The following is a 57,316-nucleotide window of genomic DNA, read 5'->3' on the forward strand; positions in this document are numbered from 1 at the left end:
GCGGACCGGCAGGCGCCATTCCAGGATCTCGGGGTCGGTGAGGCGCGAGTTGGTCATGTGGGTCTGTACGGCGTCGGCGCCCGTGTCCGGGTTCAGCCGCTGTTCAGCTCGAACCACACCACCTTGCCCGCGCTCAGCCGGGTCGCGCCCCAGCGCCGGGCCAGCTTGTTGACCAGGTACAGGCCGCGGCCGCCCTCGTCCGTGGCGCGGGCCTGGCAGAGCCGGGGCAGGCGCGGGATGTCGTCGGACACCTCGCAGCGCAGCACGTCCGTGCGCAGCAGGCGCACCGACACCGGGCGCGTGGTGTAGCGCACGGCGTTGGTGACGACCTCGCTGACCAGCAGCTCCAGCGAGTCCGACAGCTCCTCAAGGCCCCACTCGGCCAGCGCGGCGCGGGCCAGCCTGCGGGCCTTGCCCGGGGTGGCGTCCTCCGCGTCCAGCGACCAGTGCTTCACATCGCTGGAGGTGATCCCGTCGAACCGGGCGGCGAGCAGCGCGATGTCGTCGTCCCGGTCGCCCGGGCCGAGCATGTCGAGCACCTCGTCGCACAGCGCCTCCAGCGGCGGCGGATGCCCCGGACCGGTCAGCCGCGCGGTCGCCGTCAGCTTCTCGCGCAGCTGCTCTATGCCCGTCGCCACGTCCCGCAGCCGGGACTCCACCAGACCGTCGGTGTACAGCAGCAGCGTGGCGCCGGCGGGCGCCTCCAGCTCGATCGCCTCGAAGTCCACCCCGCCGACCCCGATCGGCGCGTTCGGCGGGACGCGCAGCACCTCGGCCTCGCCGCCCAGGTGCAGCAGCACCGGCGGCGGATGGCCGGCGTTGGCGATGGTGATGCGCTGCGCTATCGGGTCGTAGACCGCGTACAGACACGTCGCCATGCGGTCGGTGCCCAGCCGCTGGGCCTGCTCGTCCAGGTGGTGCAGCACCTCCTGCGGGGGCAGGTCGAGCCCGGCCAGGGTCTGCGCGGTCGTGCGCAGCTGGCCCATGATCGCCGCCGAGGTCATGGAGTGGCCCATGACGTCACCGACCACCAGCGCCACCCGGCTGCCCGGCAGCGGGATCGCGTCGTACCAGTCGCCGCCCACCCGCGCGGTCTCCGCCGCGGGCAGATAACGCGAGGCCAGGCGCACACCGGTGGGGCGCGGCAGGGTCTCGGGCAGCATGGTGCGCTGGAGTTCGTCGGCGATGTACGCCTCGCGGCCGTAGAGCACCGCCTTGTCGATGCCGAGCGCGCTGTGCGTGGCGAGCTGCGCCGCCACCAGCAGGTCCTCCGCCTCGAACGCCAGCCGCTCCGGGCGGCGCAGGAACAGGGCCGCGCCGATCACCCGGCGCCGGCCGCGCAGCGGCGCGAGGATCGCGTGCTGTCCGCCGGGCACCAGCGCCTCGCCGTCCTCGCCGAGCAGCTCGGGCAGCGCGGCGCGCGCGGCGGGGGTGTCCGCGAACACCGGACGCACCCCGCGCAGCACCTCGTTCAGCGCGCCGCCCGGACGCACCTCGCACAGCTCGGCGGTCAGCGCGGTCGCCCCGGAGAACGCGGCGAGCCCCGGGGACTCCGGCTCCGTCTCGGGGTACGGCGCGGGCAGCAGCGCCTCGGTGTCCCGCTCGTCGGGCACCCGGTCGCTGCGCCGCAGCCGCAGCACCACGGGCCCGGTGGGCCGCTCGTCGCCGACCGGCAGCGGGTCGCGCAGATAGACCAGGATCGCGTCCGAGAACGTCGGCACCGTGGCCCGGCACAGCCCCATCACGATCTCGTCGAGATCGAGGCCGCGCGCGATGCGCCGGGTCGCCGCGCCCACGAACCGGAGCCGGTCCCCGTCGCGCCGCATGGGCATCGGCCGGCCCGGCGGCAGACCGCGTCCGGTACGGCGCTCACGGGCGCCCGGCGTCCGGTCCTGCTCGGCACCCGGCTGTGCCGGAATGCCCTCCGGCGCGGGCCGGGGGCGGTGGGTGCCCTGCTCGGCGGTGGCCGGCTGGGAGTGCTCGGGGCCGTTGACTGGGGGCTCCTTCCCCTTGTTTCCCTTGCCGCTGTTTCCCTTGCCGCCGCCGCGCTTCGCGCGCGGCCCGGTGCCCGAGGGGGACGACTGGCCGTCCGCCCGGGACTGTGCCGGTAAACCCGGTGTGCCGGGCGGCGTGGGGGTACGCAGACGCGCCCCGCGGGAGTCCGCGGGGTCCACGCCCGGCTGGGGGCGTTCGTAGGAGGAAGTGGGCTGCTCCGTCACGCGTGTCGAATCCGTCCGTCCGGGGCCGCGCGCCAGGCGCGCGTGTGGTGCCGCCGACATGCCGATACCCGCAATACGTGCCCAGGGAACGGATTTCCCGCGTGGTCAGGGGTGGTTCCGCCGCCCCGGGCGATCCTCGCCCGGCCGGTGCCGCCGTTCTCGTACCCCTCGCTCACGTCCTGCCGCCCCTCGGTGACGTATGGTCAAACCCGGCATGTATTCCGGTAGTTGCAACTCGATGCCCTTGCGGAGGACGATCCTACGTTTGTGGTCCGGGGGCGCATCAAGGGTCTCATGAGGACACGTGCGCGGGCGTACGGTCCCAGTCCTCGGGGAGCGACGGTACCGCCCAGGCGGGGTCGGGGCGCCAGTGCTGCCAGCCGTCCGCGTACGGCGTCTTCCAGGCCCGGATGCCCTCGACCGCCCGCCGGCCCGCCTCCCGTACCCGCTCGGCGGTCTCCGCGTCCATCAGGCCGTCGCGCTGCGCCTGCGCGAACTCGTCCTCGTCGCGCCAGTGCCAACTGCGGTCCGGGTTCACCGAGATGTCCAGGAAGTGGTCCTCGGAGTCGACGCCGCCGCTCCAGCGGGCCAGCGGCTCCTCCAGGTTGACGTACCAGTTCTTGAACCGCCAGCCCGGCTCCCAGAACAGCCACACCGACCAGGGCTCGCGGGGCCGGGCGAGCTTGAGCACCCCGGTGCCGAACCAGCGGTCCCGCCGCACCCCGCGGGGCTTGGTGTAGCGGGACTCCAGCGGCTCCAGATGGACCGGGGTGCCGTCGGCCAGCACGGGTTTGACGCACTCGGTGCCGGGGGCCAGCCACACCGCGAGCAGGTCGGCGTCGTCCCGGACGACCGTGACGGGCCGGGCGATGTGGAAGCCGGCACCGGCGTTCTCCCGGTACCGCCACAGGATCGGGGTGCCCGGGGCCCAGTAGGCCGTCGTGTCCGTTTCCGCTCGTCTCACCGCTTCGTCGTCCGCCATGGACAGATATTAGGTGCCATGGGCACCTGGTGCCGTGGCCTCCGCCACGACCGGGCGACGGTGGCGGGAAACGGGGGACGCCTGTTACGGGTGTGTCATCCGCAGGACATCCAGCGCCTCGTCGAGCTGTTCCCGCGTCAGCTCCCCGCGCTCCAGATAGCCGCCCTCCAGGACGACTTCCCGGATGGTCTTGCGCTCCGCCAGCGACCGCTTGGCGATCCGCGCGGCCTCCTCGTACCCCAGGTACTTGTTCAGCGGGGTGACGACCGAGGGCGACGACTCGGCGTACTCGCGGGCGCGTTCGCGGTCGGCGGTGATGCCGTTGACCGTGCGGTCCGCCAGCAGCCGGGAGACGTTGGCGAGGAGCCGCACGGATTCCAGCACGTTCCTGGCCAGCACCGGGAGCATCACGTTCAGCTCGAAGTTGCCCGCCGCGCCGGCCGTGGCGATCGTCGCGTCGTTGCCGACGACCTGCGCCGCGACCATCAGCACGGCCTCCGGGACGACCGGGTTGACCTTGCCCGGCATGATCGAGGAACCCGGCTGGAGGTCGGGCAGCCGGATCTCCGCCAGTCCCGTCCGCGGCCCCGACGCCATCCAGCGCAGATCGTTGGCGATCTTCGTCAGTCCGACGGCGATGGTCCGCAACTGGCCGCTGGTCTCCACGATCCCGTCGCGCGCCCCCTGTGCCTCGAAGTGGTCGCGTGCCTCGGTCAGCGGCAGCCCGGTGGCCCGCGCGACCTCCTCGATGACGGCGGCGGAGAACCCCGAGGGCGTGTTGATCCCGGTCCCGACGGCCGTCCCGCCGAGCGGCAGCTCCGCGAGGCGGGGCAGCGAGGCACGCAGGCGCTCGATGCCGTAGCGCACCTGCGCCGCGTATCCGCCGAACTCCTGACCCAGGGTCACGGGGGTCGCGTCCATCAGGTGTGTGCGCCCCGACTTCACGACGTCCGCGAACTCCTCCGCCTTGCGGGTGAGCGCGTCGGCCAGGTGTTCCAGCGCGGGGATCAGCTCGCGGGTGACGGCGGCGGTGGCGGCGATGTGGATCGAGGACGGGAAGACGTCGTTGGACGACTGCGAGGCGTTGACGTGGTCGTTCGGGTGTACGTCCCGGCCGAGCCGCTCGCTCGCCAGGGTGGCGATCACCTCGTTGGCGTTCATGTTGGACGAGGTGCCGGAGCCGGTCTGGAACACGTCCACGGGGAACTGGTCGTCCCACTTCCCCCCGGCCACCTCCTCGGCGGCCCCCTGAATCGCCTGGGCGACCTCGGGCTCCAGCACCCCCAGCCCCGCGTTCACCTTCGCCGCCGCCCCCTTGATCCGGGCCAGCGCCTCGATGTGCGCCCGCTCCAGACGCTGCCCGGACACGGGGAAGTTCTCGACGGCACGCTGTGTCTGCGCGCGCCACTTGGCGTGGGAGGGGACGCGGACCTCGCCCATGGAGTCGTGCTCGATGCGGTAGTCGTCACTCATGCCAGGTACAGCGAGCGGGGGGTGCGTGATGTTCCTCGCGGGGGCTGAACGGGGGTGGGTGTTCAGTGGGAGGAGAAGCCGCCGTCCACGAAGAGGGCCTGGCCGGTGACGTAGGCGGAGGCGCGGCTCGCCAGGAAGACGGCCGCGCCGGCGAAGTCCTCGGCCAGACCGTTGCGGCCGACGAGGGTGCGGGCGGCGAGGGCTCGTACCGCGTCGGGGTCGGAGGACAGCCGGGCGTTGAGCGGTGTCATCACGAAGCCCGGCACCAGGGTGTTGCAGGTGACGCCGTGCGGGGACCACTCCTCGGCCTGGGAGCGCGCGAGCGACTCCAGCGCGCCCTTGGAGACGCCGTACGCCCCGGAGTGGGCGAAGGCGCGGTGGGCCTGCTGGGAGCTGACGTGGATGAGCCGCCCGTAGCCCCGCTCGGCCATGCCGGGGGCGAAGCGCTGGCTGAGCAGATGGGGTGCCTGGAGGTTCACGGCGAGGGTGAGGTCCCACTCCTCCTCGCTGAGTTCGCCCAGCGGGGGACGGAGGTTGATCCCGGCGCAGTTGACGAGGATGTCCGGCTCCCCGAACTCCTTCACGGCCTCGTCCGCCGCCGCCCGTACCCCCGCACGGCTGCCGAGATCGGCACTCACCCAGGCCGCCCGGCAGCCTAGTTCGGTGAGCTGCGCGGTCGTCGCCTCCAGCCCCTCCTTGCCCCGCGCGACGACCACCACGGAGGCCCCGGCCCGCGCCAGCGCCTCGGCGATCACCCGCCCGATCCCGGAACTCCCCCCGGTCACGACGGCGACGCGGCCTTCGAGGGAGAAGAGCCCGGAGAGGTATGCGGGGGAAGTCATGCCTGCACCCTAGAACGAGCCCGGGGGCCAACCTCCGTCGGCCCCCGGGGTGTTGTCGCGCAGGGTGCTTCTCAGCCGAGCCCGGGACCCCGCACCGGAATGCTCGTGAACGTCGGCGCCGGCGCCGGGTCCTGGAAGAAGTCGTTCCCCTTGTCGTCCACGACGATGAACGCCGGGAAGTCCTCGACCTCGATCTTCCAGACCGCCTCCATGCCGAGCTCCTCGTACTCGACGACCTCGACCTTCTTGATGCAGTCCTGGGCGAGGCGGGCGGCGGGACCGCCGATGGAGCCGAGGTAGAAGCCGCCGTGCGCGTCACACGCGTCGGTGACCTGCTTGCTCCGGTTCCCCTTGGCCAGCATCACCTTGGAGCCGCCCGCCGCCTGGAACTGCTCCACGTAGGAGTCCATGCGCCCGGCGGTGGTCGGACCGAAGGACCCGGACGCGTACCCCTCGGGGGTCTTGGCCGGCCCGGCGTAGTAGACGGGGTGGTCCTTCAGGTACTGCGGCATCTCCTCGCCCGCGTCGAGCCGCTCCTTGATCTTGGCGTGCGCGATGTCGCGCGCCACGACCAGCGGACCGGTCAGCGAAAGCCGGGTCTTGACCGGGTACTTGGTCAGCTCGGCGAGGATCGTGTCCATCGGCTGGTTGAGGTCGATCTTGACGACGTCGGAGGACTCGTCGAGGTGCTCGTCCGTCGTCTCCGGCAGGAACCGCGCCGGGTCCGTCTCCAGCTGCTCCAGGAACACACCCTCGGCGGTGATCTTCGCGACGGCCTGGCGGTCGGCCGAGCAGGACACCGCGATGGCGACCGGGCAGGACGCCCCGTGCCGGGGCAGGCGCACCACGCGCACGTCGTGGCAGAAGTACTTGCCGCCGAACTGCGCCCCGATGCCGATCTTCTGCGTCAGCTCGAAGACCTTCTCCTCCAGCTCCTTGTCCCGGAAACCGTGCCCGAGCGGCGAGCCCTCGGCCGGGATCTCGTCCAGGTAGTGCGCGGAGGCGTACTTCGCGGTCTTGAGCGCGAACTCGGCGGACGTACCGCCGACGACGATCGCCAGGTGGTACGGCGGGCAGGCGGCCGTACCCAGCGAACGGATCTTCTCCTCCAGGAACTTCATCATGGAGGCCTCGTTCAGGACGGCCTTGGTCTCCTGGTAGAGGAACGACTTGTTGGCCGAGCCGCCGCCCTTGGCCATGAAGAGGAACTTGTAGGCACCGCCGTCCGTCGCGTACAGCTCGATCTGCGCCGGGAGGTTGGAGCCGGTGTTCTTCTCCTCCCACATGGTGAGCGGGGCCATCTGCGAGTACCGCAGGTTGAGGTTCAGGTACGCGTCGTAGATGCCGCGGCTGAGCGCCTCCTCGTCGCGGCCCTCGGTCAGTACGTTCTGGCCGCGCTTGCCCATGACGATCGCGGTGCCGGTGTCCTGGCACATGGGCAGCACGCCCGCCGCCGCGATGTTCGCGTTCTTCAGCAGGTCGAGGGCGACGAACTTGTCGTTGCCGGAGGCCTCCGGGTCGTCGATGATCCGGCGGAGCTGGGCGAGGTGGGCCGGGCGCAGATAGTGCTGGATGTCGTGGATCGCCTCTTCGGCCAGCTTGCGCAGCGCCTCCGGCTCCACCTTGAGGAACGTCCGCCCGTCCGGCCCCTCGACGGTGGACACGCCCTCGGAGGTCACCAGCCGGTACGGGGTGGTGTCCTCTCCCTGGGGGAGCAGATCGGTGTACGCGAACTCAGGCATCTCAGCCCATTCCTCACTCGACGGACGGGGCCCGCCGACGCTGGCGAGCCTGTCCAGCGTAGAACCCCTTCCGGAGGGGGCTCTTGTGAGGTAAGGCTCAGTTGCGACACGCCGGGGCGCGGGGCGGGCGCATGCCGCGGGGGCGGCGCGAGGGTGGTGCGAGGGTGGTGCGAGGGCGCGCCACTTATCCACACCCCCTAGTCGCGATCTATCGCGATTGGGTACTCTGCCGTCGTGGACCTTCAGAAGCCCGCCCAGACCCCGGGCGCGGAGCCGCGCGTGTCCGAGCTGCGCGCCTCCGACGCCGACCGCGACCGCGTCACCGACATCCTCCGCGAGGCCCTGGCCGAGGGCCGGCTCACCGCCGAGGAGCACGCCGAGCGCGTCGAGGGGGTGCTGCACACCAAGACGGTCGGCGAGCTGGACGTCTACATACAGGACCTCCCGGCCGCCCATGCGCGGCCGGGCCCCGCCGCCGCCCCGGCCCGCCCGATACCCGGCGCGGTCCCGGCCGACGCCGACGCCAGCGTGGTCGCCGTCTTCAGCAGCGCCGTGCGCCGGGGCCGCTGGCGCGCCGGGCGCCGGTTGCACGCGTACGCCGTCTTCGGCAGCGTCGAGATCGACCTCAGCGAGGCCGTCTTCGAGTACCAGCAGGTGGTGATCAAGGCCGTCTCCGTCTTCGGCGACGTCCAGATCCGGGTCCCGGAGAACGTGTCGCTGCGCGGCACCGGCGGCGGTGTGATGGGCAACTTCGAGGTCAGTACGCGCGACTCGACGGACTCGCAGGCCCCGGTGGTCTACGTGGACGGCTGGGCCGTCATGGGCAACGTGGAGGCGCGGCCCCGGCGCGGCCGCTTCGTGGCGGACATCCTCGACCGGGTCCAGGACAAGGTCGACCACACGTTGCGCAAACACCTGGACCGTTGACGGTCGCGAATTCCGGTGAGGTCCGCCGGGGTGTCGCACCCGGGCGACCGGGCGCGAGGGGGTGTGAACAAGCCGCCGCGCGCCCGGGGTTGGGGACGCAGTGCATAGGCGCGCGCACAGCGGGTAGGGCTTGCTGCATCGTCTCTCGCTCGCGAAGCCGTCGTCAGGAGTAGACCGTGCTGCAACCGTCGCGTTCGTCCCTGCAGGTCGCCGCCGTCCCGGCCCAGCGGTCACCGAAGCGGGACAGGGACCAGGACGCGCCCTGGCACACCGAGGCGGTGTGCCGGCGTGACGAGGCCACTCTGTTCTTCGCCCCGTCGAAGGAACCGACCGCCGCCCGGCTCTCCCGCGAGGAGGCCGCCAAGCGCGTCTGTGCCCGCTGCCCGGTCATGGTCGAATGCCGCGAACACGCCCTCCTCCAGCCCGAGCCCTACGGCGTCTGGGGCGGCCTGACGGCGGCGGAACGCCGCGTGGTCCTGGCCCGCCGGAGGCGCCGCGAGGTGGAACTGAAGAAGACGACGGCGCCACGCATAGCGGGCTGAGGTCTGAAGGTTTTTGGTTTTTGGGTTTTTGTCTTTAGGGGCGCGGGGAACTGCGCGACCAGCCACAACGCGCCGGCACGCGCGAACGAACCCCGCCCCCTCCTCGGCAGGCGCTACTTGGCCCGGTCGAAATCAACCGCGCTGTACGCCCGCAGCTTGCTCAGCCGGTGCTCGGAGTCGATCCTCCGCACCGTCCCCGACTTGGACCGCATCACGATGGAGTCGGTCGTGGCCGTCTCCGACCGGTACCGCACCCCCCGCAGCAGCTCCCCGTCCGTGATCCCCGTCGCCACGAAGAACACGTTCTCCCCGTTGACGAGATCCTCGGTGGTGAGCACCCGGTCCAGATCGTGCCCCGCCGCGATCGCCCGCTCCCGCTCCGCCTCGTCCTTGGGCCACAGCTTGCCCTGGATGGTGCCGCCGAGACACTTGACCGCGCAGGCCGAGATGATGCCCTCGGGGGTGCCCCCGACGCCGAGCAGCAGGTCGATGCCCGTGCCCTCGCGCAGCGCCAGGATCGAGCCCGCGACATCGCCGTCGGTGATCAGCTTGATGCGCGCACCGGTCTCCCGGATCTCCTTGACGAGCCCGTCGTGCCGGGGCCGGTCGAGGACGACGACGGTGACGTCCTCGGGGGAGCACCCCTTGGCCTTGGCGACCCGGCGGATGTTGACCGCCACGGGCGCGTCGATGTCCACGAAGTCGGCGGCCTCGGGGCCGGTGACCAGCTTGTCCATGTAGAACACGGCGGACGGGTCGAACATGGCGCCGCGCTCGGCGGCGGCCAGTACCGCGATGGCGTTCGGCATGCCCTTGGCGGTCAGCCGGGTCCCGTCGATCGGGTCGACGGCGATGTCGACCTCGGGCCCGGTGCCGTCACCCACCCGCTCCCCGTTGAACAGCATGGGCGCCTCGTCCTTCTCGCCCTCGCCGATGACGACGACGCCGTTCATCGACACGGTGGAGACGAGGGTCCGCATGGCGCGCACCGCGGCACCGTCGGCGCCGTTCTTGTCGTCCCGCCCGACCCACCGCCCCGCGGCCATCGCGGCGGCTTCGGTCACGCGGACCAGTTCCAGGGCGAGGTTGCGGTCGGGGGCCTCGGAGGGGACATCGAGTTCGGACGGCAGATGATGCTCGGTCATCGGAGCGCACCTTTCTGATACGGCGACGGCCGGATGAGGGTTCGATTCCTGACTCTAGCGTTGTACCGACAGAATGAGCAGGGGGCCCCACGGATGAGCGCGCGGGGCACCTGCGACCATAGGGGGCGTGGCAGGTACGAACGGCAAGCAGAAGACGGTCCGGGACATGATCCTCTCCCTGGCCCTCATCGGTATCGCGGCGGCGGTCATCTATGTCTTCGTCCCGCACGACGATCACGCCCCCGACCTCAAGCGGGTCGACTACACGGTGGAGACGGCCGGCGCCCGCCGTGCGGCGAGCTACCCGGTGGCCGCCCCCGAGGGACTGCCGAGTACCTGGAAAGCGACCTCCGTACGCTTCCAGGCCGAGGATTCCGACCGCTGGCACCTCGGCTTCCAGGCCCCGGGCGGCCAGTACGTGCAGGTCGAGCAGTCCACGGGCAAGCGCTCCGACGTCATCGACGAGGCCACCCAGGGCGCCAGGGCGACCAAGCGCACCGAGGAGATCGACGGCCGCACCTGGACCCGGTACACCGGCGGCCGCTACGACGGCCTGGTCCTGGAGGACACCCCCGGCTCCACGACCGTGGTCGCGGGCACCGCGTCCTTCGACCGGCTGGCCACGATGGCGGGCGCGCTGAGGATGAAGAACGAGAAGTAGCCGGGCGCGGCGCACGGCACGCGGCCCACGGGCACGCGAAAGGGGCCCCGGAGGGAGAATCCGGGGCCCCTTCGCCGTGCGAAGCCGCCGTACGGCCGCTCAGCCGGTCACGTCACCGACACGTCTCAGACGGTCGTGACGACGTCGTCGTAGTCCAGACGCGGCGAGCGCGGGTACCAGGCGTCCGGGCCCGGCCGGCCGATGTTCACGACCATCAGCGGGGTGTGGTCGTCGTCCAGGAACTCCTTGCGGACGCCCTCGAAGTCGAAGCCGGTCATCGGGCCCGCCGCCAGCCCGGCCGCGCGGACGCCGACGACGAAGTAGGCGGCCTGGAGAGCGGCGTTCATCGCGGCGGAGCGCTCACGGACCGGGCGCTCGGCGAAGAACAGGTCCTTGGCCTGTGGGAACGCCGGGAACAGGGCCGGCAGCTCCTCGTGGAACTCGTTGTCCGCCGAGAGGATCGCGACCAGCGGCGCGGTGGCCGTCTTGGGCTTGTTGCCGTCCGCCATGAGGGCCACCAGGCGCTCGCGGGCCTCGGGGGAGCGGACCAGCGTGATGCGCAGCGGGGTCTGGTTGAAGGCGGTCGGACCGTACTTGACCAGGTCGTAGATCGCCCGGACCTGCTCGTCGGTCACCGGCTCGTCGGTGAAGGTGTTCGCCGTGCGGGCCTCGCGGAACAGCAGGTCCTGGGCGGCCGGGTCGAGAACGAGAGACATGCGTGACTTCCTCGGATACGCGTCCGGCCCGGGTGCCGGGCCGACTGAACGGGACGACCCTACGCGAGAGAAGTTAAAGCTTTAACGAAGGGTGCGCGCCGAACGCGACGCGCACAGCCCCCCCCCGGCTACGTGGCGCCGTTACTCGCCCCCCTCCGCCTCCTCCGCCAGCGCCGCGTCCAGCCGTGCCCGCGCCCCCTCCAGCCAGCGGCGGCACACCTTGGCCAGCTCCTCGCCGCGCTCCCACAGCGCCAGCGACTCCTCCAGCGTCGTACCGCCCGCCTCCAGGCGCCGTACGACGTCGATCAACTCGTCCCGCGCCTGCTCGTACGACAGCGCCTCGTCCACCTTGCTGGTCATCCGCCCACCCTAAGCATCGCCGCCGACATCACCACCGGTATCGGCCCCCGTATCGGCCCCGGTGTCCACCCGCACCGCGAACTCGCCCTCCGCGACCCGCGCCCGCAGACCCTCGCCGGCCGTCACCTCGTCCGGGGCGCGCACCACGTGGCCGTCGGCCTTCTGGAGCACCGCGTACCCCCGGCGGAGCGTCGCGGCGGGGGAGAGGGCCACCACGCGCGCGTGCGTGTGGGTCAGCTCGGAGTCGGCGCGGTCCAGGAGGTGGCCAAGCGTGCGCCGGCCGCGCTCCAGGAGGGCGTCCACCTGCGCCGCGCGCTCGTCCAGCATCCGGTGCGGATGCTCCATGCAGGGCCGGGCCAGCGCGTGCGCGAGCCCCCGCTCCTCGCGCTCCAGGACCGTACGCACACAGCGCCGGCCCCGGTCGCGCAGCATCCGTACCCGCTCGGACTCCTCGCCCACGTCCGGGACGACCTTCTTGGCCGCGTCGGTCGGCGTGGAGGCCCGCAGATCGGCCACCAGGTCGAGCAGCGGGCTGTCCGGCTCGTGCCCGATGGCCGAGACGACCGGCGTACGGCACGCGGACACCGCCCGCACCAGCTCCTCGTCGGAGAACGGCAGCAGGTCCTCCACGCTGCCGCCGCCCCGGGCGACCACGATGACGTCCACCTCGTCCATCGCGTCCAGCTCCTTGACCGCCTGGACGACCTGCGGCACCGCGTGCACCCCCTGCACCGCGACATTGCGCACCTCGAAGCGGACGGCGGGCCAGCGGTGCCGGGCGTTCTCCAGCACATCGCGCTCCGCCGCCGAGGCCCGCCCGCACACCAGGCCGATCAGCTGGGGCAGGAACGGCAGCCGCTTCTTGCGGTCCGCCGCGAACAGCCCCTCGGCCGCCAGCGACTTCTTCAGCCGCTCAAGCCGCGCCAGCAGCTCGCCCACGCCCACGGGCCGTATCTCGGCGGCGCGCAGCGAGAGCTGACCGCGCGGGGCGTACCACTCCGGCTTGGCCAGGACCACCACCCGCGCGCCCTCGCCGACCACGTCCGCGACCGTGTCGAACACCTGGCGGTAGCACGTCACGCTCACCGAGATGTCGTGCGAGGGGTCGCGCAGGGTCAGGAAGACCACCCCGGCACCCGGCCGCCGCGACAACTGCGTGATCTGCCCCTCGACCCACACCGCGCCGAGCCGGTCGATCCAGCCGCCGATGAGCCGGGAGACGTCACCGACGGGCAGCGGGGCTTCGGGGGACGTGTTCACAGCCATGCCGCGAGACTAACGGCCGCCACCGACAAAGGGGCTGTGCGCCGAACACCCCCCTGGGGGGATCTACGGGGCCGTGGACCCGGCCTTACGATGGGACGCATGACCGCTTCGCCTGGCCGCCGTGTCCTGCTCGCCGCCCCCCGTGGCTACTGCGCCGGTGTGGACCGCGCCGTGATCGCCGTCGAGAAGGCCCTCGAACAGTACGGGGCCCCGATCTACGTCCGCCACGAGATCGTCCACAACAAGTACGTCGTCCAGACCCTGGAGAAGAAGGGCGCGATCTTCGTCGAGCGGACGGAGGAGGTGCCGCCGGGCAACATCGTGATGTTCTCCGCCCACGGCGTCGCCCCCACCGTGCACGAGGAGGCCCAGCGCGGACGCCTTGCCACCATCGACGCCACCTGCCCGCTGGTCACCAAGGTCCATAAGGAAGCCGTCCGCTACGCCAAGGACGACTACGACATCCTCCTGATCGGCCACGAGGGCCACGAGGAGGTCATCGGCACCTCCGGCGAGGCCCCCGAGCACATCCAGCTGGTCGACGGCCCCGAGGACGTCGCCAAGGTCGAGATCCGCGACCCGTCCAAGGTCGTCTGGCTCTCCCAGACCACGCTCTCCGTGGACGAGACCATGGAGACCGTCGACGCCCTGAAGGCCAAGTTCCCGGGCCTGGTCTCCCCGCCGAGCGACGACATCTGCTACGCCACGCAGAACCGCCAGCTCGCCGTGAAGCAGATGGGCGCCGAGGCCGAGCTGGTCATCGTGGTCGGCTCGCGCAACTCCTCCAACTCCGTGCGCCTGGTCGAGGTCGCCAAGCTCGCCGGCGCCCGCGAGGCGTACCTCGTGGACTTCGCCGACGAGATCGACGAGACCTGGCTGGAGGGCGTCACCACGGTCGGCGTCACCTCCGGCGCCTCCGTCCCCGAGGTCCTGGTCGAAGAGGTCCTGGAGTGGCTGTCCGCGCGCGGCTACGGCGACGTGGAGCTGGTCAAGGCCGCCGAGGAGTCCATCACCTTCTCGCTCCCCAAGGAGCTGCGCCGCGACCTGCGCGACGAGGCGGCGGCGCTGATGGCCGAGCGCGGCGGCAGCGGGACGCCGGAGGCGTGAGCGCGTGATCCCCTCGGTGTACGGGCGGCGCGTACCGGCTCGTACACCGATCGGGATGCCCGGGGCGTGACCGTCAGTCGTACGTCGTAACGTGTTGCCATGCAGATCTTCGGCGTGGACATCGGCGGTTCCGGGATCAAGGGTGCCCCGGTGGACCTGGACAAGGGCGATCTCGCCCAGGAGCGCTGCAAGGTGCTCACCCCGCACCCGGCGACCCCCGAGGGCGTCGCCGACGGCGTGAAGCAGGTGATCGACCACTTCGGCTGGACGGGCCCGGTCGGGCTGACCTTCCCCGGAGTGATCGCGGACGGCGCGACGGTCCTGACGGCGGCCAACGTCGACAAGAGCTGGATCGACACCGACGCGCGCGCCCTGTTCAGCGAGCGGCTCGGCGGACTCCCCGTGACCCTCGTCAACGACGCGGACGCGGCGGGCCTGGCCGAGATGAAGTTCGGCGCCGGGCGCGGCCGCACCGGCACGGTCATCGTCCTCACCTTCGGCACCGGCATCGGCAGCGCGGTCTTCAGCGACGGCGTGCTGGTCGCCAACACCGAGCTGGGCCATCTTGAGCTGAACGGCCACGACGCCGAGAAGAAGGCGTCCAGCAAGGCCAAGGAGGACGGCGAGCTGAGCTGGGAGCACTGGGCGCGGCGGGTGCAGAAGTACCTGGCCCACCTGGAGATGCTCTTCTCGCCCAACCTGTTCATCATCGGCGGCGGCGTCAGCCGCAAGGCCGAGAAGTTCCTCCCGCACATCAAGGGCATCAAGGCCGAGATCGTCCCGGCCCAGCTGCAGAACAACGCGGGGATCGTGGGGGCGGCGATGCGGGCGGCGCAGTCGGAGCAGTAGGAGTCGTACGGGGGTGGCCGTACGGGGGTACGGCCTCGGGCGCCGGCTCCTGGTGCCGGGTCAGCGCGGAGGCCGGCCCGGCGTCGCAGCGGGGTCGGCGGCGGCCCGGCGCCTGCGCTCCCGTACCCACCTCACCCGTCGTACGAGCACGATCACCCCGGCGAGCAGCGTGCCGCCGTAGAGCCACGCCGCCTGGGTGGCGAGGCCGGTGAACAGCCCCATCAGGCGGGCGAGCAGGCCCGCGCCGCCGTCGGTGAGCGGGAAGAGCCCCACGCCGAAGGCGATCGGCACGACCACCGGAGCGGTCAGCACGTCGCCGTCGCGCACCCACAGCGCCGTCAGCACGCACACCGGCAGGAACAGCACGCCGTACCCGGTCAGGGACGCGTCGAACAGCAGCAGGTCCAGCCAGCCGAGCAGATACATCGCCAGCACGCAGAAGAGGCCGCCGCCGAGTCCGGTGAGGCGGGGTCCCGGCAGCCCGCGGCGGGCCGGTGCGGCCGGCTGTGGCGCCCGTACCCGCTGGGCGCCGCCGGGCGTCCCGGACGGCCGCACGGGCCCCCGTTCGGCCCCGGCCGGCGGCCGCCGTGCCTGCGGTGGCAGCTGCGCGGGCGGCGGGGCGCCGCGTCGCGGTCCGTCGTGCGGGGATCGCGTTCTGTATTGCTCCACTGGACCAACTTAGGTCTGTTTATGTGCCGAATCGCTCCTGAGACACGCCGAAGACGCCGAGCGGGGACGAGCGGGCTGGGGTAAAGGGGTGGGCCCGGCTCCCGCGAGGGTGCCCGCCCCGGACGCCGTAGACTGGTGGATCGGCCGGTGTCACCTGGCCCCTGGCAGCCCCTGGCCCACTCATCAACGGGAAGTCGCAACGTGTCGCTCACGATCGGAATCGTCGGCCTGCCCAATGTCGGCAAGTCGACCCTTTTCAACGCCCTGACCAAGAACGACGTGCTGGCGGCCAACTACCCGTTCGCCACGATCGAGCCGAACGTCGGCGTGGTCGGCGTCCCCGACGGCCGGCTGGCGCAGCTGGCGTCGATCTTCGGCTCGGAGCGCATCCTCCCGGCGACGGTGGACTTCGTCGACATCGCGGGCATCGTGCGGGGCGCCTCCGAGGGCGAGGGCCTGGGCAACAAGTTCCTCGCGAACATCCGTGAGTCCGACGCCATCTGCCAGGTCATCCGCGCCTTCAAGGACGAGAACGTCGTGCACGTCGACGGCAAGGTCTCGCCGAAGGACGACATCGAGACGATCAACACCGAGCTGATCCTCGCCGACCTCCAGACCATCGAGAAGGTCCTGCCGCGCCTCCAGAAGGAGTCGCGGATCAAGAAGGACGTCGCGCCGAAGGTCAAGGCGGTCGAGGAGGCGAAGGAGATCCTGGAGAAGGGCGACACCCTCTTCTCCCAGGGAGTCCTCCAGGGCAGCGAGCGCGCCGAGCTCCTGCACGACCTGCACCTCCTCACGACGAAGCCCTTCCTCTACGTCTTCAACGTGGACGAGGACGAGCTGACGGACGAGGACTTCAAGAACGAGCAGCGCGCGCTGGTCGCCCCCGCCGAGGCGATCTTCCTCAACGCCAAGCTGGAGGCGGACCTCGCCGAGCTGGACGAGGAGGACGCCATCGAGCTCCTGGAGTCCGTCGGCGCCGAGGAGCCCGGCCTCGCCACCCTCGCCCGCGTCGGCTTCAACACCCTCGGCCTGCAGACCTACCTCACGGCAGGCCCCAAGGAATCCCGCGCCTGGACCATCAAGAAGGGCGCCACCGCCCCCGAGGCCGCCGGAGTCATCCACACCGACTTCCAGAAGGGCTTCATCAAGGCCGAGGTCATCTCCTTCGAGGACCTGGTCGAAACGGGCTCCGTGGCGGAGGCCCGCGCGAAGGGGAAGGCGCGGATGGAGGGCAAGGAGTATGTGATGCGGGACGGGGATGTGGTGGAGTTCCGCTTCAACGTCTGAGCGGATGAAATAACACCACGTCGTTGACGTGGCAAACATGCGGGTCAGATGGGGGTCCGGCTCTTCGGGGTCGGGCCCTTGGCGCTGGCCGAGTGTGAAAATGGTGCGGACGCGGCGCTTTTCCTGGACGAGTACGCCGAGGTGTTCGCCGAGGCCGCGCTGCGGCAGCGCCGCCCTGTGGTCATGTTGACTTCCGATATTGACGACATGGTCAAGCTCTGGCTGAGCGGCGGTCTCGCTCGCCGCACGGCATGCACGCCGGCAGCGAATGCGCTCGTCGAGCCAGAGGTCAACATGGCGCGAACGTCCTCTCAGCGGCTGTCGGCCACATCGCGTTCCTGGTATTCGCGTGGGGAGAGTCCGTGGAAGCGGGAGAAGGCGGCGCTGAACGTGGGGAGGTGGGCGTACCCGATGCGGCGCGCGACGGCGCTGGGCGGGGCGCCCCCGGCGAGCAGGTCACGGGCGATGCGCATGCGGGTGGCATAGCGCCAGCGACTGAGTGTCATACCCGTCTCGTCGCGGAAGGCACGATGGATCTCGGCACGGACATCGACATCATGCGTCCCGCCAGGCTCGCCGATACGACGCAAGCACTCCATCGCGACAGCACGCGCGCGCGGATCGGTGGGCATCGGCACCGACAGCGCTCGCTGCGCGGTGACCTGTTCCGCGAACAGGTCGAGGATGTGGCGGGGATTGTGGTCGTCGGGACGCAGAGCGGACCGGGCGCTGATCGAGCAGAACATCAAGTAGTCGTCCCACGCGGGCGAGAACCGCACCTGCAGCGGCGCGGTCAGGTGGAGGTCGGCGGTACTCGCGTTGCCCAGCGGCAGGGAGACGGAGTTCTCGCGGAGGCCGGTGACATGCTCCACGTCCGCCGGGATCCAGGTCGCCACGCCTCGCTCCCGCTCGTAGCGCCGGCCGTCGATGTCCAGGTACCCGCTGCCTCGGTACATCCAGCTGAGGACGTGGATGTCGTTGGTATGTGACGGCGTGCTGGCCGCGGGCAGGGTCTCGGGCACGGCGGGAGTGTCCGTCTCGCGCATCATCCGGATCAGGTCGTCGGTCTGCCGTGCCGCCGCCGCCCGTTGGGTCAGCCCACCGGCGCCAGGCCGGGCGAAGAGCTCCCGTCCGAACTCGTGGGGGGTCAGCCCGAACCGTCCTTTGAAGGCCCGCGTGAGGCCGTTGCGGCTGGCGAAGCCCACCAGAGCGGCCACCTGGTCCACGTCGTAACCGGCGGCGAGGAACTCCACGGCGGCGCCGAGACGGCAGAGCAGCCGCCACCGCTCGAACGTGAGCCCGGTGTCGGCGAGGAAGTCACGGCGAAGGGTGCGCGCGCTGGAGAGTACCCGCGATGCCCATCGCTCGACCGTGAGGTCGAGCGCGGGGTCGCGCATCAGTTCCTCGGCGACCGCTCTGGCGCCGCGGGCTCGCGGCATAGCCGGCGAGGCGAACCCTTCCGGGCCCGGATCCCGCCCGACCATGGCGGGCGCCGGCGAGCCGGAACGCTGAAGGAGCTCCGCGATCGCCTCGGGGGAGTACCCGCGGCCGCTGAACGGAGTGACCTGCAGGTTGAAGAGCTGGATCAGCCAGTCCTGCCAGCCGCTGGGAACGTCGAACCGCGTCAGTTCCGACAACCCCCGAGCGCCGACGCCGGCGTGGGGACACAAGGGGAAGGCGACCGTGCCCGGCTCCGTGGTGATCGCCCGCTCCGCCCGGCCGTCCGCGGGAATCCAGGCGCCTTCGCCGGCCTTGAGGTGGAGCACCGGCCCGCCGCCGAGGCGCACGTGCGCCGTGCCGGTGCGCACCCACAGCAGCAGCGGTCGAACGGGCGTGTCCGCCGGACCCCACCGCGCGCCCGGAATCGGCGGAGGGTGGCCGGAACCCGCGGCGAACGATGAGGGCATCACCATGTCCTAACCGTACGGCAGTCTGCGCACGCCATTCGAGGTAAGGTTCCCCTAACCTTACCTGTGTGCGCCCTCCTGGCACCGGCGCGCGGCTCCTTCCCCCGAAGCGATGAGAGAGTTCGGTTTCCCGCATGCCCAAAACCTCGCGCCGGCTCACCGTGCACCCGCCGACCCTGCGTGAGGTCGAGGTGGTCCGGACCGTCGACATCACCCCGGGAATGCGGCGGGTCACGCTGAGCGGCGAACAGCTGCGCGCCTTCACCACCGCGGCCGGCTTCGCGCGGCCCGCCTTCGAGTCCAACGGCTTCGACGACGACCTCGGGTTGTACTTCCCGTACCCCGGTCAGCGCGATCCGGTGCTCCCGGTCCAGGGCGAGGCCAAGCTGACCGTGCCCAAGGATCCCCGACCGCTGTCGCGGGCCTACACGGTCCGCCGGTGGGACCCCGAGGCGGGCGAGCTGGACGTGGACTTCGTCAGGCACGGGGTGGGCGCGGGAACGACGTGGGCCTGTCGCACCCGGCCGGGTGACCGGATCCACCTCAGCGGCCCGAGCACGTCGAAGGCGTTCCCGGTCGGCGCCGACTGGTGGCTCGTGGCAGGCGACGACACCGCACTCCCCGCGATCGGCCGCCTGCTCGACGAGCTCCCGTCCGACGCCCGGGCGCAGGTGTTCATCGAGATCGCCGAGGAAGCCCACCGCCAGGAGCTGCGCGAGCTGCCCGGGGTGGACGTGACGTGGCTGATCCGCCCCGGAGCGACGGCCGGGACCGTGTCGCTGCTCACCGAGGCCGTCCGCAGTGTGCAGTGGTGGTCGGGCCAGGCGTTCGTATGGCTGGCCGGCGAGCACACGGCCGTCCGGGACATCCGCCGGCACCTGGTCGAGGACCGAGGTGTGCCCAAGGAGGACATCGACTTCGCCGGCTACTGGCGTCGCTCCTCGGTCGTCGCCCTGGAGACCGACGGGGCGATACCCGACCCGGAGAGGACGGTCACCCCGTTCCGGAAGCTCCACGACCTGACCGAACTCGTCGCGCCGATCGCGATCCGCACCGCCGTCGAACTGGGCGTTCCCGAGCTGATCTCCCGCGGCGTGACCAGCGTGACCGAGCTGGCCGCCAAGGCCGGCGCCGACGAGCGCGCTCTCGGCAAGCTGCTGCGCTACCTGCACACCCTGGACGTGGTGACCGAGACGGAACCGAGTCACTACGCCCTGACGCCGGTCGGCGATGTCCTCACCCTCGAGTTCATCGCCGACGGGCTCCACTCCACCGGCGTGGTCGGTCGCGAGATGCTCGGCATCCACGGCCTCACGGAGTCGGTCCGCACCGGCCGGCCCGCCTACGCCTCGGTCACCGGCCAGACCTTCGCCGACGTACGGGCCGAGCAGGACTACGAGGACCGCCACCTGGAGCGCCTGGCGAAGTTCCAGCCCGCACTGGCCGGACCGATCGCCACGTCCGGCCTGCTCGCCGGAGTCCGGCACCTGGTGATCCACTCCGGTGGTGCCGGTGCTCACGCCCGTGAGTACGTCGCGGCCCACGAGAGCCTGCGCGTGACGATCTGCGCGCTGCCCGCCCAGGCCGACTGGCTGCGCCGCGACCTGCCCGCCACGATTCCCGACGCGTCGCAGCGCACGCGGGTCGGCGTGCTGGAGCAGTCCGTCTTCGAGCCCGGCCCGGCAGCCGACGCCGTGCTCATCAGCCGCGCCCTCAAGACCCTGCCCGACGCCGACGCCGCTCACGCACTGCGCCGGGCAGCCGAGAACCTCACCCCCGGCGGACGAGTGCTGCTGATCGAGGACGTCTTCGACACCGACGAGCTCGACGAGCACGACGGCGAGGCAGACCTGATCGGCCTGGCCTGCCACGGCTCCGGCCTTCGCACCGCGGCGGAGCTGGACGCCGTCATCGCCCGGGCCGGCCTCACGCGCCGATCGGCGCGCACCGTCGGCCTGGGCACCACCGTCCACGAACTCGTCCGCTCCACCGCCGGCTGATCCCCTCCACCCAGCGCAACCCCTCCCCCGGGAAGAAGAGAAAGACAAACCACCATGAGCAGCACCCCTTTGACGAGACGCGGCACGGCCCTTGCCGCCGCGCTGATCAGTGCGTCGCTCTTCCTCACCGCCTGCGGCGGTGACGGCGGCGACACCGGCGACAAGGCCGCAGCGACCCGCAGTGTCAAGGCCGAGAACGGCACCGTCAAGATTCCCGCCGACCCCCGTCGGGTCGTCACGATCGGCAACACGAACCTCCCCTTCATCGACCTGGGCGGCAAGCCGGTGGGCGTCACGGAGGTGTCCGACTCCGAACTCGCCGTGCTGCCGGATGAACAGAAGTCCGTATACGAGGCAGCCGAGGTCGTCGGCAGCAGCGGGGGTGAGGTGGACCTCGAGAAGCTCGCCGCTCTCAAGCCGGACCTCATCCTGGTCCAGTTCCACTCGAACGACTGGGGCAAGGTCGGCAAGCGCCTTGAGTCGATCGCCCCGACCGTGTACTGGGGGCTCGACACCGAGTGGAAGACATTCGCCGGCGAGATCGCCAAGGCCGGCAACGTCACGGACGAACTCGGCCGGCAGAAGGCGGAGTTCAAGAAAAAGGTCGCCAAGATCCAGGAGACCTACCGCAAGACCGTCGACGACACCTCGTTCGTCGACGTCTCCCGCGGAGACTGGAGCGATCCCGGAACGTTCTACATCGCGGACATCGGATGCTCCGAGATCGCCCGGGACGACATCGGCCTCGACCTGCCCGAGGCGGCCGAGGGCAAGGACCCCCTGGCCTACGAGTCCCTGCCGTTCGAGCAGATCGGTGAGCTGTCCAAGTACGACGTGATCACCTACCCCGTCGACGCCGAAGGCCGGCCGACAGAGCCCTTCAAGCCGGTGGTCGGGACCAACACCTGGAAGGCGCTGCCCGCCGTGAAGTCCGGTCGTGCGCTGGGAGTCTTCTGCCCCGGCAACAACTCCTACGGGCCCGTCCTGCAGTACCTGGACTCGCTCGACCACGCTCTGGCGACGCTCCCTCCGAAGTAGAACACCACCGGCCGGGGCACCACCCACCACGGACTCGCACCCGGCGGCGCCAGCTGACCCTCACCCGGGACAACGAAGGAAAAGAAGAGCACGGCAATGACCTTGACACCCCTGAGACAGCGGGGCACGGCCCTTGCCGCCGGGCTCGTGAGCACCACGCCCGGCCTCACCGCGTGCAGCGGCAGCCCCGAGGAGACGCCGGCCGGCAAGACGGGCGCCGCGAGCGGGACGCGCGGCTTCAAGGCCGACAACGACGCGCTCATCTCCGAGATCGAGGACGAGCACGCCGGCCGTCCCAGCTCTACGTCGCTCAAGGAGACGCTCGCAACGCTGCCCGAGGCCGGATGACGCTCGTGGACGCAACAGAAGCGGCGATCCTCACGGAAGAGCCGCCCCCCGCGGTCTCGCATCGACGCCGCCGTGTCATCGGGCTGGTCGCCGCCCTCGCCGTGCTGATCGTGCTCAGCGTGATGGTCGGCTCCAAAGTCATACCGGTCTCGGTGATCCGGGACGCATTGTTCAGCCCGTCCTCCAGCCCTGATCAGTTCGCGGTCCGCGACTTCCGGCTGCCGCGCACGATCGTGGGTCTGGTCGTCGGCATCGCACTCGGTCTGTCGGGCGCGCTGATCCAGGCGCTCACCCGCAACCCCCTGGCCGATCCGGGTGTCCTCGGCGTCCATGCCGGTGCGTCCTTCGCGGTGACGGTCGCCGTGGGCCTGCTCGGCGTCCGCGACGCCCAGGGCTACATGTGGTTCGCGTTCGCGGGGGCACTGATCGTCACGCTCCTGGTGCTCGCCCTCGGGTCGACACGGAAGGCATCCTCGCCGGTGGTCATGGTGCTCGCCGGGGTCTGCGTCGGCGCCGTGCTCGGCGGCGCCAGGGAAGCTCTCCAATTGGCCGACCCGGACGCCTTCGACGCGATGCGGTACTGGAACGCCGGGTCGGTCGCGGGTCGCCCGCTCGAGGTCGTATGGCCGGTCCTGCCGTTCTTCGCGGTGGCACTCGTCCTGGCCTTCGCGATGTCGGGCCCGCTCAACGCTCTGGCTCTGGGCGACGAGCTGGCGGTCGCCCAAGGGGTCCGGCCGGCACGCACCCGTGTGCTCGCGGTGATCGCCCTCACCCTCCTCGCCGGTGGCGCCACCGCGATCGCCGGACCCATCGGATTCGTCGGACTCATGGTGCCGCACGTGGCCCGCTGGATCGTCGGCCCGGACCAACGCTGGATCTTCGCCTACAGCATGCTCCTCGCCCCGAGCCTGCTGCTGGTCTCCGACATCCTCGGCCGCGTCGTGATGAGACCCGGTGAGATCCCCGTGGGAATCGTCACCGCCTTCGTCGGCGCTCCCGTCCTCGTCGCGCTGGTGCGGCGGAAGAAGGCGAGCGGACTGTGAACACGCACATTCCGCGGGGGGACTTCGGGCGGCGGGCGCTGGTGCTGCGGCACCGGCGGATCGCGGTCCGGCTCCAGTGGCGCTCGGTCGTCGTCTGCACGGTGCTCGCGGTCGCGATCGCCGGTACGGCGGTGCTCGCGCTGATGACCGGCTCGTACTCGCTGAGTCCCGGTCAGGTGCTCTCCGCACTGACCGGCCGGGAAACCGGCTTCGTCCACGAGATCGTGGTCGAGTGGCGGCTGCCCCGGGTGGCCGCGGCGCTGGTGTTCGGCGCGGCTCTGGGCGTGAGCGGGGCGGTCTTCCAGTCACTGTTGCGCAACCCTCTCGCCGACCCCGGCATCATCGGGTTCTCCCAGGGCTCCTACACCGGCGCGCTGGTCGTGATCCTGGTCGTCAACGGCACCTACGCGCAGCTGGTCGGCGGGGCGTTGCTGGGCGGGATGGCCACCGCCGTGGCTGTGTACCTGCTCGCCCACCGGCGAGGGGTGCAGGGGTTCCGGCTGATCGTCGTCGGTATCGGCGTCTCGGCGATGCTCGGGTCGCTCAACACCTGGCTGATCCTCAAGGCCGACCTGGACCAGGCGATGTCCGCGGCCGCGTGGGGCGCCGGGTCGCTCAACGGCGTGTCCTGGAACCAGGTCGTCATCGGCGGCGCCTGCATCACCGTACTCCTGCTGCTGGCCGGGATGTTGAGCCGGCCGCTGCGGCAGATGCAGCTGGGCGACGACGCGGCCGCCTCGCACGGGGTACGGGTCCTGCCCGCACGCCTCGGCCTGATCCTGGTGGGAGTGGCGCTGACGGCGACGGTCACGGCCGCGTCGGGGCCGATCGCGTTCATCTCCCTGGTCGCCCCGCAGATCGCACGCCGGCTCGCCCGCACCGCCGGGATCACCCTCGTCCCCGCCGCCTTCGTCGGGGCGCTGCTGTGCCTGGCGTCGGACTACCTCGCCCAGCACGTCGCCCCCACCCCGCTGCCGGTCGGCATCATCACCGTCGTGCTCGGCGGCGGCTACCTCGGATACCTGCTGTTCACCGAAGCCAGGAGACGCCTGTGAGGGCAACCTCGTCCGACACCGCGCGCCTCCGTGTGGAGTCGGCGACGATCCCCGACGAGTCGTTCACGGTCATCGTCGGCCCGAACGCGTGCGGCAAGTCCACCCTGCTGCGCGGCCCGTCCCGACTGCTGAAGCCGTCGGCCGGGCGCGTGTGGGCGGCGATGGCGCTCGCGCAGCACACCGGCATCGTGCTGCTCGACGAACCGGCCACCTTCCTCGACATCACCCACCAGATCGAGCTCCTTGAGCTGTTCACCGATCTGCACCACGCCGGCCACACCCTGGTCGCCGAGGGCACTCCGGACGAGGTCGTCACGGCCGAGCCGGCCGAGGAGGTGTCCGGTCTGCGCTGCCTGGTGCTGCGCGATCCGGTGACCGGCAGCCCCCAGGTGGTGCCGCTCGGCCGCGAACGAACCCGGCACCGGCCCACTGACACCACCGATGCGGAGAGCGCGATACATGTCTGATCCATCTGTCGAGAAGCTGTCGACCGGTGAGTGGAGCCCGGAGAGGTTCAGACGACATCTCCAGGAGACAGGTACACCGCTTGTCGAGCGGGTCTCCGCGGACGAGGTGGAGGTGACCTTCGCCGACGAGCCCGGAGACGACACGACGGTCACCCTCTCGGTGGTGATCGGCCCCAGAATCGGCTTCAACCCGATCGACACGGAGTTCGCCCCGGTGGCGGGGACGCCGTTTCGCGTGCTCACTCTGCGGATGCGTTCGGACCTGCGCTTCTCGTACGTATTCGTACGACGTGGGCCGACGGGTGAGGGCGAACAGGTTCCGGACCCGTTCAACCCGCCACCGAGGTTCTCGGAGTGCTCGGTGGAGCGGTTCTCCGGCGCCTCGGTGGCCGTGCTGCCCGACGCGGTGCCGTTGCCCTGGCTCGATCAGGCCGAGGCGCGGCCGGCCCCGGCAGTGGAACCCGCCGTGCTGGCGAGCGAGTTGCTGGGAGACGAACGCCGCGTCTGGGTCTCGATGCCCCCAGGAGGGTTCCCGGACGAGAGCGCACTGCCCTTCGTGATCCACCTGGACGGGACGCCGGACCACAGCGCCCCGAGCGTTCGTGATGCCTTGGTCCGGGCGGGACTCGTCCGGCCCTGCGTGGTGGTCCTCGTCGAACAGCCTGCCCTGCGGCGTGCCGAAGAACTGCTCTGCGGGCCGGCGTTCTCCCAGATGCTGGTCCGGGAACTGCTGCCGTGGCTCCACCACCGGTATCCGCTCTCGCGCGACCCCGCCGACGTGGCGCTGGCCGGCGAGAGCTTCGGCGGCTTGTGTGCCGGCTGGACAGCGCTGCGGCACCGGAGTGTGTTCGGCAACGCCATCCTCCAGTCCCCGTCGTGCGGGTACCACCCTGACCTCAGGTGGGGCACCGGGGCAGGTGAGCTGCTGCGCCGCACTCCCGTACCGACACTGATCGCCGACTTCCTGGCCGAGGAGACGGCACCGATCCGCATCTTCCACGACGTCGGTGAGCTGGAGAGCTCGCTCACGCACAGCCGCTGGCTCGACCACGTGCTCACCGGCAAGGGCTACGACACCCTCTACCGGGAGTTCGCCGGCGGACACGACTACGCATGGTGGCGAGGACTCCTCGCCGATGCCCTGCTCTGGTGCTTCCCGCTCAGGAGCAGGGACGGGGGCCAGGCGTGAGCAGCTCTTCGCGTTTCTCGGGCGCCGACACCGCAGGACTGGGGCGAGGACCTCTGACCCGCCGACTGCCCGTGCTGCTGCAGGCGCCCCCCGAACCGGTCGAGGCTCCTCCGTTCGAAGCCGGGGCGGGTGTCACACCAGGCCGGTTCCTGCTGCGCGTGATCTTCTCTGTGAAGCGGGTCACCGTTCCGGCGATGCTGCTCGCGGTCGTGTGGCAGGTGGGCGAGTCGGCGGTCCCCGTGGTGATGGGTGTGGCCATCGACCGGGCGCTGGCGACCGGGAACGCTGGGCAGCTGGTGCTGTGGCTCGGCGTGCTGACGGCCCTGTACGGCGCGTTGACGGTGGCGGCGAAGTCGGCGAACCGGCTGACCTCGTATGCGGTGCAGCTGGTGCAGCACCGGCTCCGGAGCACCCTCTCGACCTCCGTTCTGCATCCGGTCGGCGGTGCCACCCGGGCTCCGGACGGCAGCGTCGTCTCGGTGATGACCAGCGACGTCGGCCGCCTGGCCAACGCGGTGCTCCTGGTGATCCTGCCGGTTTCGAGGATCGCGGCCATCGGCTTCATCGCCGTGTCGCTGCTGGCGACGCACTGGCTGCTCGGGCTTGTGGTGCTGCTCGGAGCGCCTGTCGCGGTGTGGCTGATGGGCGTGCTCAGCGAGCGGCTCTCCCGGGACACCCGCGCGTACCAGGGGCTCCTGGCCTCCACCGTCGGGCGGGCCACGGATCTGGTCGCCGGCTACCGGGTGGTCAAGGGGATACGCGCCGAGGCCGAGGCGACCAGGAGGTATCGGCAGGCGAGCCAGGAGACCCTCGTCGGGGCCAAGCGCAACGCCGGGCTGCTGGGGAGGTTCCTCGCGGGCTCGGGTGCGGTCAGCGGCACGTTCGTCGCCGCGGTGATGGGGCTGGCGGGCTGGTTCGCCGTGGACGGGCGGCTGAGCATCGGCGAGCTGATCGCCGCCGTCGGCCTCACCCAGGCGCTGCTGCCGCAGATCCAGTCGATAGCGAGCGCCTCCATCCCCAACCTCGCCGGAGCCCGCGCCGCGTCCGCGCGCGTCATCGACGTGCTGCGCGGCAACGGCGGCGGGAGCCCCGGGCAGGACGACGGGACAGGGGCCGAGGTCGCGCCGCTGCCGGTAGTGGAGGTGTCCGTGTCAGGTGCGACGATCCGGGTGGACCCCGGAGAACTCGTGGGAGTGCGCGCCGACGACCGGACCGCCGCCCGCATCGCCGGAGCGCTGCTGGACCCGCGGGAAGGCGGCGAGGTGGAGGCGCGGCTCGACGGACTCCCGGCGCGGAAGCTGACCGCGCAGGAGTACCGCTCCCGGGTCACGGTCGCCCCGCACCGGGCCACACTGTTCAGCGGAACGATCCGCGACAACCTCACCGCCGGCGCACCCGAGCTGGTCGATGCCGCGGTGCGAGCTGCGGCGTGCGACGACTTCGCCGCTGATCTCGACCTCCCGGTCGGCGAGGACGGCAACCGCCTCTCCGGCGGCCAACGCCAGCGGATCGCGCTCGCCCGCGCACTGGCGAGCGATGCGCCGGTGCTCGTGCTGCACGATCCGACCACGGCGGTGGACCCGGTCACCGAGCAAGCGATCGCGGTGCGTCTGCGCGGCGTCCGCGCGGGCCGTTCCACGCTGCTGATCGCCTCGTCCCCGGCACTGCTCGGGTGCTGCGACCGCGTCGTCGACCTGTTCGAGGACGCACTCCCGCACGGAAGGACGATGGTATGAGCGTGGCATCCGCTACGACCGGGCACGCGCTGCCCGTCGCGGGCGGCCGGGCGACGGCCAGAGAGGTCCTGCGGCTCAGCCGCGGACACCGGCTCCGGCTCGCCGCCGTCGGCGTGGTCGGGATCGTCAGCACAGCTGTCGACCTGATACCGCCGGTGGCGATCGGGTACCTCGTCGACCGGGTGCGGGCGGGCACCGCGGATCTCGGCACCGTGCTGGCGGTCCCGGCCGTCATGGCGCTCTCGGGCGTCCTCGGTGCCGCAGGCACCGCGGTGGCGATCGTGCTCGCCACCCGGATCTACCACACCGTCCTGGCCGTGCTGCGCGAGCGGCTGGTGAGCCGTGCCATGCTGCTTCCGCAGCACCTCGTCGAGCGCGCCGGGACCGGTGACCTGATATCCCGCTCCAGCGACGACGTCACCGCCGTCGCCGATGCCGCCCCCGCGGTGATCCCCGCGCTCACCGTCACCGCGTTCACCATCGTCGTGTCGCTGGGCGGGCTCGCGGCGCTGGAGTGGCCCTATGCGGCCGCGTTCGCCGTCGTGCTGCCCGTCTACGCACTCGCCATGCGGTGGTACCTGCGCACCGGGCCTCCGGTGTACCGGGCCGAGCGTGCGGCGATGAGCGCGCGTGCCCAGCAGATCCTCGAGTCCCAGCGCGGCTATGCCACCGTCCTCGGCTTCGGGCTCGCCGAGCGACGTCATCGCGCCGTGATGACGGACTCCTGGGGCGTCGCGCTGCAGTCGATGCGGGCACGCACCGTGCAGAGCATGCTCAACGCCCGGCTCAACCTCGGCGAATGCCTGAGCCTGGCCGCCGTGCTCGTGGTGGGATTCGTCCTTGTCGACCGAGGATCCTCAACCGTCGGCGGCGCCACCACCGCCATGCTGCTCGTGCTGCGCCTGCTGGGGCCGGTCAACCAGCTCCTGTTCGTCATCGACACCCTCCAGTCGGCTCTCGCCTCGCTGAGCCGCATGATCGGCGTCGTCACGATCCCGACGGCGGACGCGGCCGACGCGTCGACGACGCCGACGGACATGGCCACCGCCGTTCGGCTCCGTGACGTCGCGTTCCGCTACGCCGACGGTCCACTGGTGCTCGACGACGTCGGCCTCGACATCCCGGCTGGTCAGCACCTTGCGATCGTCGGCCCGTCGGGGGCAGGGAAGACCACGCTCGCCGCCGTGATCGCCGGCGTTCACCGGCCTGACGCCGGGACAGTGACCCGTCCCTGCCGCACCGCGGTGATCACCCAGGAAGTACACGTGTTCGCCGGGACACTGCGAGAGAACCTCACACTCGCCGCCCCCGACGCCACGGACCGCGAAATCCGCGCCGCGCTCGAAACCACCGGCGCGGCCGATCTGCTGGCGGACGCCCTCGACACGGTGGTCGGCACCGGCGGACATCCGCTCACCGAGGCACAGGCGCAACAGATCGCCCTCACCCGGCTGCTCCTCGCCGGCCCCGAGCTGGCGATCCTCGACGAAGCCACCGCCGAGGCCGGTTCCGCCCACGCCGAGCGGCTCGATCGCGCCTCGGAAGCGGTCCTCGCCGGCCGGACCGGCATCGTGATCGCTCACCGGCTCTCCCAAGCCGCTCCGTGCGACCGGATCGTGGTCATGGAAGCCGGCCGCGTCATCGAGACCGGCACCCATGACGAACTCCTCGCCGCCGGCGGCACGTACGCCCGGCTGTGGGCGGTGTGGCAGGCCGGGCAACACATCAGTGCGGACAGGTGAGGGTGGCGCCGGACCGTCTTCGGGCGACGGAGCGGCCACGATGCGCGCCGGCTGGGCGGAGTCCGATCCGGGCCACGCACGTCGGACCTCAGCCGGGCAGCAGGGCCACGATCTCGCGGACGACGACCTCGGGTTCGGTCAGGGGCACGTAGTGGCCCGACCTTCCCGCGATCACGTGCCTGCCTTTCGGCCCCTGGCCGGCCCGATGGGCATGGGAGGCGTTCGCCGCGGCGCGCACGGCGCTGTCCATGCCGTCTCCGGGGAGGCCGCCGGAGATCACGGTGACCGGGATGTCACCGGTGTCCGGCGGTGTCCGGCGCCACGTGGCGAGCTCGTCCAGGTAGGTACGGGCCTGGCGACGCTGGGTGCGAAGCACCCCCGTGGTGAAGCCCTCACGGGCCATGTCCTGGCGAGCGTCCTCGGGAAGCAGTGCGAGTTGGCGCCGGAACAGCGGACGCAGCAGCCCGAGGGCGGCGAGGGTGCGGCCGAGGCTGAGGGCGGTACGTTCCATCCGCCGGAACCGGCTGCCGAACAGTACGTCGGCGGCTTCGTCGGTGGGGTCCACCAGGACCAGACCGGCGATCCGTCCGGGCCCGTGTGCGGCGGCGAGCCGGACCAGCGGGCCTCCCGCGCTGTGCCCGACGAGGACGAAGGGGCCAGGGCCGAAGTGGTCGAGCAGCGCGCCGAGGTCGTCGGCCATCCGGATCAGAGTCCGGCCGGCCGGGTCGGGGGCGCTGCGGCCGAGGCCGGATCGGTCGTAGACGACGGCCCGGGCGTGCGGTGCGACGGCCGTCTGCACCAGGGCCCACGAGGACCTGCCCGCACCGGCCCCGGCCTCGAACACGACGGTCGGTCCGTCCGGCCGCGCTCCGGGCAGGACCATCGCGTAGAGCAGCCGTCCGTCCGGCAGGGGCACCCACTCGGGGGTGCCCTGGACGTGCGCTCCGCGGACGGGGGTCACCGGCCTGCCCCCAGGGTGAAGAGGTTCATCCGGTACGAGTTGACGGCGGGCGGGACCAGGCGCGCCAGCAGGGGCATGCCGTAACGGTGGCGCCATGGCCAGGTACGGGCCACGTCCGGCTGCGGTGTGGCGAATGTCCTGCTCTCACGCAGCCGCAGCCCCCAGTCCTCCAGGGTTTTCGGGTCGTCGCAGGTCCAGGTCATCCGCGCGTCGACGACCTTGAACACCGGGTTGCGGTCCTGGTTGCGCATCATGGGGCCGCCGCCGGTGTCGAAGCTCAGGCCGGCCCCGGGGAAGCGGTCCCTCAGAGCCCGTACGACGGAGCGGACCTGTTCCTCCTCGAAGTAGAGGAGCACGGCCTCGCCGACGAAGAAGTACGGCCCGCCGGTCCGCGCGACCTGCTCGAACCAGTCGGTGTCCAGTACCGAGGCCGCGAGGGTCGTGGTCCGCTCGGAGTCGGTGAAGAACCGCCGCCGCAACTGGACGGTGTCCGGCAGATCGAGGTCGAACCAGCGCGCCCGTCCGTTGTCGAGGCGGTGCGAACGGGTGCTGAGCCCTGCGCCGAGTTCGATCACGGTGCCGTCGGGGTGTTCGGCGAGGAACCGTCTGACCCACCCGTCGAAGATCGCGCTGCGCAGTACGGAGCCGCCGAGGGAAGGGCCGCGGAACTTGGCGAAGTCGTAGTCGATCCTCTCGACCATGCCGCATGCCCTGTCGTCCCTCAGGATCGGGTGGCGGACCCGCGCGTCGAGCGCGCGCCCGTACAGGGGAATGAGCAGTGTCTCCTGCACAGTGCCCAGCCGCACGCTCTCCTTGGCCACACGATCACCATCCGGGCTAAGTTAGGGTTACCTAAGTAAAGCTAGGGCCGGGGAAGCGCCGAGGTCAAGCGTTCTTGATCTGTACGAGGACGGGTGCCGGGGGCCCCGGACACAGGCCGCGCAGAGCGAACTGTCCGGTGACGCACCGGAGCCCTGCGCGTCGAACGGCAGCGCCGTATGAAGGAGCCCGCGGCCAGTCCCTGGTGCTCCGCCGGATGATGCGGGCGTTGATCGTCGTCCGGCACGCACGGTACGTAGTCCGGGGCCGTGCGTGCCGCCACCGTCAGCAGGCGGGTGGCGGCCTCCTCCTCGGAGAGGGGGACGAGCCCGAGGGCGTGAAGCAGGCGGTCGCGCTCGGTCTCGAAGTCCGGGTGCCCGGTCCGGACGTCCGAGGCGAGGTCGGCGCCGATCAGCGTGGCCTGGCCCTCGGAATCGGCGTAGAGCACGGGCCGTTCCTCGTCCCCGCCTTCCCCGCAGAGGAAGTACGTACCGCCGGCGCCGCATCCGGCTGTCGGGCGCAGCGGTCCGCCGGACGGGAGTACGAGATCCTCGACGGGGACCCGGCGGTCCATGTCGAAGTCACCCGGCCAGGCAACGGCATCAGCCAGTGCCGGGTCCTGACGCGGACATGGACGGGAAGGTGACAGCGCCCTCGGACAGTGGGGCCGACATCAAAGCCTCGTCCACCCGCTGGCGAAAACGCAGCGGAGGTCGGTCCAGCGGTGCTGGTCGGCGGTGCTGGTCGCCGGGGTGGACCAGGGCTTTGACCCACTGGTCCCAGAGGCCGTCGGGCCGGGTGAAGCGGGCGGTGTGCCGCCGTCGGGGGGCCAGGAAGCGGCCGCCGTTCAGTACGAGGTGGCGCGGGAGGTCCGCGTACATCCGCGTCACACAGCGCTCGACCACATGGCCGTAGCCGGTCTCCTCGGGGTGCCGGGGCGGCATGAGGTCACCCTTCCGGGTGCAGGTCGGTGCGGTCGATCCAGGTGGGGGCGACGAAGACGCCGGCGACGGGAGCCTCGGTTGCTTCCAGGAGCGACCAGGCGCGGGCCTCTTCGACCAGGTGCTCCCAGGGTGCGGTCCAGTGGGGGTCCCAGTCCAGGGCGGTGCCGGAGACGCCGTGCGTGCCGCTCGCGTCCACCCGCCAGAACGGGGAGCAGAGGATTAGTCGGGAGTGGTCGGCCAGGTCGTCGATGATCTCGGTGAAGTGCGCCGAGGGCCGGCCGGGGGCGTCGTCCGGGGCGTCGGCTCGCAGGCGTGCGGTGCGGGGCGGGACGACGGGGTCGCGTGCGCCGAGTTCGGTCAGGGACCCGCGGATGCCGCCGGGTTCGCTCCAGTCCGGTGGCGTCCCCCGCTCCAGGCAGGCGCGATGGGCGCGCCGCAGGGGCTCGACCGTGCCGTCGATCCTCAGGTTCCCCCAGCGCCATGGGCGCCCATTCGCGGACGGTGGGGTGGTCGCTGTCCAGCAGCCCGACGAGGGCGGGCCCGCAACGGGGAGCGCCCACCTCCTCGAAGACCTCGATGGCGGTGAGCAGGCCGAAACTGTCGAGGGCGGGGAGGCCGTCGATGACGGTGGGGATGGCGGCGGAGCCGATCGAGATCAGTTCCGCGCGGGCGTCGTATAAGGGTCCGGTCGAGTTGTCGGACGAGCCGTTCGAGGGAGACCCGGTTCGCCCCGCCGGCCATGGTGGGTCACCTGAACTGGACGGCGTCGTCCTCCCGGAAGCAGACGGGACAGGGGTGGCGGTCACTCAACCGTGCAGTCTCGTCGCAGGTCCGGCCGGTGCGCCATGAATTTCCCCGCACGTGGGGGCACGCACCGCGTCCTCGGTCGCGCGGCGGCAGAATCCCGGCGCCTGCAGATGGAGTAAATCTATAGCGGCGGGAGTAGACATTGGCGTGCGGCGGGGCTAGCGTCGTACTCGTACCCCAGAAGTCGCACGACGAGGTAAGGAGCGGAACGCCATCAGGATCGCCCGGGCGGGTATCGCCCGGGTACCGCAGGCCCCGATTGGAAGGTGGTCCCCGGTCACGCATCCGCGATCCCCGCAGTCCGGCCCCATACGGCGGAACCTGCGGACACAGAAGATCGGCGAAATCAGCCGGTAGATGGTGTGATAGCTCGGGGCCCGGGCGCCACATGGCGCTCGGGCCCCCCGACGCGTCCCCGGAAGAAGAGGTCTATGCCCCCTCGCAGTACCCGTCCCCTCGTCCCCCTCGATGACGACGACTACCCCGCCTACACCATGGGCCGGGCCGCCGAGATGCTCGGCGCCACCCCCGCCTTCCTCCGCGCGCTGGGCGAGCACCGGCTGATCACCCCGCTGCGCTCCGAGGGCGGTCATCGCCGCTACTCGCGCTATCAGCTGCGCATCGCCGCCCGCGCGCGTGAACTCGTCGACCAGGGCACGCCCATAGAGGCCGCCTGTCGCATCATCATCCTGGAAGACCAGCTGGAAGAGGCGCAGCGCATCAACGAGGAGCTGCGCGCCCAGCACGCCGGCGGGCCGAACCCGTCGGCGTGAGGCCCCGGGCCGCTGGGGTCATTCCGACCACTGAGGGGTGCCGAGGGCGGCGGAGGCCTGCTGGTACGGGTCGGCCGCCGGCGCGGGTACGGCCTCGGTCTCGGCGCGGGTGCCGCAGGTGAAGCCGAGCTGGGTCATGGCCCGCACGACCTCGGCGGCGCTGAAATCGCGGCGGTCCTGACGGGTGACGACCTGGCCGACCTGCTTGGCGGGGTAGTGGCGCCGTCCGACGATCACGAACTCGGCGGTGATCTCCTCGGGCTTGACGCCCTTCATGGATTCCAGCACGCCGTTCTTGGTCAGGTCGAACGGGAAACGGGCGATGACACAGCGCATGATGGCCTCACAGGGGGAGGAGAGAACGGATCCAGGCGGGTGAGTGCGGTTCAGCGGGAGTGGGCGAGGGCGCCCGATGTGTTGCCGTGTACCTCGGCGATGTCGCGCAGACGGACGTGGTCCGTGTAGCCCGAGCCGTCGCGGACGGCGGTGAGCAGGTCCAGAGTAACCAGGCCGGTGCGTCGGCCGTCCTCGTCACAGATGACCAGGCGCCCCGTACGGGCGGCGGCCATGACGGACAGCGCCACCTCGACGGTCATCGCGCCCCAGACCTGCGGCCCGGCCGCGTCCGAGGCGTCTACCGCCGCCGCCCTGCGGGCGAGGCCCGGGTTCGTCGCGCGGGGGTGCGTCTGGATCAGCGTCAAGAGGTGCCTCCTGCAGTGATGGGTCAGCTTCCTGAGCACGGAACTCCTAGGCCGCGGCGTCGATGACAGGCTGCCGGACGGCTGCGCGCCGGCTTGCCGGGATCGCCGTGGCCGCCGCACTCGCCGTGGCCGCCGGACTCGCCGTGGTCGTCCGACGCGCCGACGAGGGGCGGCGCCGGCCGCGTGAAGCGGTGCCGCGCTTCTTGCGGGGTTCGGGCACCGGCGCGGTGATGACGACCGGGATGCCGGACGGGGCCTGGGCGCCCGTGATGCGGTGCAGGGCCTCTTCGCCGGAGCGGACCTGGGTGTTCTGCGGGACGATCCCGGCCGCCGCCATGAGGCGGCTCATGCCGCGGCGCTGGCTCGGGGTGACCAGGGTGACGACCCTGCCGGACCGCCCGGCACGGGCCGTACGGCCACCGCGGTGGAGGTAGTCCTTGTGGTCGGTCGGCGGGTCGACGTTGACGACGAGGTCGAGGTCGTCGACGTGGATGCCGCGCGCCGCGACGTTGGTCGCCACCAGTACGCCGACATGCCCGGACTTGAACTGCGCCAGCGTGCGGGTGCGCTGGGGCTGCGACTTGCCGCCGTGCAGGGCGGCGGCCCGTACCCCGCTGCTCAGGAGGTGCTCGGTGAGGCGGTCGACGGCGTGCTTGGTGTCGAGGAACATGATCAGGCGGCCGTCACGTGCTGCGATCTCGGTGGTGGCCGCGTGTTTGTCGGCGCCGTGGACGTGGAGCACATGGTGCTCCATCGTCGTGACCGCGCCGGCCGACGGGTCGACGGAGTGCACGACGGGGTCGCTGAGGTAGCGGCGCACGAGCAGATCGACGTTGCGGTCGAGGGTGGCGGAGAACAGCATCCGCTGACCTTCTGGGCGGACCTGGTCGAGCAACGCGGTGACCTGGGGCATGAAACCCATGTCGGCCATCTGGTCGGCCTCGTCGAGCACGGTCACGGCGACCTGGTCCAGCCGGCAGGCACCGCGGTCGATGAGGTCCTTGAGGCGGCCGGGGGTGGCGACGACGATCTCCACGCCGCCGCGCAGCGCACCGGCCTGCCTGCCGATGGGCATGCCGCCCACGACTGTGGCGAGGCGCAGCCTCACCGCGCGGGCGAACGGGGTGAGCGCGTCGGTGACCTGCTGGGCCAGTTCGCGCGTCGGTACGAGGACCAGCCCCAGCGGCTGTCCGGGCTCGGCGCGCTGCCCGGCGGTGCGGGCCAGCAGGGCGAGCCCGAAGGCGAGGGTCTTGCCGGAGCCGGTGCGTCCGCGGCCCAGTACGTCACGGCCCGCCAGGGAGTTCGGCAGGGTCGCGGCCTGGATCGGGAACGGGACGGTCACGCCCTGCGAGCCGAGCGTGGACAGAAGTTCCCTCGGCATGTCGAGACCGGCGAAGTTTTCCACGGGCGGAAGCGCGGGAGTCATTGTCCTGGGGAGCGCGAATTCACCCTGCGGGGCGGAACGGCGGCTGCGGCCACCGGAAGCTCCGTTATAGGGGCGGGCGGCGCGGCTGTTCGTTCGTGTGCGGTTCATGCGGAACCTTCCTTGATGCGGCGCATATCAAGGAATTCCGGCAGCGCTGAGCGGCACAGGGAATTGCGAGAAACGGCCGAATGGAACGCGAGAGTGAAATCCGCGGTGCGGGACGTATGCAGCTGGGGCCCGCACCCCGAAGGATGCGGGCCCCAGCTGCACGTGCGTGTCGGCCGCGTCAGACGAGGACGATGTTCTCGGCCGTCGGGCCCTTCTGGCCCTGCGCGACGTCGAAGCTCACCTTCTGGCCCTCGAGCAGCTCGCGGAAGCCCTGGGCGGAGATGTTCGAGTAGTGGGCGAACACGTCGGCGCCGCCACCGTCCTGCGCGATGAAGCCGAAACCCTTTTCCGCGTTGAACCACTTCACGGTGCCAGTAGCCATGTCATTCTCCTTCGGGGTATCGCCGGTGTCCGCACCGTGCGGACGCCGTGTCGCCGCGATGATTACCCCGACCGGAAAAGACCGGAATCGCTTTTGGGAACCACAACTGCAACTGAGATCGACAGTAGCACGTCGTAGCGGCCCGTGTGCGGTGAATAATTGCCCTCGGTTCACTGGGGTAATAAATCTGCGTGCGGGCCTTGTTGAACCCTCATCCCGCGAACACAGATATTGTGCGGGGAATCGGTGGGTACTCGGGTCGCGCCGGATCCATGGACATGGAGTTCTGACGCGGGAGCGCTTCGTGCCGGCGGAGCGGGCGGCCGGAGCGGTGGTGGCCGGCGCACGCGCGCGGCCGGGATGATCCGCCCGTAACCCTTGACCGTCAAGGGGCGGCGCACTGCGACAAGCCGGGTCCGTCTCGGCCGGACGGTCGCTCGTGCGGCACGCGGGGCGCAGGGGCGTTGTCAGGGGTGACTGCCAGACTGGGCAGGTCACTTCACCGGACGGGGGGCGGTTCCGTGAGTCATCGGTACGGCGGTGTGGGCGTGGCGGTCGTCTGGCTGGTCGGTGCGGTCGTGGGGCTCGCGCTGCTCACCGTCGTCAGCCTTGAACTGCCCCGCGCCGTCGAGAGCGAGCGCGCGTTCAAGGAGGCGGTGCCCTGCCGGTCCGTGCCGGAGGCGGACGCCGACTGTCTGTGGCGGCAGCCGTTCACCGTGTCCGGCATCCACCTCTGGTCGGGCAGGCGCGGTGACGACATCCACGCCACCCTCACCTCGGAGAGCGGCACCGCGTGGCGGACCGGGTTCCGCGAGGACGGGCCGGTGCTGTCCGCGCTCGGCGACGGCGACCGGGTCACCGGTACGGTCTGGCGGGGCCGGCTGGTGCGGATAGCCGCCAAGGGGGACGTGCAGGTCACCGAGGCGAGCCCGGACGCGCTGCCCGAGGACCACGTCGCCATGATCCTCGTCTGCGGGCCGTCCTGTCTGCTGCTCGCGGTGGCCTGTGCCTGGCGGCTGCGGCGGCCGGGGGAGCGCGCGTGGCGGCGCGGACCGAAGCTGACGGCCGCCCTGGCCGGCGCCCTCGCCGTCGCGGGGGTGATCGCGGCCGTCGTCACGAGCGGGTTCGCTCTGCCGCTGTGGGCGATGCCCGCGACCTGGCTCGCCCCGGCCACGCTCGCGACCACCCTGGCGATCGCCGTCGGCCGGCAGACGCCGGGGGAGCGGCGGGCGCGGGAGGAGCGGCGGGGGACGGCGGATCAGCGGGCCGTCGACGGCGACGGGCCGGTGTCGGCATGACGACGCGGGCCGGTGTGGGTACGGCGGCGGCAGACCACTCTCGGCGCGGCGGCAGTCCGTCGCCGGCGCACCATCAGCGCGCCGTCGGCCGGCGGGCGCCGGAGGGGCGGCGGGGGGCGGTGGATCGGCGGGCCGCTGACGGCGACGGGCCGGTGTCGGCATGACGGCGCGGGCCGGTGTGGGTACGGCGGCGGCAGGCCGCTTTCGGCGCGGCGGCAGTCCGTCGTCGGCACACCATCAGCGCGCCGTCGGCCGGCGGGCGCCGGAGGGGCCGCGGGGGCTGGTGGACCGGCGGGCCGCCGACGGCGACGGGTCGTTGTCGGCATGACGGCGCGGGCCGGTGTGGGTACGGCGGCGGCAGGCCGCTCTCGGTGCGGCGGCAGTCCGTCGTCGGCACACCATCAGCGCGCCGTCGGCCGGCGGGCGCCGGAGGGGCCGCGGGGGCTGGTGGACCGGCGGGCCGCCGACGGCGACGGGCCGGTGTCGGCATGACAGCACGGGCCGGTGTCGGTCATGACGGCGCAGGCCACTCTCGGCGCGGCGGCAGCCCGTCGTCGGCATGACGGCAGCGGGCCGGTGTCGGTGCGGCAGCGGCAGGCCGCTCTCGGCACCACGGCGCGACAGCAGCCCGTCGCTGGCACGCCCCCAACCCGCCGCCCCAACAACCCCGCCCCCGACCCGAGTTCACCTGCCCTGATACGGCACCGGTTCCGTCACCCAGCCCGCTGTCAGGATCAGCCGGCTTTCGCGGTGGGTGGCGAGGAAGGCGAAGGGGCGGTCGAAGGTGGCGCGGACCACCGTCGTCTCGTAGCGGTGATCCGGCAGGCCGCCCGGCGTCGCCACGACCGCCGTCACCGCGCCCGCGCGGAAGCCGAGCGCGCCGAACTGGGCCACGGCCGACTGGCGGGCCGCGCCGATGGCGAGGGGGGCGTCGCTGACGCCGGGGAAGTGGGAGCCGGGGGTCAGCACCGCCGTGCTGAGCCCGAACAGGGCCGCGAGGTCGAGGAGGTCGTGGTCGGTGCGTACCTCGTACGCCACCGTCCGCACGTCCAGGGCGATCGGCTCGGGCTCCGTCGCGGGCTGTGTCTCGACGTGCAGCCCCGGACCGACGTGCCCGAAGGGCAGCGCGCCGCCCGCCGTCACCGCGACCGTGCGCTCCACCACGCCGACGCCCGCAGCGAGGACCTGGCCCGGCGTCATGCGCTCCTCGCCGAGCACCAGATGGACGTCGATGCCGTTGTCCCCGGGCACGGTCAGCGTGGTGACGAAGCCCTCCGGCGCGCCCGCGACGCCCACCCGGTCGGGGCGCACGCTCCGGCGGTGCAGCCCGCGCAGTCTGCGGCCCTGCCAGGGGCCGGACTCCGGGGCGAGCACCGTCTCGGTGAACGGCTGCCGCCAGGTCGTCCGCAGCGCGAGCGCGCTCGCCAGGATCAGCCGCGCGTCACGGGTCAGCGTCACCGGCATCCGCTCGACCAGGCCGCCGGTCCGCTCGGCCGCCCACGCGTCCAGCCGCTCCCGCGCCGTGATCAGGTCGTCCCCGAACACCCCGTGGCCGCCCGCCGGCAGGCCGCCGCGCCACTCCTCGCGGAACCGCAGGCTCTGGTGCGCCCACAGGCCGACCGCCGCGTCCAGGCCGGAGACGGAGTCCAGCGCGGCCAGCAGTCCCCGCGCGGCCGCCGCCGCGTGCTCGGCGGGCACCCCGAGGGCCTGGGCCAGCTCGGCCCGCGCCGGGCCGCCCGCGCCGTCCGCGAGGAAGCCCAGCAGGGGCCACACGCCGGCCGCCGAGAACACCGTGCCGTCCGCCGGGGCCTGGCGGGCCCATCTCGCGGTCAGCCCGTTCACCGCGCGCACCGTGTCGCTCCCGGTCCAGGAGCCCACGCCGGTGCCCCCCACTGCCGTTCCGCTCACTGCCGTGCCCCCACTCCGCCCCTGCAGGTCAGGGTCCTCGCCGTCGCGTTCCGGGACGGTCCGCCCCAGGAGCACCGTACCTGTCCGGTCTGTGCACCGGACCGGAGTCCGGTACAACCGCTCGTGCCCGCCCGGACACCCGCCGTGCACACCCGCCGTGCGCGTCGAGCGCGCCCCGCGCGAGGGCCGGGTACGGCTCCGCAGGTGTGATCGGCGCCGGAGCGGGGAGTGATAGCGGGGGCCCTGGCGGCAAAGCCCCTGGGTGTGGCTCTCCCGGATGCCATGTCATCACTTCGAGTGATTCTCTGGCCTTTGCTTGCACCGCACAACCCAGGGTTGCCAGGCTGTCGCTGTCTGTACAACCTGATAGGAGCGGCCAGTGACTTTCGGTGAACAGCCGGCGTATCTGCGCGTCGCGGGAGATCTCCGCAAGAAGATCGTCGACGGTTCACTGCCGCCCCACACCCGCCTCCCGTCCCAGGCCCGCATCCGCGAGGAGTACGGCGTCTCGGACACGGTCGCCCTTGAGGCCCGCAAGGTGCTCATGGCCGAGGGGCTGGTCGAGGGGCGCTCCGGGTCGGGCACGTATGTGCGCGAGCGGCCGGTGCCCCGGCGTGTGTCCCGCTCCGGATACCGCCCGGCGGGCGGCGCCACACCCTTCCGGCAGGAGCAGGCCGACGCCGCCGCGCGCGGCACCTGGGAGTCCAGCAGCGAGCAGGCCGAGGCCGACGCCGTCGTCGCCGAGCGGCTCGGCATCCCGTGCGGCGAGCGGGTCATGCGCACCAAGTACCTGTTCCGGGAGGCGGGGGAGCCGATGATGCTCTCCACCTCCTGGGAGCCGCTCGCCGTCACCGGCCGGACCCCGGTGATGCTGCCCGAAGAGGGCCCGCTCGGCGGGATGGGCGTGGTCGAGCGGATGCGCGCCATCGACGTCATCGTGGACAACGTCACCGAGGAGGTCGGCGCCCGCCCCGGCCTCGCCGAGGAGCTGCAGCTGCTCGGCGGCGTGCCCGGCCATGTGGTCCTCGTCGTGCAGCGGACGTACTACGCCTCGGGGCGCCCGGTGGAGACCGCCGACGTGGTGATTCCGGCCGATCGGTACCAGGTCGCGTACCACCTGCCAGTGAGGTAGCGCACACTCCACGCGCCCCCCGGGGGCCGGTCCGCGTCGGCCGGCCCCTCGTCATGTGCCCTCGTGTGCGCCGCCGTCCGGCCGTTTTCCCAGGTGATCGAAGGTCTGTTCGCCTGCCCTCTGTATCGCGGCACCTCCGCGCCGGCCGGGCGCGTTCGCCCGTGTGCGCCCCCCTGCGTTCTGGCCGGTTGCGTACCTCTTCGTGAAAAGCCGTATTCGCAGGGTGAAGGTTGGGCGTACGCTCGGGCATATGCGTATTGCGGTTTCCTTAGGCGGGGTGCGTCGGGAGCCCGGGACCGGAAGCGGGTGGGGCGGTGCGAAGGGGAGCGGTGGGGGCGATGAATGAAGGTGCGATCGTCCTGCCCTGGATCGTGATACGGCAGGACGACAACGGCAACACCTACCGGGTCGGCCGGTACGCCACACGGGCCGAGGCCGAGCGGATCGCCGACAGCCTCGACGGGCACGGGCACAAGCAGCTCTACTGGGTCGAGCACATCGAGCGCAACGGCGAGTCCACGCGGAACTGACTCCCGTAGGCTCCACTTCATGAACGCACGGATCGTGGTGGGCGCCGCCCTGCTCGACGGCGGGCGGCTGCTCGCCGCACGCCGTAGCGCGCCCCCGGAGCTGGCCGGGCGCTGGGAGCTGCCCGGCGGCAAGGTCGAACCCGGCGAGCGGCCCGACGAGGCGCTCGTACGCGAACTGCGCGAGGAACTCGGCGTCGACGCCGACGCGGTCGAACGCGTCCCGGGGCAATGGCCCCTGAAACCCCCTTATGTCCTGCACGTGTGGACCGCGCGGCTGCGTCCCGGCTCCGCGCCCCCGCGCGCCCTCCAGGACCACGACGAACTGCGCTGGCTCACCCCCGGCCGGCTCTGGGAGGTGCCCTGGCTGGATCAGGACGTCCCGGCGGTCCGCGAACTCGCCGCCCGGCTCGGCGCTCCGGCCGCGCACGGAAGCACGGCACCCGCGGACGGCTGAGGGGGAGCGGCGCGCGGGCGTGCGCCCCGTACGGGATACGCCGTTCGTGCCACAGTGCGCCCGCTCTCGCGGTACCACCCCCCGGAATCCGGGTATATCGCCCTTAACCCCATGAAAACGGGCATGGGTGGGCTCGCCGGCCTGGGAAGTGATCCGTGAACGACACCGGAGGCGACCGCGCCGAGTGGACGTTCGCCGCGGAGCCGGGCGCGGTGCGCGCCGCCCGTGCCGCCGTCCGCGGCCAGTTGCGCCACTGGGACCTGGACAGTCTCGCCGAACTGACGGCCCTGCTGGTCAGCGAGCTGGTGACCAACTCCCTGCGGCACGCCACCGGCCCCATCGGCGTCCGGCTGGTGCGCCCCGCCGGGCTCGACGGCTCCCTCCTGGTCGAGGTCTCCGACCCGCTGCCCGACCCGCCGCGCGAGCGGATCGCCCGCCCCGAGGACGAGAGCGGCCGCGGGCTGCAACTGGTCGCGGGCGCCTCGCACCGCTGGGGCACCCGCCCCGGTGAGACCGGCAAGACCGTCTGGTTCGAACTCACGGTGCCGGGGTGAACCGGGAGCGCGCCCGGCCGTGCGCCGGTGGCGCCGCACACCCCGCCGAGGACGCGTGCCCGCGTGGGTGATTCGAGGACGTGTTCCCTGGTTAGAAGAGGGGAAGTGTTGTCGCGGCCCGGTCCGGAACTCACCCGCACCGAGCTGTGATCGTGAACACCGTGTCCTACGGCGCCGTAGTGCTGGATACTGCGGGCAGCCGCCCCCGGTGACCGGTGCCGGACGCGGTGAGCTGGAGGGGACGGTTCGCGTGAGCGAGATACCAGCGAAGGCCACGGAGTCCGAGGACCCGTCGGACGGCGCGAGGAGCGAGGTCGCGGCTGCCGCCGCGCGCGGCGAGACGCCGTCCGCCGACCTGTGGCAGAGCAGCCCGCCCGGCTCCATCTACGAGTACATCAAGGTGGCCTCCTTCTCCATCGGCCCCGGCGGGCTGGTCGAGCAGTGGAGCCTGCGCGCCGAGCAGCTCCTCGGTGTCCCGGCCGCACGCGCCGTCGGCATGGACCCCATCGAGGCGTTCGTCGACCCCGACCTGCACACGCGCGGCCACCGCAAGATGGCCGAGATCCTGGACGGACGGGAGTGGACCGGCGTCGTCCCCTTCCGGATGCCGGACCGGGACGACGGCACGCCCGGGGAGGAGGGACTCGCCGAGGTCTACGTCATGCCCACGAAGACCGCCGACGGGGAGAACGCCGCCGTCTGCATCGTCGTGGACATCCGCACCCTGCGCGGCATCGAGACCGATCTCGCCGCCTCGCAGGCGATATTCGGCCAATCTCCCTTCGGCTTCCTGCTCATCGACGACGATCTGACAGTCCGCCGGGCCAACAAGCGGTTCGCGTCCATCTTCGGCGGGACACCCGACGACCACCGGGGCAAGGGAGTTCACGACTACCTCCCGCGCGCCGAGGCCGACCGGGTCGCCGCCACCCTGCGCCGGGTGATGGAGACCGGCGACTCCATCACCGACATGCACGTCACCGGCTTCGTGCCCGGCTCCGACGAGCGCCGGCACTGGTCGATCAACCTCTACCGCGTCTACAGCGGCAGCGGACGGCCCATCGGCATCGCCTGGCTCGGCACCGACATCACCGCCCGCCGCGCCGCCGCCCGCGAGGCCGCCGCCGCCCGGCGCAACCTCGCCCTGCTCAACGAGGCCGGCGCCCGCATCGGCAACAGCCTCGACCTGGAGACCACCGCGCGCGAACTGCTCGACGTGGTCGTCCCCGGCTTCTGCGACCTGGCCACCGTCGACCTCTGCCAGGGCCTGCTCACCGGCGACGAGACCCCGCCGGGCCTCGCGGACGGCAGCGCCGAACTGCGCCGGGTCGCCTTCGCCAGCGCCGTCTCCGACGTGCCCTTCGGCGACGCGGGCGAGCCGGTCGAGGTCGGCTCGGTGCACCGCTTCCCGTTCAACTCGGCCTGCGCGGACGCCCTGCGCACCGCCCGTCCGCAGCGCGTGCCCGCCGAGGAGGGCGGGCTCGTGCAGTCCACGCTGGCCGTGCCGATGGTCGCGCACGACACCGTGGTGGGCATCGTGCAGTTCGCCCGCACCAAGGGCAGCGAGCCCTTCGGGGACCGCGACCGTGACCTCGCCGTCGAACTCGCCGCGCGCGCCGCCGTCTGCATGGACAACGCCCGCCTGTACCGCCGCGAGCACGAACGCGCCCTGATACTCCAGCGGTCCCTGCTCCCGCCCGACGACCCCGAGGCCTCGGGCCTGGACATCGCCTGCCGCTATCTGCCCGGCAACGCGGCCACCGAGGTCGGCGGCGACTGGTTCGACGTCATCGAACTGCCAGGACACCGCACCGCGCTGGTCGTCGGCGACGTGATGGGCCGCGGCCTGCGCGCCGCCGTCGCGATGGGCGAACTGCGCACCGCCGTACGCACCCTGGCCCTGCTCGACCTCGAACCTGCCGAGGTCCTCTCGGCGCTGGACGAGATCGCGCGCGGCCTCGGCACCTCCGGCAACGTCCAGCAGGCCACCCGCGCCGCCCGCCAGCCGCGCGACGCCGACCTGTGCGAGGTCTACCTCGCCACCTGCATCTACGCGGTCTACGACTCCGTCACCCGGCGCTGCACCTTCGCCAACGCGGGCCATCTGCCCCCCGTCCTGGTGGAGCCCGGCGAGAACGCGCTGATGCTCGACGTGCCGCCCGGCATGCCGCTCGGCGTCGGCGGCGAGCCGTTCGAGGAGGTCGAGGTCGAACTCCCCGAGGGCGCCCTGCTCGCGCTCTACACCGACGGCCTGGTGGAGTCCCGCGACCACCCGCTGGACGAGGGACTGCAGGCGTTCGTGGGCGCGCTCACCGACCCGGCCCAGCCGCTCGAGGACGTGTGCGACCACGTCCTGAGCAGCCTGGACACCCGGCACGGCGAGGACGACATCGCCCTCCTCCTGGCCCGCGTCCAGGGCCTGCCCGCCGAGTCGGTCGGCGACTGGACCCTGCCGCGCGAGCCGCGCAGCGTGGGCCGCGCCCGCGAGTACGCCCGCGCCCAGCTGCTCGCCTGGGACCTGGAGCCCCTGGTCGACACCACGGAACTGCTGGTCAGCGAGCTGGTCACCAACGCCCTGCGGTACGGCGAGGGCGAGATCAGACTCCGGCTGCTGCTCGACCGCACCCTGGTCTGCGAGGTGTGGGACGCGGGACTCGTCCAGCCCCGCCGCAGGCGCGCCCGCGACACCGACGAGGGCGGGCGGGGGCTCCAGCTGGTCGGGCTGCTCAGCGCGGCCTGGGGGTCACGCCGTACCCCGCGCGGCAAGACGGTGTGGTTCGAACTCCCGCTGCCCGGCGCCGACAGCACGCTGACGGACCCGGCGGAGGCACTGCTCAGCCTGTTCTGACCGGGCTCAGGGCAGGGTGCGGCGGCCCCGGGTCGCGGGGCCGCCGAAGCTCACCGGCGGGCCGCCGTCCGGCTCCTCGCCGAGCAGGATTCCGCCGAGCACGGCACCGGCGAGCCCGGCGGGATGCCCCGGCTCGTCGGCGTAGGGGGAGGCGTACGCGCGCTCGTCCGCCTCGGCCGACTCCCGCGCGCGCCGGGCCAGGACGTCCGCCTCGGCGTCGTGTTCGGCCCGCCGGTCCGTCGCCGCGAGCGCCTGCCGGGCCGCCGCGAGCAGGGTGCGGGCGTCGGCGCCGACCGCGCCCCGGTGGACGGCGATGCCGTCCGCCGCCTCCTCGACGGCGGCCAGGGCCACGAGCCGCGCGGCCTCGTACAGCGCCTCGGCACGCGCTTCCCCCGGCCGCCGCACGGCCGCCGTGATCCGGCGCAGCGCCTCCAGCGGGTCGTACGGGCGCGGGGCCTCGCGTACGGCGGTCAGCACCTCCCCGGCCCGGGCGGGCGCCGCCGGGTCCTCCCCGGCGGCGGCGAGCGCCGAAGGGACCAGCGCGGCCGCGTCGCCCAGCCGGTCCGCGAGCCGTTCCACGCCGTCGATCCCCACCCCCGCCTGGGCTATCGCACCCTCGGCGGCGCGCAGTTGACGGGCCGCCGTACGGCCGTCGCCCGAATCGGCGGCGCGGCGCGTCTCGTTGAGCCGGGCGGTCGCGAACACCAGCCGGTCCAACGCCACTTCGGTGTACCGGTCGGCCCGCACCCTGTACCGCTCGCGCAGCCTCGCCACCGTGCCCTGGGCGGCCGCCGCCCGCGCGGTCAGCTCCCGGAACCGCCGCTCCGCGACCGCGAGCGCCGGGCCCACGTCCGTCTCCAGCCCCCGCAGCCGGTCCAGTCCGGCGGCCGCCGCGTCCAGGCGCCGGCCGGCCTCCTCGCACCGGCCGAGCACACCCGCCAGGGCCTGCCGCCGGGCGTGCGCGTCCTCGGGGGCACCCTCCGCACAGCGCCGGAAGATCGCGAACGCGGCCGCGAGTTCCGCCTCGGCGGCCCGCAGCGCCTCCCGCGCGGGTCCGCCCTCCGGCTCCGCGACGTACGCCAGCTCCTCCGCCGAGGCCCGCACACAGTCGTCGGCGCGTACGAGAGCCTCCCGCGCCCGCCGCTCGGCCTCGGCGGTGCCCGGTGCGGGCGGCGCCGACGGCAGCACCGCCGGGGTCGTACGGGTGCGCACCCGCCGGGTCCGCCGTACATAGCCGTACCCGGCGACCGCCACGGCGGCGACGGCCACCACGAGCGGCAGGGCGAGATCGACGGCGGAGCCGTCCTGCTCCGCGGCCCCGGGACCGGCGGCCGTACGGGAGGACGCCGGAGCGGCGGAGAACGTCTGCCCCGGGGCGGTCGCGGACACCGTCGCCGGGGCCGCGACCGTGTGACCGGGCGTGTGACCGGGCGTGTGACCGGGCGCGTGGGCCGTCGCCGGAAGCAGCAGCCAGACCGCCGCCGCCGTCCCGCCCGCCAGGGCGTGGGCCACGCGCAGGCGTATGTGCGCCGTGGCATGCCGGGGGCGGCCCAGTGTGCTGGTCACATTTCGGAGCGTATGGGCGGCCGGGCGGCGCCGCGAGTGGGCGGGAAGCGGTGTTTTCCGCCGGGGCGCGGTGTTCTCCGCCGGGAGGCGCCCGCGTTTTCCGCCGGGAGGCGCCCGCGCGGCGGGGCCGGTTGCGCCGCACGAGTGGGCTTGCCGCACGCCCCGCCGTGTCGCCGCCGTTCGAACGACAAGGTCGTTTTCAGTGGATCCAAAGATCTGATCAGCTCCATATACCGCCACAAGTGATCCCACGTCCGCGGCTTCCCGGAGGTAGCACAGATGTCCCACGACGGCGTCGGCCTGCGCGCGGTCATGCGCGCGGTCGCCTTCCTCACCGCGGGCGCCCTCGCGGTCCCCCTCCTGTCGGGGTGCGGCTCCGACGACAAGGCCGACCGTCCCCTCGCCCCGCAGGACATCGCCCTCGCCGCCCGCACCCAGGTCGCCGAGGGCGGCACCCTGAAGTGGGCCGTGGACGCGGTGCCGGAGACCCTGAACACCTACCAGGCCGACGCCGACGCGGGCACCACCCGCGTCGCCCAGGCCGTCCTGCCGTCGATGTTCCGCCTCGACGCCAACGGCGCCCCGGAGGCCAACCCGGCCTACCTGGAGTCGGCCAAGGTCATCGAGACCGAGCCCCGCCAGGTCGTGCTGTACAAGCTGAACCAGCAGGCGGTCTGGAGCGACGGCCGCGAGATCGGCGCCGCCGACTTCGTCGCCCAGTGGCGCGCCCTGTCCGGCAAGGACAGCGCCTACTGGACCGCCCGCAACGCCGGGTACGACCGCATCGAGAAGATCGAGCGCGGCGCCAGCGACCTCCAGGTCCGGGTCACCTTCTCCCGCCCCTACGCGGACTGGAAGTCGCTGTTCTCCCCGCTGTACCCGAAGGACGTCATGGGCACCCCGGACGCCTTCAACGACGGCGCCCGCCGCCAGCTGAAGACCACCGCCGGCCCCTTCCGGGTCGAGAAGGTCGACACCGCCGCCAAGGACGTGGTCCTCACCCGCAACCCGCGCTGGTGGGGCGAGCCCGCCAAGCTCGACCAGATCGTCCTGCACGCGGTGCCCCGTACCAACCGCACCACCGCGCTGGCCGACGGCACCGTGGACCTCGCCGACATCGACGCCTCCGAGGCCCAGCGGATCGGCGCGGCCAAGGGCAGCGGGGGCAGCCCGCTCCAGGGCGGCGGCAAGACCTCCGCGAAGAAGCTCCGCTCCTGGGCGCTCGCCCACGGCCTGGAGTCCGACGAGGTCCACGCGGGCCAGAAGAAGCTGCGCAAGGCGATCACCCGGTACCTGGACGAGCAGGAGGGCCTGCGCTCCTACGACGTCCGCAAGTCGCTGGAGCCCGCCTACACCCAGCTCGCCATGAACGGCGCCGGCGGTCTCCTCGCCGACGAGCGGGTCCGCCGCGCCGTGGCCCGCGCCCTGGACCGCACCGAGCTGGCCAAGCTCGTGCTCACCCCGCTCGGCCTGCCCGCCGTACCGGTCGGCAGCCACCTCGCGCTCGCCGGACAGCCGGACTACGCCGACGGCAGCGACGCCCTCGGCGGCCAGGACACCAAGGAGGCGCAGGCGCTGCTCTCGGAGGCCGGCTGGGTGCCGGGCGGCCCGGTCAAGCAGAAGAAGCCGGACAAGGCGGCCGGACCCGAGGCGAGCAAGGCCGGCGACGACGACTCCGAGGGCGGCAAGGACGGCGAGTACATCGTCGGCGAGGACAACAAGCACCCGGGCGGGCAGGACGGCAAGGGGGGCGACGGCAAGAACGGCCACGAGGACGGCAGCCGCGACCTCGCCCAGGACGGCAAGCAGTACTCCGGGCAGGGCGGCGCGCCGGGGGCCTACGCCCCGAAGGGCACCGCGGCCCCGGCCGGCGCCGTCACCGGCCCGCTCGCCAAGGACGGCCAGGCCCTCGACCTGCGCTTCGTGCTCCCCTCGGGCGCGGGCTCGCAGACCCTGGACACCGTCGCCCAGAAGATCTCCGCGATGCTGGAGAAGGTCGGCATCCGCACGACGGTCACCAAGGTGCCGGACGACAGCTACTTCAAGGACCACATCGCGGCCGGCGACTTCGACCTCGCCCTGTACTCCTGGCCCGGCACCGCCTTCCCGGCCACCGACGCCCGCCCGATCTACGCCAAGCCCGCCCCGGCCGCGGACGGCTCGGTGAACATCGAGCAGAACTACACCCGGCTCGGCACCGACCAGGTCGACCAGCTCTTCGACCAGGCCGCCGCCACCCTCGACGCGGACCAGGCCCGCGACCTGATCCGCAAGGCCGACTCCCGCATCTGGGCCACCGCCGCCTCCATCCCCCTCTACCAGCGCCCCCAGCTCGTCGGCGCCCGGAAGAACCTCGTCAACGCGGGCGCCTTCGGTTTCCGCACCCCGGTCTACGAGGACATGGGCTTCCTGAAGAAGGGCGCGAAGGTCTCCCCGAGCCCGACGAAGAGCTGAAACCCCCTCCCACCTGGTACGTGGCCCTGCGGAGGCCGTCCCCCGCAGGGCCACGTACCATGGGGTGAGGCCGTGGCGTGTCCAGCCCGGCAGGGCCCGCGCAACACAGACGTCCGCGCAGGGCATTCCTCAACTCCGGGAGTACGCCGCAATATGGCCACGCGCCACGACATCCGTAACGTCGCCATCGTCGCCCACGTCGACCATGGCAAGACCACCATCGTCGACGGCATGCTGAAGCAGGCCGGCGCGTTCGCCGCTCACCAGCTCGACTCCGTCGACGACCGCATGATGGACTCGAACGACCTGGAGCGTGAGAAGGGCATCACGATCCTCGCCAAGAACACGGCGGTGAAGTACCACCCCAAGGATGGTGGGGACCCGATCACGATCAACATCATCGACACCCCCGGCCACGCCGACTTCGGTGGCGAGGTCGAGCGTGGTCTGTCGATGGTCGACGCGGTCGTCCTGCTCGTCGACGCCTCCGAGGGCCCGCTGCCGCAGACCCGCTTCGTGCTGCGCAAGGCGCTCCAGCAGCGGCTGCCCGTCATCCTGTGCATCAACAAGACGGACCGCCCCGACTCGCGCATCGACGAGGTCGTCAACGAGACGTACGACCTGTTCCTCGACCTGGACGCGGACGAGGAGCAGATCGAGTTCCCGATCGTCTACGCGTGCGGCCGTGACGGCATCGCGTCGCTGACCAAGCCGGAGAACGGCACGGTCCCGGCGGACTCCACCAGCCTGGAGCCGTTCTTCTCCACGATCCTGGAGCACGTCCCGGCCCCCACGTACGAGGAGGACGCGCCGCTGCAGGCCCACGTCACCAACCTCGACGCGGACAACTTCCTCGGCCGTATCGCGCTGCTCCGTGTCGAGCAGGGCGAGCTGCGCAAGGGCCAGACCGTGGCGTGGATCAAGCGCGACGGCTCGATCCAGAACGTGCGCATCACCGAGCTGATGATGACCGAGGCGCTCACCCGCAAGCCCGCCGAGGTGGCCGGCCCCGGTGACATCTGCGCCGTCGCCGGTATCCCCGACATCATGATCGGCGAGACGCTGGCCGACCCGGAGAACCCGGTCGCGCTGCCGCTGATCACGGTCGACGAGCCCGCGATCTCCATGACCATCGGTACCAACACCTCGCCGCTGGTCGGCCGCGGCGGCACCGGCAAGGGCGCGGACGCCAAGGCCGCGGTCAAGGACCGCAAGGTCACCGCCCGCCAGGTCAAGGACCGCCTCGACCGCGAGCTGATCGGTAACGTCTCGCTGCGCGTGCTCGACACCGAGCGCCCGGACGCCTGGGAGGTCCAGGGCCGTGGTGAGCTGGCGCTCGCCATCCTGGTCGAGCAGATGCGCCGCGAGGGCTACGAGCTGACCGTCGGCAAGCCGCAGGTCGTCACCCAGATGATCGACGGCAAGGTCCACGAGCCGGTCGAGCGCATGACGATCGACGTGCCCGAGGAGCACATGGGCGCGGTCACGCAGCTCATGGGCGTCCGCAAGGGCCGCATGGACAACATGTCGAACCACGGCTCCGGCTGGGTCCGCCTGGAGTTCGTCGTCCCCTCGCGTGGTCTGATCGGCTTCCGTACGGAGTTCCTGACCCAGACCCGCGGCACGGGCATCGCCCACTCCATCCACGAGGGCCACGAGCCGTGGTTCGGCAACCTGCAGACCCGTAACAACGGTTCGCTCGTCGCCGACCGCTCCGGCGCCGTCACCGCGTTCGCGATGACGAACCTCCAGGAGCGCGGTGTGCTGTTCACCGAGCCCGGCACCGAGGTGTACGAGGGCATGATCGTCGGCGAGAACTCGCGCTCCGACGACATGGACGTGAACATCACCAAGGAGAAGAAGCTCACGAACATGCGGTCCTCGTCGGCCGACTCGTTCGAGGCGATCGTCCCGCCGCGCAAGCTCTCCCTGGAGCAGTCCCTGGAGTTCTGCCGCGACGACGAGTGCGTCGAGGTGACCCCGGAGGCCGTCCGCATCCGCAAGGTCGTCCTCGACCAGAAGGAGCGCGGCCGCACCGCGAGCCGCGCCAAGCACGGCTGATCCGCCGCCGGCCGCCAGGCCGGCGTGGGAGGACCCGCTTCGCAGAGGGGCCCGTCCGGCAGTACGCCGGGCGGGCCCCTCTGCGTCCCCCGGCCCGCCGGGTGCGTACAGGGTTTTCCCTATAACGGGTTGCCAGGACCCTCGCATCCGGCTGTGCAGGCCCGCTTCGTTGTTACAGTGGCCCGAATCCGCGGGGTGCCGTGCCATTGATGCCGGTCTGTTCTCCGCCGCGGCGCAGGCGGGGCTCGACAGAGCTCATTCCGCCCATTTGCGCAATTGATTTTTCATATCTCCCGTCCGCTATTCGGACGATGCGACCCGATAGCTGTGTAACAAGTCCGTTTCGCAGGGATCTTTCACCAGACTCTTTGTCCGGATTTTGGGAGAAGTAGGCGGCAGGTGTGATCGAACCGAGACCTTGAAGGTGTGGTTCGCTCCCGTTCGCATGGCAGATAGTTAGGCGCGTAGAGCTCGGGTCAACGGGTCAAGCGCTGCGGGTGGCGCCGGCTCACGGGCGGGGGTGTCGGGACCATTTCAGGCGCCGGTGACGGTGACGTGTCATGCGCCCCTCTACGTGGTGAATCAATGGACTCATGAGGAGGAGCCCCATGCGTGGTGCCAAGGGTGCCAAGTGGGCCGCTGTCGCGATAGTTGTGGCCATGGGAGCGACCGCCTGCGGTGGCGGCGGGCACACCGGCAACGGCTCGGCCGACGGCAAGAACAACGGCGTCGTGTCGGTTGAGATCGGCGAGCCGCAGAACACGCTTGTCCCGACCAACACTTACGAGACCGAGGGTGGGCAGGTCATTCACGCCCTCTTCACCGGCCTCACCAAGATCGACGCCAGCAACAAGATCGTCAACGACGAGGCCCAGTCCATCGACACGAAGGACAACAAGGTCTGGACGATCAAGCTCAAGCAGGGCTTCACCTTCCACAACGGCGAGCCGGTCACCGCGCAGTCCTACGTCGACGCCTGGAACTACGGCGCCGACCAGACCAACGCGCAGCAGACCAACCCCCTCTTCAGCCACATTCAGGGGTTCTCGGACCTGAACCCGGGCCCGAAGAAGACCGTCAAGACCCACACCCTGTCGGGCCTGAAGGCGGTCGACAAGGACACGCTGCAGGTCACGCTGACCGCCCCGTTCTCGGCGTTCCCGACCCAGCTGTCGTTCTCCGGCTTCTCCCCGCTGCCGAAGGCGTTCTTCAAGGACCCGAAGGGCTTCGGCAAGAAGCCGATCGGCAACGGCCCTTACCAGGCGAAGACCTCCTTCGTGGACAACGAGGGCATCGAGCTCACCAAGTACGACAAGTACCCCGATGCCTCGCGTTACCCCGTCAAGGGCATCAACTTCAAGGTCTACTCGGACCAGAACACCGCCTACAAGGACCTGGTCGCGGGCAACCTCGACGTCCTGCCGGTGGTCCCCACCTCGGGTCTGGCCACGTACAAGAAGGACCTGCCGGGCCACACCATCGACCGCCCCGAGGGCGCGGTCGGTTACATCGGCTTCCCGCTGAAGTACAACAAGGCCTTCAAGAACCCGAAGATCCGCGAAGCGATCTCCATGTCGATCGACCGGGACGCCATCGCCAAGAAGGTGTTCCTCGGCGCCCGTGTCGCGGCCGACGACTACGTCCCGCCGCTGATCGACGGCTACCGCAAGGGTGCCTGCGGTGACGCGTGCACCTACGACCCGACCAAGGCCAAGCAGCTCTTCAAGGAGGCCGGCGGTCTGCCCGGCAACACCCTGGAGATCGGCTACAACGCGGACGGCGACCACAAGACCTGGGTCGAGGCGGTGGCCAACCAGATCCAGAAGAGCCTCGGCGTCAAGGTGAAGGCCAAGCCGTTCGAGCAGTTCCAGGCCATCCTGAACGACCTGGACGACAAGAAGTACCAGGGTGCCTTCCGCATGGGCTGGCAGATGGACTACCCGAACATGGAGAACTTCCTCCGCCCGATCTTCTCCAAGGACGCCATCGAGAACGGCTCGAACTACTCGGGTTACGTCAACCCGGAGTTCGAGAAGCTCCTGGGTCAGGCCGACCAGGCGCCCACCGCGGCCGACGCCATCAAGAAGTACCAGGAAGCGGACGACGTCCTGCTCAAGGAGCTGCCGTACATCCCGGTGTACTTCTACCGGCTCAACTCGGGCTTCAGCAACAAGATCAGCTCCATCAACGTCATCGCTCACCAGATCGACTGGACGAGCGTCAAGCTCGGCTGAGCGGAGCAGAGTAGCGCGCCCGCCGCGTGAAGCGGCGGGCCAGGGGGTGGGCAGGGGGAATGCCGGAGCAACTGGCTCCCCCCGCCCACCCTCTTCGCCGTCGGGCCCGTCCGGACAACGCCTTCACGGCACCGGACCGGGCCAGCATTCCTTGGAGAACCAATGGGCCGATTCGTCGTGCGCCGCGTGCTGCAGGCGATCCCTGTACTCATAGGCGTCACGTTCCTCATTTACTGCCTGGTCTTCCTGCTGCCGGGCGACCCGATCCGGGCCCTGATGGGCGAGAAGCAGGACCCCCACCTGGCCGCGATCCTTCGGGTGCGGTACCACCTGGACGACCCGCTCGTGCTGCAGTACTGGCACTACATCAGCGGTGTCTTCCGCGGTGACCTGGGGACCACCTACACCGGCCGGTCGATCAGCGACATCGTCGCCCAGCGCTTCCCGGTGACGCTGAACCTGTCGCTGACGGCGTTCGGCTTCGAGGCGGTCATCGGCGTCCTGGCCGGCATCCTCTCGGCGCTGCGCCGCGGGAAGTTCGCCGACAACGTGGTCTTCGTGGCCACGCTGGTGCTGATCTCGATCCCGGTGTTCGTGCTCGGCAACGTCCTGCAGCTCGAACTGGGCGTCAAGTGGAAGCTGACGCCGGTCGCGGGTATCGAGGACGGCTGGCCCACCAGCTATGTGCTGCCCGGTCTGGTGCTCGCCGCCACGTCGATGGCGTACATCGCCCGGCTGACCCGTACCAGCATGATCGAATCGGTTCGTTCGGACTACGTCCGCACCGCCATCGCCAAGGGCCTTCCGCGCCGCCGCGTCATCGGCGTCCACGCGCTGCGCAACTCCCTCATCCCCGTCGTCACCTTCCTCGGCATGGACCTCGGTTCGCTGATGGGTGGCGCCATCATCACGGAGCGGGTCTTCAACCTCCCCGGTATCGGTGGTCAGTTGGCCCAGTCCGTCTCGCTGCGCGAGGGACCCGTCATCGTGGGTCTGGTCACCCTGCTCATCCTGATCTACCTGGTGGCCAACCTCGCCGTCGACGTCCTCTACGCCGTGCTCGACCCGAGGATCCGCTATGAGTGAACAGATCATTGAACGGCCCGTCCCCGCGGACGGCCCCACGGCCAAGGCGCCCGAGCCGGACGGCAAGCCGGAGCGCGTCGCCAGCCTCTGGCGCGACGGCTGGACCGACCTGCGTCGGCGGCCGATGTTCATCATCTCGGTCCTCGTCATCCTGTGCCTGCTGGTCCTGGCGGCCGCGCCCGGTCTGTTCACCGCGCGCTCCCCGTTCAGCGACGGCTTCTGCGACCTGGCCCACTCGATGGACGGCCCGCGCGGCGGCCACTGGTTCGGCTACGACGTCCAGGGCTGCGACATCTACACCCGTACGGTGTGGGGCACCCGCAACTCGATCATCGTCGGCGTGGTCTCCGCCGTGCTGACGACGGTGCTCGGCGGAGTCATCGGCATGCTGGCCGGTCTGTGGGGCGGCTGGGCCGACTCGCTGATCTCCCGCGTCTCGGAGATCTTCTACGCGCTGCCGATCCTCATCGGTGGTCTGCTGATCATGTCGATGGTGGGCAGCAGCAACGTCTGGACCGTCTCCCTGGTGCTGTCGATCCTGGGCTGGCCGCAGGTCTACCGGATCATGCGCGGCGAGGTCATCGGCAACAAGTACAACGACTACGTCGCCGCCGCCCGGGCGCTCGGCGCGGGCCCGCTGCGGATCGCCTTCCGGCACATCCTGCCCAACACGCTCGCCCCGATCGTGGTCGTCTCCACCATGAACCTCGGCGTCTACATCGCCGCCGAGGCCGCGCTGTCCTACCTGGGCATCGGCGTCCAGTCCCCGGACATCTCCTGGGGCCTGATGATCAGTGACGCGCAGGACCGCTGGCTCACCTCGCCGCACGCGCTGCTGTTCCCGGCCGGCGCCCTGAGCATCACCGTGCTCGCGTTCATCATGCTCGGCGACGTGGTCCGCGACGCCTTCGACCCCAAGCTGCGCTGAGGAGGGCGTAATCATGACCATCATCGAAGACGCCGTCTCCCCCGCGCACAGCTCCGACGGTGCGCAGGCACCGCTGCTCGAAGTACGGGACCTGCACGTCGAGTTCCACACCCGCGAGGGCGTGGCCAAGGCGGTCAACGGAGTCAACTACAGCGTCAGCGAAGGCGAGACGCTCGCCGTGCTCGGCGAGTCCGGGTCCGGCAAGTCGGTCACCGCGCAGGCCGTCATGGGCATCCTGGACATGCCGCCGGGCCGTATCCCGCAGGGCGAGATCCTGTTCCGCGGCAAGGACATGCTCAAGATGTCCGGCGAGGAGCGCCGGAAGATCCGCGGTGCCAAAATCGCGATGATCTTCCAGGACGCGCTGTCCTCGCTCAACCCGGTGCTGACCGTCGGCTACCAGCTCGGCGAGATGTTCCGGGTGCACCAGGGCATGTCCCGCAAGCAGGCCAAGGCCAAGGCCATCGAGCTGATGGACCGGGTGAAGATCCCGGCCGCCGCGGCCCGGGTCAACGACTACCCGCACCAGTTCTCCGGCGGTATGCGCCAGCGCATCATGATCGCCATGGCGCTGGCCCTGGAGCCGGACCTGATCATCGCGGACGAGCCCACCACGGCACTCGACGTGACCGTTCAGGCCCAGGTCATGGACCTGCTCGCCGAACTCCAGCGCGAATACAACATGGGTCTGATCCTCATCACGCACGACCTCGGTGTCGTCGCGGACGTGGCGGACAAGATCGCCGTGATGTACGCGGGCCGGATCGTCGAGACGGCGCCCGTGCACGAGCTGTACAAGCGTCCGGCCCACCCCTACACCCGGGGTCTGCTGGACTCGATCCCGCGCCTGGACCAGAAGGGCCAGGAGCTGTACGCGATCAAGGGTCTGCCGCCCAACCTGCTGCACATCCCCGAGGGTTGTGCCTTCAGCCCGCGCTGCCCCAAGGTCCAGGACATCTGCCGCACCGAGGTCCCGGCCCTGAACCCGGTCACCGAGCCGGACGGCACCGAGCTGCCCGGGCGCGGCTCGGCGTGCCACTTCTGGAAGGAGACGATCAATGGCTGAGCCGATCGAGAAGGACGTCCCGGTCGATGCCACCCCGAACGTCTCCGAGGTCGAGACCGTCGACGCCGCCACCGAGACGGAAGCGGTCGCCGCGATCGAGGCGCCCGTCGAGCGGGGCGAGCCGATCCTCCAGGTGCGCAACCTGGTGAAGCACTTCCCGCTCACCCAGGGCATCCTGTTCAAGCGGCAGATCGGCGCCGTCAAGGCCGTCGACGGCATCTCCTTCGACCTCTACCAGGGCGAGACCCTCGGCATCGTCGGCGAGTCCGGCTGTGGCAAGTCCACGGTCGCCAAGCTGCTGATGAACCTGGAGCGGGCGACCGCCGGCGAGATCTTCTACAAGGGCCAGGACATCACCAAGCTGTCGGGCCGCGCGCTGCGCGCGGTGCGGCGCAACATCCAGATGGTGTTCCAGGACCCGTACACCTCGCTCAACCCCCGTATGACGGTGGGCGACATCATCGGGGAGCCCTTCGACATCCACCCCGAGGTGGCCCCGAAGGGCGAGCGGCGCAAGCGGGTGCAGGAGCTGCTGGAGGTCGTCGGCCTCAACCCGGAGCACATCAACCGCTACCCGCACCAGTTCTCCGGCGGTCAGCGCCAGCGCATCGGCATCGCCCGCGGCCTCGCGCTCAACCCCGAGATCATCATCTGCGACGAGCCGGTCTCGGCCCTGGACGTCTCCGTCCAGGCGCAGGTCATCAACCTGATGGAGCGCCTGCAGGACGAGTTCAACCTCTCCTACATCTTCATCGCGCACGACCTGTCGATCGTCCGGCACATCTCGGACCGCGTGGGCGTGATGTACCTCGGCAAGATGGCCGAGATCGGCTCGGACGAGCAGATCTACGACCACCCGACGCACCCGTACACCCAGGCGCTGCTGTCGGCGGTCCCGGTGCCGGACCCGGACGCGCGGGAGAACCGCGAGCGCATCATCCTCACCGGTGACGTGCCCTCC

50 protein-coding genes and 1 pseudogene (1 of these 51 cut by a window edge) are annotated in these 57,316 nt (G+C 71.4%); 29 read left to right on the plus strand and 22 right to left on the minus strand.

The window, feature by feature from the left end:
• The 6 genes and pseudogenes from AB0898_RS31845 to AB0898_RS03065 all read right to left on the minus strand — a co-directional run.
• Nucleotides 1-81, minus strand: a pseudogene (locus AB0898_RS31845) (hydantoinase B/oxoprolinase family protein); the annotation flags it as partial.
• 11 nt (nt 82-92) lie between these two features.
• A complete protein-coding gene (locus AB0898_RS03045) occupies nt 93-2,219 on the minus strand; it encodes a SpoIIE family protein phosphatase (protein ID WP_366801057.1) in 2,127 nt (708 codons plus the stop codon).
• Nucleotides 2,220-2,511: 292 nt separating this feature from the next.
• Nucleotides 2,512-3,201, minus strand: a complete 690-nt coding sequence (locus AB0898_RS03050; RefSeq protein ID WP_366801058.1) for a DUF402 domain-containing protein — start codon at nt 3,199-3,201, stop codon at nt 2,512-2,514.
• Nucleotides 3,202-3,285: 84 nt separating this feature from the next.
• Nucleotides 3,286-4,674 carry a class II fumarate hydratase gene (locus AB0898_RS03055; protein WP_366801059.1) on the minus strand — a complete coding sequence of 463 codons (1,389 nt, stop codon included), beginning with the start codon at nt 4,672-4,674 and terminating at the stop codon, nt 3,286-3,288.
• Nucleotides 4,675-4,736: 62 nt separating this feature from the next.
• Nucleotides 4,737-5,516 (minus strand): SDR family oxidoreductase, encoded by a 780-nt coding sequence (locus AB0898_RS03060; RefSeq protein WP_366801060.1) that lies wholly within the window; start codon nt 5,514-5,516, stop codon nt 4,737-4,739.
• Between the two features lie 71 nt (nt 5,517-5,587).
• Entirely contained in the window at nt 5,588-7,258 is a 1,671-nt protein-coding gene (locus tag AB0898_RS03065; protein WP_366801061.1) for a fumarate hydratase, read from the minus strand.
• Between the two features lie 234 nt (nt 7,259-7,492).
• Here AB0898_RS03065 and AB0898_RS03070 point away from each other — a divergent pair, with 234 nt between their 5' ends.
• Both AB0898_RS03070 and AB0898_RS03075 read left to right on the plus strand, forming a co-directional pair.
• Nucleotides 7,493-8,185 (plus strand): DUF1707 domain-containing protein, encoded by a 693-nt coding sequence (locus AB0898_RS03070; RefSeq protein ID WP_366801062.1) that lies wholly within the window; start codon nt 7,493-7,495, stop codon nt 8,183-8,185.
• 176 nt (nt 8,186-8,361) lie between these two features.
• A complete protein-coding gene (locus tag AB0898_RS03075; RefSeq protein WP_366801063.1) occupies nt 8,362-8,727 on the plus strand; it encodes a WhiB family transcriptional regulator in 366 nt (121 codons plus the stop codon).
• 113 nt (nt 8,728-8,840) lie between these two features.
• On the opposite strand, the gene glpX is transcribed toward AB0898_RS03075, so the two are convergent.
• Nucleotides 8,841-9,872: a class II fructose-bisphosphatase gene (gene glpX / locus AB0898_RS03080; protein ID WP_366801064.1), complete on the minus strand. Its 1,032-nt coding sequence runs from the start codon at nt 9,870-9,872 to the stop codon at nt 8,841-8,843.
• Between the two features lie 127 nt (nt 9,873-9,999).
• On the opposite strand from glpX, the gene AB0898_RS03085 reads away from it, so the two are divergent.
• Complete coding sequence (locus AB0898_RS03085) at nt 10,000-10,533, plus strand: DUF4245 domain-containing protein (RefSeq protein ID WP_366801065.1); 534 nt, start codon at nt 10,000-10,002, stop codon at nt 10,531-10,533.
• Between the two features lie 125 nt (nt 10,534-10,658).
• Here the strand turns inward: AB0898_RS03085 and AB0898_RS03090 are convergent, their stop codons facing one another.
• The 3 genes from AB0898_RS03090 to xseA form a co-directional block, all read right to left on the minus strand.
• Complete coding sequence (locus AB0898_RS03090) at nt 10,659-11,249, minus strand: malonic semialdehyde reductase (protein ID WP_366801066.1); 591 nt, start codon at nt 11,247-11,249, stop codon at nt 10,659-10,661.
• A gap of 141 nt (nt 11,250-11,390) precedes the next feature.
• Nucleotides 11,391-11,609, minus strand: coding sequence for an exodeoxyribonuclease VII small subunit (locus AB0898_RS03095; protein ID WP_366801067.1), 219 nt, complete (start codon nt 11,607-11,609; stop codon nt 11,391-11,393).
• A 9-nt stretch (nt 11,610-11,618) separates the two neighbouring features.
• Nucleotides 11,619-12,875, minus strand: coding sequence for an exodeoxyribonuclease VII large subunit (gene xseA / locus AB0898_RS03100; protein WP_366801068.1), 1,257 nt, complete (start codon nt 12,873-12,875; stop codon nt 11,619-11,621).
• Between the two features lie 90 nt (nt 12,876-12,965).
• On the opposite strand from xseA, the gene AB0898_RS03105 reads away from it, so the two are divergent.
• Together AB0898_RS03105 and ppgK are read left to right on the plus strand one after the other, a co-directional pair.
• Nucleotides 12,966-13,982 (plus strand): 4-hydroxy-3-methylbut-2-enyl diphosphate reductase, encoded by a 1,017-nt coding sequence (locus AB0898_RS03105; protein WP_366801069.1) that lies wholly within the window; start codon nt 12,966-12,968, stop codon nt 13,980-13,982.
• A 99-nt stretch (nt 13,983-14,081) separates the two neighbouring features.
• Entirely contained in the window at nt 14,082-14,831 is a 750-nt protein-coding gene (gene ppgK / locus AB0898_RS03110) for a polyphosphate--glucose phosphotransferase (protein WP_161178262.1), read from the plus strand.
• Between the two features lie 60 nt (nt 14,832-14,891).
• On the opposite strand, the gene AB0898_RS03115 is transcribed toward ppgK, so the two are convergent.
• Nucleotides 14,892-15,500: a DUF6542 domain-containing protein gene (locus tag AB0898_RS03115; RefSeq protein ID WP_366801070.1), complete on the minus strand. Its 609-nt coding sequence runs from the start codon at nt 15,498-15,500 to the stop codon at nt 14,892-14,894.
• A gap of 201 nt (nt 15,501-15,701) precedes the next feature.
• Between AB0898_RS03115 and ychF the strand changes: the two genes are divergently transcribed.
• A complete protein-coding gene (gene ychF, locus AB0898_RS03120; RefSeq protein ID WP_361775986.1) occupies nt 15,702-16,790 on the plus strand; it encodes a redox-regulated ATPase YchF in 1,089 nt (362 codons plus the stop codon).
• Nucleotides 16,791-17,101: 311 nt separating this feature from the next.
• Here the strand turns inward: ychF and AB0898_RS03130 are convergent, their stop codons facing one another.
• Entirely contained in the window at nt 17,102-18,703 is a 1,602-nt protein-coding gene (locus AB0898_RS03130) for an AraC family transcriptional regulator (RefSeq protein WP_366801071.1), read from the minus strand.
• A gap of 128 nt (nt 18,704-18,831) precedes the next feature.
• On the opposite strand from AB0898_RS03130, the gene AB0898_RS03135 reads away from it, so the two are divergent.
• The 9 genes from AB0898_RS03135 (at nt 18,832) to AB0898_RS03175 (ending at nt 29,315) form a co-directional block, all read left to right on the plus strand.
• A complete protein-coding gene (locus AB0898_RS03135) occupies nt 18,832-20,697 on the plus strand; it encodes a siderophore-interacting protein (RefSeq protein ID WP_366801072.1) in 1,866 nt (621 codons plus the stop codon).
• A 54-nt stretch (nt 20,698-20,751) separates the two neighbouring features.
• Entirely contained in the window at nt 20,752-21,735 is a 984-nt protein-coding gene (locus AB0898_RS03140) for an ABC transporter substrate-binding protein (RefSeq protein ID WP_366801073.1), read from the plus strand.
• A 96-nt stretch (nt 21,736-21,831) separates the two neighbouring features.
• Entirely contained in the window at nt 21,832-22,083 is a 252-nt protein-coding gene (locus AB0898_RS03145) for a hypothetical protein (RefSeq protein WP_366801074.1), read from the plus strand.
• Nucleotides 22,080-23,126 (plus strand): iron chelate uptake ABC transporter family permease subunit, encoded by a 1,047-nt coding sequence (locus tag AB0898_RS03150; RefSeq protein ID WP_366801075.1) that lies wholly within the window; start codon nt 22,080-22,082, stop codon nt 23,124-23,126. The genes AB0898_RS03145 and AB0898_RS03150 overlap by 4 nt, the downstream gene beginning before the upstream one ends.
• Nucleotides 23,123-24,181: an iron chelate uptake ABC transporter family permease subunit gene (locus tag AB0898_RS03155; protein WP_366801076.1), complete on the plus strand. Its 1,059-nt coding sequence runs from the start codon at nt 23,123-23,125 to the stop codon at nt 24,179-24,181. The genes AB0898_RS03150 and AB0898_RS03155 overlap by 4 nt, the downstream gene beginning before the upstream one ends.
• Complete coding sequence (locus AB0898_RS03160; RefSeq protein ID WP_366801077.1) at nt 24,178-24,648, plus strand: ATP-binding cassette domain-containing protein; 471 nt, start codon at nt 24,178-24,180, stop codon at nt 24,646-24,648. Before AB0898_RS03155 ends, AB0898_RS03160 begins: the two co-directional genes overlap by 4 nt.
• Nucleotides 24,641-25,837 carry an alpha/beta hydrolase-fold protein gene (locus AB0898_RS03165; RefSeq protein ID WP_366801078.1) on the plus strand — a complete coding sequence of 399 codons (1,197 nt, stop codon included), beginning with the start codon at nt 24,641-24,643 and terminating at the stop codon, nt 25,835-25,837. The genes AB0898_RS03160 and AB0898_RS03165 overlap by 8 nt, the downstream gene beginning before the upstream one ends.
• Before the next feature lie 158 nt (nt 25,838-25,995).
• Nucleotides 25,996-27,573, plus strand: coding sequence for an ABC transporter ATP-binding protein (locus AB0898_RS03170; RefSeq protein ID WP_366801079.1), 1,578 nt, complete (start codon nt 25,996-25,998; stop codon nt 27,571-27,573).
• Complete coding sequence (locus tag AB0898_RS03175) at nt 27,570-29,315, plus strand: ABC transporter ATP-binding protein (RefSeq protein WP_366801080.1); 1,746 nt, start codon at nt 27,570-27,572, stop codon at nt 29,313-29,315. Before AB0898_RS03170 ends, AB0898_RS03175 begins: the two co-directional genes overlap by 4 nt.
• An 88-nt stretch (nt 29,316-29,403) precedes the next feature.
• On the opposite strand, the gene AB0898_RS03180 is transcribed toward AB0898_RS03175, so the two are convergent.
• From AB0898_RS03180 to AB0898_RS03195, 4 genes are all read right to left on the minus strand, one after another.
• Complete coding sequence (locus AB0898_RS03180) at nt 29,404-30,276, minus strand: alpha/beta hydrolase (RefSeq protein WP_366801081.1); 873 nt, start codon at nt 30,274-30,276, stop codon at nt 29,404-29,406.
• The gene (locus AB0898_RS03185; RefSeq protein ID WP_366801082.1) at nt 30,273-31,097 is read right to left on the minus strand and encodes a class I SAM-dependent methyltransferase; all 825 of its coding nucleotides are present in this window, start codon (nt 31,095-31,097) and stop codon (nt 30,273-30,275) included. Before AB0898_RS03185 ends, AB0898_RS03180 begins: the two co-directional genes overlap by 4 nt.
• A gap of 600 nt (nt 31,098-31,697) precedes the next feature.
• Complete coding sequence (locus tag AB0898_RS03190) at nt 31,698-32,039, minus strand: hypothetical protein (protein WP_366801083.1); 342 nt, start codon at nt 32,037-32,039, stop codon at nt 31,698-31,700.
• Nucleotides 32,040-32,043: 4 nt separating this feature from the next.
• Nucleotides 32,044-32,235, minus strand: coding sequence for a hypothetical protein (locus tag AB0898_RS03195; protein WP_366801084.1), 192 nt, complete (start codon nt 32,233-32,235; stop codon nt 32,044-32,046).
• A 1,042-nt stretch (nt 32,236-33,277) separates the two neighbouring features.
• Between AB0898_RS03195 and AB0898_RS03200 the strand changes: the two genes are divergently transcribed.
• A complete protein-coding gene (locus tag AB0898_RS03200) occupies nt 33,278-33,619 on the plus strand; it encodes a MerR family transcriptional regulator (protein WP_366801085.1) in 342 nt (113 codons plus the stop codon).
• Between the two features lie 18 nt (nt 33,620-33,637).
• Here AB0898_RS03200 and AB0898_RS03205 read toward each other — a convergent pair whose 3' ends face one another.
• From AB0898_RS03205 to AB0898_RS03220, 4 genes are all read right to left on the minus strand, one after another.
• Nucleotides 33,638-33,955, minus strand: a complete 318-nt coding sequence (locus tag AB0898_RS03205; protein ID WP_366801086.1) for an SCO5918 family protein — start codon at nt 33,953-33,955, stop codon at nt 33,638-33,640.
• A 50-nt stretch (nt 33,956-34,005) separates the two neighbouring features.
• Nucleotides 34,006-34,320, minus strand: coding sequence for a CBS domain-containing protein (locus tag AB0898_RS03210; protein ID WP_366801087.1), 315 nt, complete (start codon nt 34,318-34,320; stop codon nt 34,006-34,008).
• Between the two features lie 46 nt (nt 34,321-34,366).
• A complete protein-coding gene (locus tag AB0898_RS03215) occupies nt 34,367-35,854 on the minus strand; it encodes a DEAD/DEAH box helicase (protein WP_366801088.1) in 1,488 nt (495 codons plus the stop codon).
• Between the two features lie 178 nt (nt 35,855-36,032).
• Nucleotides 36,033-36,236: a cold-shock protein gene (locus AB0898_RS03220; RefSeq protein WP_366801089.1), complete on the minus strand. Its 204-nt coding sequence runs from the start codon at nt 36,234-36,236 to the stop codon at nt 36,033-36,035.
• Between the two features lie 521 nt (nt 36,237-36,757).
• Between AB0898_RS03220 and AB0898_RS03225 the strand changes: the two genes are divergently transcribed.
• Nucleotides 36,758-37,534 (plus strand): hypothetical protein, encoded by a 777-nt coding sequence (locus tag AB0898_RS03225; RefSeq protein ID WP_366801090.1) that lies wholly within the window; start codon nt 36,758-36,760, stop codon nt 37,532-37,534.
• Nucleotides 37,535-38,218: 684 nt separating this feature from the next.
• Here AB0898_RS03225 and AB0898_RS03230 read toward each other — a convergent pair.
• A complete protein-coding gene (locus tag AB0898_RS03230) occupies nt 38,219-39,442 on the minus strand; it encodes a serpin family protein (RefSeq protein WP_366801091.1) in 1,224 nt (407 codons plus the stop codon).
• Between the two features lie 379 nt (nt 39,443-39,821).
• Between AB0898_RS03230 and AB0898_RS03235 the strand changes: the two genes are divergently transcribed.
• The 5 genes from AB0898_RS03235 to AB0898_RS03255 all read left to right on the plus strand — a co-directional run bounded on the left by AB0898_RS03235 (nt 39,822) and on the right by AB0898_RS03255 (nt 44,960).
• Nucleotides 39,822-40,574 carry a GntR family transcriptional regulator gene (locus AB0898_RS03235; RefSeq protein ID WP_366801092.1) on the plus strand — a complete coding sequence of 251 codons (753 nt, stop codon included), beginning with the start codon at nt 39,822-39,824 and terminating at the stop codon, nt 40,572-40,574.
• A 338-nt stretch (nt 40,575-40,912) separates the two neighbouring features.
• Complete coding sequence (locus AB0898_RS03240) at nt 40,913-41,104, plus strand: SPOR domain-containing protein (protein WP_366801093.1); 192 nt, start codon at nt 40,913-40,915, stop codon at nt 41,102-41,104.
• A 19-nt stretch (nt 41,105-41,123) separates the two neighbouring features.
• Nucleotides 41,124-41,558: a (deoxy)nucleoside triphosphate pyrophosphohydrolase gene (locus AB0898_RS03245; protein ID WP_366801094.1), complete on the plus strand. Its 435-nt coding sequence runs from the start codon at nt 41,124-41,126 to the stop codon at nt 41,556-41,558.
• Between the two features lie 155 nt (nt 41,559-41,713).
• A complete protein-coding gene (locus tag AB0898_RS03250) occupies nt 41,714-42,112 on the plus strand; it encodes an ATP-binding protein (protein ID WP_366801095.1) in 399 nt (132 codons plus the stop codon).
• A 250-nt stretch (nt 42,113-42,362) separates the two neighbouring features.
• A complete protein-coding gene (locus tag AB0898_RS03255) occupies nt 42,363-44,960 on the plus strand; it encodes a SpoIIE family protein phosphatase (protein WP_366801096.1) in 2,598 nt (865 codons plus the stop codon).
• Nucleotides 44,961-44,966: 6 nt separating this feature from the next.
• On the opposite strand, the gene AB0898_RS03260 is transcribed toward AB0898_RS03255, so the two are convergent.
• Nucleotides 44,967-46,526 carry a hypothetical protein gene (locus AB0898_RS03260; protein ID WP_366801097.1) on the minus strand — a complete coding sequence of 520 codons (1,560 nt, stop codon included), beginning with the start codon at nt 46,524-46,526 and terminating at the stop codon, nt 44,967-44,969.
• Nucleotides 46,527-46,805: 279 nt separating this feature from the next.
• On the opposite strand from AB0898_RS03260, the gene AB0898_RS03265 reads away from it, so the two are divergent.
• The 7 genes from AB0898_RS03265 to AB0898_RS03295 all read left to right on the plus strand — a co-directional run.
• Complete coding sequence (locus tag AB0898_RS03265) at nt 46,806-48,980, plus strand: ABC transporter family substrate-binding protein (protein WP_366801098.1); 2,175 nt, start codon at nt 46,806-46,808, stop codon at nt 48,978-48,980.
• Nucleotides 48,981-49,133: 153 nt separating this feature from the next.
• The gene (gene typA / locus AB0898_RS03270; protein ID WP_366801099.1) at nt 49,134-51,041 is read left to right on the plus strand and encodes a translational GTPase TypA; all 1,908 of its coding nucleotides are present in this window, start codon (nt 49,134-49,136) and stop codon (nt 51,039-51,041) included.
• 608 nt (nt 51,042-51,649) lie between these two features.
• A complete protein-coding gene (locus AB0898_RS03275) occupies nt 51,650-53,275 on the plus strand; it encodes an ABC transporter substrate-binding protein (RefSeq protein ID WP_366801100.1) in 1,626 nt (541 codons plus the stop codon).
• 162 nt (nt 53,276-53,437) lie between these two features.
• The gene (locus AB0898_RS03280; RefSeq protein WP_366801101.1) at nt 53,438-54,361 is read left to right on the plus strand and encodes an ABC transporter permease; all 924 of its coding nucleotides are present in this window, start codon (nt 53,438-53,440) and stop codon (nt 54,359-54,361) included.
• On the plus strand, nt 54,354-55,289 hold the full coding sequence (locus AB0898_RS03285; protein WP_366801102.1) for an ABC transporter permease: 936 nt from the start codon (nt 54,354-54,356) through the stop codon (nt 55,287-55,289). Before AB0898_RS03280 ends, AB0898_RS03285 begins: the two co-directional genes overlap by 8 nt.
• 13 nt (nt 55,290-55,302) lie before the next feature.
• Complete coding sequence (locus tag AB0898_RS03290; protein ID WP_366801103.1) at nt 55,303-56,355, plus strand: ABC transporter ATP-binding protein; 1,053 nt, start codon at nt 55,303-55,305, stop codon at nt 56,353-56,355.
• Nucleotides 56,348-57,316, plus strand: partial view of a dipeptide ABC transporter ATP-binding protein gene (locus AB0898_RS03295; protein WP_366801104.1) — the 5' portion only. Its footprint extends 177 nt past the window's final position; the window shows 969 of its 1,146 coding nt (coding positions 1-969); its start codon is at nt 56,348-56,350; its stop codon lies beyond the right edge, outside the window. Before AB0898_RS03290 ends, AB0898_RS03295 begins: the two co-directional genes overlap by 8 nt.

The sequence above is a fragment of the Streptomyces sp. NPDC005435 genome (assembly GCF_040703155.1).
Taxonomy (GTDB): Bacteria; Actinomycetota; Actinomycetes; order Streptomycetales; family Streptomycetaceae; genus Streptomyces.

Bases quoted from the DNA above. Each gene is read 5' to 3' on its own strand.
- AB0898_RS03105 (WP_366801069.1), top strand. From the start codon at position 12,966: ATGGGACGCATGACCGCTTCGCCTGGCCGCCGTGTCCTGCTCGCCGCC.
- glpX (WP_366801064.1), bottom strand. From the start codon at position 9,872: ATGACCGAGCATCATCTGCCGTCCGAACTCGATGTCCCCTCCGAGGCC.
- AB0898_RS03275 (WP_366801100.1), top strand. From the start codon at position 51,650: ATGCGTGGTGCCAAGGGTGCCAAGTGGGCCGCTGTCGCGATAGTTGTG.
- AB0898_RS03215 (WP_366801088.1), bottom strand. From the start codon at position 35,854: ATGAACCGCACACGAACGAACAGCCGCGCCGCCCGCCCCTATAACGGA.
- AB0898_RS03245 (WP_366801094.1), top strand. From the start codon at position 41,124: ATGAACGCACGGATCGTGGTGGGCGCCGCCCTGCTCGACGGCGGGCGG.
- AB0898_RS03190 (WP_366801083.1), bottom strand. From the start codon at position 32,039: ATGCCGCCCCGGCACCCCGAGGAGACCGGCTACGGCCATGTGGTCGAG.
- AB0898_RS03200 (WP_366801085.1), top strand. From the start codon at position 33,278: ATGCCCCCTCGCAGTACCCGTCCCCTCGTCCCCCTCGATGACGACGAC.
- AB0898_RS03165 (WP_366801078.1), top strand. From the start codon at position 24,641: ATGTCTGATCCATCTGTCGAGAAGCTGTCGACCGGTGAGTGGAGCCCG.
- AB0898_RS03145 (WP_366801074.1), top strand. From the start codon at position 21,832: ATGACCTTGACACCCCTGAGACAGCGGGGCACGGCCCTTGCCGCCGGG.
- AB0898_RS03285 (WP_366801102.1), top strand. From the start codon at position 54,354: ATGAGTGAACAGATCATTGAACGGCCCGTCCCCGCGGACGGCCCCACG.
- AB0898_RS03060 (WP_366801060.1), bottom strand. From the start codon at position 5,516: ATGACTTCCCCCGCATACCTCTCCGGGCTCTTCTCCCTCGAAGGCCGC.
- AB0898_RS03095 (WP_366801067.1), bottom strand. From the start codon at position 11,609: ATGACCAGCAAGGTGGACGAGGCGCTGTCGTACGAGCAGGCGCGGGAC.
- AB0898_RS03130 (WP_366801071.1), bottom strand. From the start codon at position 18,703: ATGGTGATGCCCTCATCGTTCGCCGCGGGTTCCGGCCACCCTCCGCCG.
- xseA (WP_366801068.1), bottom strand. From the start codon at position 12,875: ATGGCTGTGAACACGTCCCCCGAAGCCCCGCTGCCCGTCGGTGACGTC.
- AB0898_RS03140 (WP_366801073.1), top strand. From the start codon at position 20,752: ATGAGCAGCACCCCTTTGACGAGACGCGGCACGGCCCTTGCCGCCGCG.
- AB0898_RS03280 (WP_366801101.1), top strand. From the start codon at position 53,438: ATGGGCCGATTCGTCGTGCGCCGCGTGCTGCAGGCGATCCCTGTACTC.
- AB0898_RS03135 (WP_366801072.1), top strand. From the start codon at position 18,832: ATGCCCAAAACCTCGCGCCGGCTCACCGTGCACCCGCCGACCCTGCGT.
- AB0898_RS03205 (WP_366801086.1), bottom strand. From the start codon at position 33,955: ATGCGCTGTGTCATCGCCCGTTTCCCGTTCGACCTGACCAAGAACGGC.
- AB0898_RS03055 (WP_366801059.1), bottom strand. From the start codon at position 4,674: ATGAGTGACGACTACCGCATCGAGCACGACTCCATGGGCGAGGTCCGC.
- typA (WP_366801099.1), top strand. From the start codon at position 49,134: ATGGCCACGCGCCACGACATCCGTAACGTCGCCATCGTCGCCCACGTC.
- AB0898_RS03065 (WP_366801061.1), bottom strand. From the start codon at position 7,258: ATGCCTGAGTTCGCGTACACCGATCTGCTCCCCCAGGGAGAGGACACC.
- AB0898_RS03150 (WP_366801075.1), top strand. From the start codon at position 22,080: ATGACGCTCGTGGACGCAACAGAAGCGGCGATCCTCACGGAAGAGCCG.
- AB0898_RS03050 (WP_366801058.1), bottom strand. From the start codon at position 3,201: ATGGCGGACGACGAAGCGGTGAGACGAGCGGAAACGGACACGACGGCC.
- AB0898_RS03175 (WP_366801080.1), top strand. From the start codon at position 27,570: ATGAGCGTGGCATCCGCTACGACCGGGCACGCGCTGCCCGTCGCGGGC.
- AB0898_RS03290 (WP_366801103.1), top strand. From the start codon at position 55,303: ATGACCATCATCGAAGACGCCGTCTCCCCCGCGCACAGCTCCGACGGT.
- AB0898_RS03090 (WP_366801066.1), bottom strand. From the start codon at position 11,249: ATGTCTCTCGTTCTCGACCCGGCCGCCCAGGACCTGCTGTTCCGCGAG.
- AB0898_RS03220 (WP_366801089.1), bottom strand. From the start codon at position 36,236: ATGGCTACTGGCACCGTGAAGTGGTTCAACGCGGAAAAGGGTTTCGGC.
- ppgK (WP_161178262.1), top strand. From the start codon at position 14,082: ATGCAGATCTTCGGCGTGGACATCGGCGGTTCCGGGATCAAGGGTGCC.
- AB0898_RS03240 (WP_366801093.1), top strand. From the start codon at position 40,913: ATGAATGAAGGTGCGATCGTCCTGCCCTGGATCGTGATACGGCAGGAC.
- AB0898_RS03265 (WP_366801098.1), top strand. From the start codon at position 46,806: ATGTCCCACGACGGCGTCGGCCTGCGCGCGGTCATGCGCGCGGTCGCC.